Genomic DNA, 57,671 nt, shown 5'->3' with positions numbered 1-57,671 from the left:
CACGAGGTCGTCGTGGCCGAGCGCGATACCGACCTGTACCTCCAGGCGCGCCGCCGGGACCGGCTCACGCTGGCCGCCGAGATGCAGTGGCAGATGCTGCCTGGCCGCTCCTGCACCCGCCCCGAGTACGAGCTGGGCGCACAGCTGGAACCGGCGTACGCGATCTTCGGCGACAACTTCGACTGGTCCGCCTCGGCCGACCGGCTCAGCCTCTACGTCACCAACGGCATGGGCGAGGGCATCGAGGCCTCCCTGCTGACGAACCTGGCGATCAACGCCCTGCGCAACGCGCGCCGGGCCGGGCTGTCCATCGACGACCAGGCGGCCCTGGCCGACCAGGCGGTGTACGCCCACTACCGGGGCCGCTGCTACCTCTCCGTGCTCATGCTCGACTTCGACCTGGCCACCGGGCGGGCCCGGGCGGTGGACGCCGGGTCACCGCAGATGCTGCGGCTGCGCCGGGGCGCGGTGGAGCGGGTGCCCTTCGACGCGCAGCTGCCGCTCGGCATGTTCGAGGAGACCGACTACGTGATCCAGGAGTTCCTGGTCGAGCCGGGCGACCGGCTGGTCTTCGTCAGCGACGGGGTCTACGACGTCGCCTCCCCCGGCGGGGAGGCCTACGGGGACGCCGCCCTGGCCCGGGCGATCCAGTCGACCCGGCTGCTGCCGGCCGCCGAGGTGCCCCGGGCGATCCTGCGCGAACTGACAGGGCACCGCGGCGGATCCACCCCGGACGACGACGCGCTCGTGGTGTGTCTGGACTGGCGTGGCCGGTAAGGGGCCGGGGAAGACGCAGGCGGGGGGCGCCGGTGGGCAGTTGTTTGGTGGTGCCGAACGCCGGCACTAATGTTTGTCATACGGCAAGTAACGGCTGAGGCGCCGTCGCGCGACCTCGGTCCGGCCCGTGCAAGGGAGCGATGCATATGTCGGTGTCGGAAGAGAACGCGGAACAAGAGCCGGCCTCTCACCGGGTGAGCGCCTTTCTGGAACGGCGCCGGGAGCAGATCGCCCAGCGCTGGGCGGACGCGGCGCTGTTCCGCACCGTCTTCACCGTCTCACGCGACGAGGCCGTGGAGGCGGGCAGGGCCGTGACAGCGGCGCTGGCGGCCGTGGCGGCTTCGGGGCGGCTGGACGACATCCGGGCGTCCGGATTCGAGTCCGTGCGCGACCAGTTGGGGCGCATGGCGGCCTCCCGCGCGCGGACGGGCACCGACCCGGACGGAGTCGCCAGCGAAGTGGCCGCGCTGCGCGAGCCGGTGACCGAGCTGCTGCGCGCCGAGTTCCCGGAGCCTTACGCCCCCGAGGCCCAGGAGGCCGTAGTGGCGCTGACGGTGCTGATGGGCACGCTGCGCCTGGTCGTGATGGAGACGACGGTCAGCGCGGGCGAGGAGCTGATCGCCCGGCAGCGCGAGCAGCTGCACGAGGTGGCCACCCCGGTGATCAAGCTGTGGGAGAGCACCGTCGCCGTGCCGCTGATCGGCACGCTGGACAGCGCGCGCAGCCAGGTGGTCATGGAGAGCCTGCTGGACGCGATCGTCGCCGAGCGCGCCCGGTACGCCATCCTCGACATCACCGGCGTGCCGACGGTCGACTCGCTGGTCGCCCAGCACCTGATGAAGACCGTGGCGGCGGCGCGGCTGATGGGCGCCGAGTGCATCGTCTCCGGCATCCGGCCCGCGATCGCGCAGACCATCGTCCACCTGGGCATCGACCTCGGCACGGTGCTCACCCGCTCCAGCCTGGAGGACGCGCTCGCCTACGCGCTCAGCCAGCAGGGGGTCGAGATCGCACCGCTGAGGGCGGCGGCCGGCGCGGCGGCGGACGCGGGCACGCGGTGACCGGTCTCGCGGGACACGGGCCCGCGGTCGGACACGGCTTCACCGTGCCGGTCCTCCAACTGGGCGACGTCCTGCTGGTGACCCTCCAGGGGGAGCTGCACGACGGGATGGCCGAACAGCTCCAGCAGGACATCACGGCCCGGATCTCGCACACCAGGGTGAGCGGCGTCGTGATCGACATCTCCGGCGTGGAGATCGTCGACTCGTTCCTGGGCCGGGTCCTCGCCGAGATCGCCGCCGGAGCCAAGCTGCTGGCGGCCCGTACGGTACTGGCCGGGATGCGCCCGGCCGTGGCGATCACGCTGGTCGAGCTGGGGCTCACCCTGCCCGGCCTGCGGACGGCCCTGGACGTCGAACGTGCCATGGAGCAGCTCGGCGTGACCACGCGCCGGGGCGAGGGGAGTCCATGATGCAGACTTCCCGCCATGCCGGCCCGGCCAGCCTGCCCATCGGCTCGGACGCCGATCTGGCGTGGGTGCGCCAGCAGGTCCGGCAGGCAGCCGCCGAACTCGGCTTCGGGCTGGTGCAGCAGACCAAGCTCGTGACCGCGGCGAGCGAGCTGGCCCGCAATACCCTCGTGCACGGCGGGGGCGGCCATGTGCAGATCACCCCGCTGGACGCCGGGCAGTCGCGCGGGCTGCGGCTGGCCTTCGTCGACACCGGGCCCGGCATCCGGGACCTGGACCAGGCGCTGACCGACGGCTACACCAGCGGCGGCGGGCTCGGTCTCGGTCTGAGCGGGGCCAAGCGGCTGGTGCAGGAGTTCGAGGTGGACAGCCGGCCCGGTGAGGGGACGACCGTCACCGTCACCGCCTGGGCCACCGTCGTACCGCCCTCCCGGACGGTGCCGTGATGAGCAGGGTCTGGGACGTGCCGGTGGACGACTCGACCCGGGTGCGGGACGTACGGGTGGCGACCGAGGAGGCCAGCGCCTGCGCCGGTCTGCCGCCCGGCCGCACGGCGACCGCCGCGCTCGTGGCGACGGAGCTGGCGACCAACCTGCTGCGGCACGCGGACGGCGGGCGGGTGCTGATCAACATCGTCGAGCGTGCGTATGACGACGGCCGCCGGGCGGCCGTGCAGCTCGTCTCGCTCGACCACGGCCCCGGCATCCCGGACGTCGCCGCGGCGATGCGCGACGGCTACACCACGACCGTCGCCGCCTCGCTCGGCGCCGGACTCGGCACGTGCCGGCGCATAGCGAACGACTTCGATCTGCACAGCGCGCCGGGCCGGGGCACCGTCGTGATGGCCCGGATCGGCCACGAGCCCGCCGTCCGCAACCAGGGGCCGCCCCCGCCGGGCCCGCGCGCCGGGGGTGTCAACGTCCCCCTCGGCCGGGCCGAGCAGTCCGGGGACGCCTGGGGCCGGGTGCGCGGCGGGGACCGGCTGACCCTGCTGCTCGCCGACGGGCTCGGGCACGGGGCGAAGGCGGCCGAGGCCTCCACGGCAGCGGTGCAGGAGCTGCGGGGCCTGGCCGAGCTGCCGCCCGCCGAGATCCTGCGGAGTCTGGGCCGGGCCCTGCGCCCCACCCGGGGCGCGGCCGTGGCAGTGGCCCAACTCGATCTGCGGGAGGCGCAGTTGAGCTTCGCCGGGATCGGCAACATCGGTGCCCGGCTGCGGACCGACGGCGCGTGGAAGCCGCTGCTGTCCCACCCGGGCATCGTGGGCGCGCAGGCGCCGGCGTCCATACCCGTGCAGCGGGTGCCCTGGCATGGGGACAGCCTGCTGGTCCTCCACAGCGACGGCCTGCCGAGCCGCTGGACGCCGCCCGACGACGGCGTACTGCACGGCTGCGACCCGGCGGTGGCGGCCGCGGTGGTGCTCCGCGACGCGGGGAGCGCGGCCCGGCCGACGCGGGACGACACGTGTGTGGCGGTGCTGACCGCCGGTGGTGTGAGCCGCCACGGCTCGGGAGCCTGAGGGCCCCTGCGCGTGGGGTGCGTGCCCTGCCTGCTCCGCTCGGGTCGGCACCTCACCCGGGTCGGGGCCCGTTCGGTCGCTCAGGGGTTCTCAGGCGTGTCGGCGTCCGGCGGCAGCGTGTTCCGGGCCGTCAGGAAGCCCCGCAACCCCCTGCTCAGCGCCGCCCGTTCGGCCGGCTGCATGGCCGCCAGCGCTGCCGTCAGGGCCTGGGCGCGGCGGTCGGCGACGTCGCGCAGGACGTGCCGGCCGTGTGGCGTGAGCCACAGTTGCACCTCGCGGCGGGTGTCGGGGTGCGGGGCGCGTTCCAGCAGGCCGGCCGCCGCGAGGCGGTCGCAGAGGCGGCTGGCCGTGGGGAGGCCGATGTCCAGTCCGTCCGCCAGGGCCGTCACGTTCAGACCCGGCGCCGCCTGCACGGTGCGCAGCGCCCGCAACTGGTGCAGGGACAGGCGCAGGGACGCCTCCTGGGCGGCGGCCGACCAGAGCGCCGTGAGACTCTCCACGGCATCGGTGATCTGCGATGCGACGGCCTCCGGGCCATCGCCCGGTCTCCTCGCCCGGTGGTCGCCGGGGCCGCCGAGATCGGTCACGAAACGGTCACTTCCATAAAGCTCCGGGTACTGATGAGGTCGCCCTCTTTCAAAGGCTGTACCCGAGGAACCGAGGGGCAAGCAGCCCGGTTCAGTGCCCGGCCGGACCGGAGGCGGCTCAGCCGGCGCTGAGTTCCGTCAGCGCGGCGAGCGGCAGCGTGTGCTGGGTCTGGAGGACCTTGGCGCGCAGGTAGCGGACGTTGTGTGCGGTGGTGAAGACGCCCGTCGGGATCCGGTCGCGGACGTCGACACCCAGGGACCGCAACTGACCCGCCTTGTCGGGGTTGTTGGAGAGCAGGTCCAGTTCGCCGATGCCCAGGGCCCGGAGCATCTGGGCCGCGGCCGTGTAGTCGCGGGCGTCCTCCGGCAGCCCCAGCGCCGCGTTCGCCTCGTACGTGTCGAGCCCCTCGTCCTGGAGGGCGTACGCGTCCAGCTTGTTGTAGAGGCCGATCCCGCGGCCCTCCTGGCGGAGGTACAGCAGCACGCCGCCGCGCTCGGCGATGGCCTCGACCGCCTCGCGCAGCTGGGGGCCGCAGTCGCAGCGGGCGGAGCCGAACACGTCCCCGGTCAGGCACTCGGAGTGCAGCCGCACCAGCGGGACCGGGCCGGGCTCGCCGAGGACCACGGCCACGTGCTCCCGGCCGTCGGCCAGCCCGTGGAAGGTGACGAGCTCGGCGTCGGCCTCGTAGCCGTCGTGGAAGCGCAACGGGACCCGGACGCGGGAGCGCGGGGTGGCGATGACGGCGGGGGTGTCGGGCATGCGGGGCCTCCGGGTTCCGTTTCCTGTTCGGCTGCACAGCCGTACTGCTTCAGATTTGAAGCAGATCCACGTCCGGAACCCTACTCGTGCTTTAAATTTGAAGCAATCAGAATTCGGCCCGCTGTGACGCGCGTCACGAACAGGACGGTGAAGACCTCCGCCGCCACGGCACCTCGTCCGCAGCCGACCGCGAACCGTCCTCCTGGAGCCCCTGCGCGATCGCCGCGGAGATCGCCTCCAGCTGTCCCACCTGCTCCTCGCTGAGCCGGTCGAACAGGAAGCTCCGCACGGTGTCGACATGCCCGGGCGCCGCCCGTTCCAGCACGGCGAACCCCTCGTCCGTCAGCGCGGCGATGCTGCCCCGCTTGTCGTACCGGCAGGCCTCGCGCCGCAGCAGGCCGTCCTTCTCCAGCCGCGTCACCGCGTACGTCAGCCTGCTGCGCGTGATCTTCAGCCGCTCGGCGAGATCGGTCATGCGCAGCCGCCGCTCCGGGGACTCCGACAGGACGGACAGGATGGAGTAGTACAGGTGCGGCATGCCGGCGTCCTGCTGGAGCTGCCGGTCGATCGCGTCCTCCAGGAGCAGCGAGGCGGCGACGTACGCGCGCCAGGCACGTTGCTCCTCGGGGGTGAGCCAGCGAGTCGTCATGCCACCAGTGTAGGTTTGTTTCAAACTTGAACCAAGCCCGCCTTGGTGATCCTGTCCAGTCCCGCCGTCCCGACCAGCCGCGGAGCGTCGATGCCTCACCCGTACGTCCTGCTGTCCGCCGCCGTCTCCCTCGACGGCTACCTGGACGACACCGGACCCGACCGCCTGCTCCTGTCGAGCCCGGCCGACTTCGACCGGGTCGACGAGGTCCGGGCCGGCGTCGACGCCATCCTGATCGGCGCCGGCACCATCCGCGCCGACAACCCGCGGCTCCTGGTGAACTCGGAAGAACGCCGGGCCGCCCGCCGGGCCGCCGGGAAACCGGAGTACCCCCTGAAGGTCACCGTCAGCGGCTCCGGCGACCTCGACCCGGACGCCCGCTTCTGGCACACCGGCGGCGAGAAACTCCTCTACACCACCGACCGGGGCGCCGAACGCGCATGCTCCCTGGGCCTCGCCACCGACGTCGTCCCGCTCGGCGCCGACCTCGACTGGCGGCGGCTGCTCACGCACCTGCACGACGTCCGGGGCGTACGGCGACTCATGGTCGAGGGCGGCGGCCTGATCCACACCCAGCTCCTCACCCAGGGCCTCGCCGACGAACTCCAGCTGGTCCTCGCCCCGCTCTTCGTGGGTGACCCCGGGGCGCCCCGTCTCTTCGGCCCCGGCGGCTACCAGGGCGGCCGGCTCCGGCTGCTGGAGACGCGGCGGATCGAGGACGTGGTCCTGATGCGCTACGAGCCGACCGCGCCGGGTGCCGGCGGGCTCCCCGCCGCCGCCGACCACCACTGGCTCGCCCTCGCCTGCGAACTGGCCGAGCGCTGCCCGCCGTCGGACACGGCGTTCAGCGTGGGCGCGGTCGTGGTCGCCGCCGACGGCACGGAACTGGCCCGCGGCCACTCCCGAGAGGCCGGTGACCCGGTCGTGCACGCCGAGGAGGCGGCCCTCGCCAAGATCGACCCGGCCGACCCGCGCCTGCCCGGCGCGACCGTGTACAGCAGCCTGGAGCCGTGCGCCCGCCGCGCCTCACGCCCCGCCCCCTGCGCCCGGCTGATCCTCGACGCGGGGGTACGGCGGGTCGTCACGGCCTGGCGTGAGCCGGACACCTTCGTGACGGACGCCGACGGCAGCGGCCTCCTCGCGGCCCAGGGGGTGGAGGTCGTGGTTCTCCCGGAACACGAGGGGCGGGCCAAGGCCCCGAACCGCCACCTGCCGGGCTGAGCACGGGTTGATCCGTGGGTGTGCACGAGTGGTCCCGCGGATGGCGTACACTGGAGTCACAACGACGCGGGGTGGAGCAGCTCGGTAGCTCGCTGGGCTCATAACCCAGAGGTCGCAGGTTCAAATCCTGTCCCCGCTACTGAAGGCCGAGGGCCGGAATCCAAAAGGATTCCGGCCCTCGGCCTATTTCCCCGTAGTCATAACGCTCGGTGAGTGAACCACCCCGTTCCGCACGGTAACTGACGCATCGTCAAAACTCATCGGTCACTTGCGAAGCGGTCAACTCGCCCGATTTACTCCGGTCATGGCAGGTAAGTCCGCGCGAAAAAGGTTAATGATCAAGCGGAATCGCTGGAATACCCCTCGCGCCTCCATTAACGTTCGATAACGCAGCGCGGTCGTCCCAGCCGTCACAGAAGGCGGCTCCGTGCGCACGCGCCGAATCCCGAAAGGGAACCGGGGAACCACCACTTGGGGTGAATCGGGCGGATACCACCGTGGAAGCACGGCCGGTATACGCGCGTAGGAGACCTTCCTGCTCCGAACCCGTCAGCTAACCCGGTAGGCGAGAAGGAAGGAAAGGAGTACGCCCACGTGGCGTCCAACCGGCCTGCCCCCGAGGCCCCGTTCGCGCCGAAGCGCGACACCGACACCTTCGGCTACGGCGGTCAGCGCACCGACGAGGGCCCGTTCCAGGAGTGGAACCCCACCGAGGAGTCCATCCGTCCCGTCCGTGGCCGGCATCGCGTCACCAAGCAGCGCGGCGGAGGCCTCGCCCGCAGCTCCACCGTCCTGGGCGTCGGTGTCATAGCCGCCGTGGGTGCCGGCGGCATGGCCAGCGCCCAGACCGGCAAGCCCCCGGTGTCCATCTCCGTCCCGGACCTGCCCTCGGTGGGTTCCCTGATCTCGGACGACGACACCCCCGAAGGCTCCGCCACCCCGCTCAGCAGCCTCGGCACCGCCGCGGCAGCCACCGAGCAGGGCAAGAGCACCTCCGGCGCCGGTGCCGGCGAGGCACTGCGCGCCCGGATCATGGCCCAGGTCGAGCACCAGCAGGACCAGATCGAGACCAAGGCCGCCGAGGACGCCGCGGCCGCCGCCGAGAAGGCGGCCAAGGACGCGGTCGCCAAGGCGGAGAAGGAAGCCAAGGCCAAGGCCGCCGCAGCCAAGGAGAAGGCGGAGGAGGAGGCCAGGAAGAAGGCCGAGGCCGAGCGTCTCGCCGCCCTGGCCAAGCAGTTCACGCTGCCGACCTCCTCGTACACCATCACCTCCAGCTTCGGCCAGGCCGGCGCCTACTGGTCCTCCGGCTACCACACGGGCCTGGACTTCGCCGCCCCCACGGGCACGCCGATCAAGGCCGTCCACAGCGGCACCATCACCGAGGCCGGCTGGAACGGCTCGTACGGCTACAAGACCGTCCTCACCCTCGATGACGGCACCGAGATCTGGTACGCGCACCAGTCCTCCATCGGCGTCAGCGTCGGCCAGAAGGTCAGCACGGGCGAGGTCATCGGCCGTGTGGGCGCCACCGGCAACGTCACCGGGGCCCACCTTCACCTGGAGGTCCACTCCGGCGGCTCCGCGAGCGGCATCGACCCGATGGCGTGGCTGCGGGGCAAGGGACTGAACCCGTAAGCCCTACCCACCCGTTGAAGCACCGGCGGCCCTGACGACGACCCCCCGACGTCAGGGCCGCCGGTCTTCCGGTGTGGTTTACGGGACCTTTGCGTCCGTTGTGGAATGAGGCCTTCCTGTACGGGCGTTACGCAAGGCATGACTTCTCTTCGCAAGCTGGGCTCATCCGACCTCGACGTCTTCCCCCTCGCCCTCGGCGGCAACGTCTTCGGCTGGACCGCCGACGAGGACCAGTCGTTCGCCGTCCTCGACGCCTACACCGCCGTCGGCGGCAACTTCGTCGACACCGCCGACTCCTACTCGGCCTGGGTCGAGGGCAACCGGGGCGGTGAGTCCGAGACCGTGCTCGGCAAGTGGCTGAAGTCCCGCGGCAACCGGGCGGACGTCGTCGTCGCCACGAAGGTCAGCCAGCACCCCGAGTTCCGCGGCCTGTCCGCCGCCACCATCAAGGCCGCCGCCGACGCCTCCCTGCGGCGCCTCGGCACCGACTACATCGACCTGTACTACACGCACTTCGACCAGCCCGACGTGCCCGTCGAGGAGATCATCGGCGCGCTCGACACCCTCGTGAAGGCCGGGAAGGTGCGGCACATCGCCGCCTCCAACATCTCCGCCGAGCGGCTGCGGGCGTCCCTGGAGTTCTCCGACCGCGAGGGGCTCGCCCGGTACGTGGCCCTCCAGCCCCACTACAACCTGGTCTCCCGCGGCACCTACGAGGGCGAGCTCCAGGATCTCGCCGAGCGGACCGGCCTGTCCGCCGTGCCGTACTTCGCGCTCGCGTCCGGCTTCCTCACGGGCAAGTACCGGCCCGGCGCGACGGTCGAGAGCGCGCGAGCGGGGAGTGCGGCCAAGCACCTGGAGACCGAGCGGGGGCAGCGGGTGCTCGCCGCCCTCGACGAGATCGCCGCGGCGCACGACGTGCCCGTCGCCACGGTGGCTCTGGCCTGGCTCGCCGCCCAGCCGACCGTGGCGGCGCCGATCGCCTCCGCGCGGACGGTGGAGCAGCTGCTCGCGCTGACCGGCGTCGGCGAGCTGACGCTCTCGGAGACCGAGATCGGGCGTCTCACCCAGGCCTCGGCGTGACCCCGCCTGACCCGGCCTGATGCAGACGAGAGGTCCTAGGAGCGGTACGGGTTGTACGCGGGGTACGGGGTCGGCTGCGGGCCGTACCCGTACACCCCGTACACCGGCCAGGGCGGGGCCGTCACCGGCACCGGAGGAGCGGTGATCCGCGCCGCGTGGTCCAGCGCGGGGCGGGCCACCTCCCGGCGCCGCCACAGTTCGCCGAGCAGTTCCCCCTCCCGTACGGCGAAGTCGGGCCCGGAACGGCCCTGCCGGGCCCGGTGCCGCAGGAACGCCAGGGACGTCGCGTACGCCTCGTACCGCGCCACCTCCCGCGCCGCGGCCCTGCCCACGTGACGGCGGGCGTACTGGCGGGCGATCCGCCGGGCCCGCATCGAGCCCAGCGCGTACGGCTCGGCCGGGGTCAGCCAGCCGGCCACGGCGTAGGCGGGCAGCTCCGCCCGTACGGTCCTCAGCTCCCGCTGCCGGGTCCAGATCACCAGCCACGTCAGCAGCCCGAAGATGGGCACCATGAACGCCGCGTACACGGCGAAGAACCCGTACTCGCCGAAGGCCGAGGAGCCGTTCCACATCGCGTGCATGCCCATCGCGAGCAGCAGCCCGCCGAGCGGGAAGACGACGCGGCGCAGGGGCCGGCGGTCCGCCGAGAGCGCGGCGATGCCGAAGCCGATGCCGGACAGGACCGTGAACAGCGGGTGCGCGAACGGCGACATGACGATGCGCACGAAGAAGGTCGCCGCCGTGACGGAGGCGATGCCGGTGCCGCCGGTGAGCTGGTCGGTGCCGAAGGCCGTGCCCAGGTAGAGGATGTTCTCCGTGAAGGCGAAGCCGGTCGCCGTCACACCGGCTATCACGACCCCGTCGACGATGCCGGTGAAGTCCCGGCGCCGGAACAGGAAGACCAGGAGGACGGCCGCCGCCTTGGCCGACTCCTCGACCACCGGGGCTATCACCGTCGCGCCGAGGGTGTCCGCGCTGGACGGGTCCGCCGTCGCCGTCGCTATCCATCTCGTCGCGAAGCTGTTGGCGACGATCGCTATCAGTGCCGCCGCGCAGGCGCCCCAGGCGAAGCAGAACAGCAGGTTCCGCCAGGGGCCGGGCTCCACCCGGTCCAGCCAGCGGAACGCGGCTATCAGCAGGGGCACCGGCAGGACGGCGAGCCCCAGCCCGACCAGGAAGCCCTCCGTGCCGGTCTCCTCGCGGACCAGGGCGAGGATGACCAGGCCGGATATCGCGAGGAGCGTGCTCAGCGCGCCGTAGCGGACCCAGGCGCGCTGCCACCAGTGGGCGTGCCGCAGGGAGCCGGCCGTGCCCGGGCCGGCGAGGGGTGCGCCGTCGGCGGGACCGCTGGGGTACGCGGGACCGCTGGCATACGACGGATGTGGGGGGCTGGTGGCCACGGCATTGACCCTAACGACGGATGGGCGCTGTCCGCAGGCGGAAGAGGTGCCAGGGGTGGTCAGGCGCCGGCGGGGGGCTGGTCCACGTGCTGTACGCGACGGAAGAGGAGGTCGTTCACGACATGTCCCTTGTCCAGTCCCTGGCCCTCGAAACGGGTCAGCGGACGGAAGTCGGGACGCGGCGCGAAACCGCCGTCCGCCTGTGTGTTCTCGAAGTCGGGGTGTGCCGTGAGGACATCGAGCATCTGCTCGGCGTACGGCTCCCAGTCGGTGGCGCAGTGGACCAGCGCGCCCGGCCCGAGTCGGGTGGCGGCCAGGGTGAGGAAATCGGGCTGGATGATCCTGCGCTTGTGGTGCCGCTTCTTCGGCCAGGGGTCGGGGAAGTAGACGCGCAGACCGCTGAGGGAGTCCGGGGCGAGCATTTCGCGCAGGAGGATGATCGCGTCGCCGTTGCCGACCCGGATGTTGGACAGGCCGTTGCGGTCGGCGAGGCTGAGCAGATTGCCCTGGCCGGGGGTGTGGACGTCGACGGCGAGGATGTTCGTGGCGGGGTCGGCGGCGGCCATCTGGGCGGTGGCCTCGCCCATGCCGAAGCCGATCTCCAGGACGACGGGGTTGTCGTTGCCGAACAGCTCGGGCAGGTCGAGGGTGCGGCTGCCGTCGATGTCGAGGCCCCACTTGGGCCACAGCCGCTGCAGGGCGTCCGCCTGACCTGCGGTGACCCGGCTGCGCCGCGGCTGGAAACTCCGGATCCGCCGCTCGAAGTGCGACCCGGCGGGGTCGGCCTTGGGCCCGTCGGGAAAGCGCGGCTCTCCCTTGGCCCGGGTGCCCCGGACGGAGACACCGGGGGTGTGCGGGTGCGGGGTTTCGGGGGTGTTCGCGGAGTCAGACACAGTGCTCTGATTTTACGGCGGTGGTGCTTGGTGTTGTCGGCGGGTGCGGGCGCGCTCTGCCCTGGCTGCGGGCATGCGTGCCGCTAAGGGCGACGGGGGTCCCCCCCCTGCGCGAGCGAAGCCGAGAGCTCGGGGGAGGGTGGGCGCAGCGGCACCCCGCTCCGCCCGGTTGCGGGCCCACCCGCGCCTCAGCGGCATCGCCGAGCACCCGCGAACCTCACAGCGCGCTCAACGCCCTCCGTGCCACCTCTCGGCCGATCGGCAAGGACGCCGTAGCCGCAGGAGACGGTGCGTTGAGGACATGGACGGTTCTGGCGCCCTCGCGGATCAGGAAGTCGTCGACCAGGGTTCCGTCCCGCAGGACCGCCTGCGCGCGCACCCCCGCGGCCGTCGGTACGAGGTCGGGCTCGGACACCCCGGGCAGCAGCCTCCCCACCGCCTCCGTGAAGGCCCGCTTGGACAGGGAGCGCCGCAGCTCGCCCGCCCCGTACCGCCAGTGCCGGCGGGCTATCCGCCAGGAGCCGGGCCAAGCCAGGGTCGAGCCCAGCTCACGCGGGCGGACCGTGCCCCACCCGTAGCCCTCGCGGGCCAGCGCCGGCACCGCGTTGGGCCCGACATGGACGCCCCCGTCGATACCCCGCGTGAGATGCACCCCGAGGAACGGGAACGCCGGGTCGGGCACCGGGTAGACCAGGCCGCGCACCAGCTCCGGCCGGGCCAGTTCGTAGTACTCGCCCCGGAACGGCACGATCCGCATGTCCGGGTCGTCCCCGGTGAGCCGGGCGATCTCGTCGCACTGCAGACCGGCGCAGTTCACGAGGACCCGCCCGCGTACGACGTCCCCCGCGGCCGTGAGCACGGCGACTCCTCGCTCCGGGCGGCGGTCGACGCGCACGACCCGGGTGCCGTAGCGGATCTCCGCGCCCGAGCCGTGGGCCAGCTGGCGGGCGACCGCGACGAAGTCGCAGATGCCGGTCGTGCCGACGTGTATCGCGGCGAGGCCCCGCACCTCCGGCTCGTACTCCGCGATCTGGGACGCGCCCAGCTCCCGCACCGGGATCCCGTTCTCCCGGCCGCGCTGTACGAGGGCGTGCAGGCGGGGCAGCTCCGCGCGGTCGGTGGCGACGATCAGCTTGCCGGTGACCGCGTGCGGGATGCCGTACTCGGCGCAGAACTTGACCATCTCCGCCGCGCCCCGCACCGCGTAGCGCGCCTTGAGGGAGCCGGGGCGGTAGTAGATGCCACTGTGGATGACGCCGCTGTTGCGGCCGGTCTGGTGGCGGGCCGGGCCCGGTTCCTTCTCCAGGACGGTGACACGTGTGCCCGGTGCGGCTCGTGTGATCGCGTACGCCGTCGACAGGCCGACGATGCCGCCGCCGATCACCAGCACGTCACAGTCGTATGTGATCCGCACTCGCACCACCTCCCGCCTCGATAGTGCACTGCGCCACTGACAATGCCTTCAAACGCGGGACGGGCGGCACACCTGCTCTTTCTACGCCGGAGCCATCAGCAGCGGCCGTGCACGCTCACGGAGCTCCACCACCCGAGGCTCGTCGCCGTACGGCTCCAGCCGGTGCAGGAGGTCCTTGACGTACTCGGTGGTACGGGCCGAGGAGATCCGCCCGGCGACCTCCACCGCCCGCACCCCCTGCTCGCACGCCGCGTCCAGTTTGCCCGACTCCAGTTCGGCGACCGCCGAGACGACCAGGCGCAGGCCGTGCGAGCGGACGAACTCCTCCGTCGGCTTCGACAGGGCCTGCTCGGTGAAGCGGCGGACCTGCCGGGGTGCCTTGAGGTCGCGGTAGCACTCGGCGGCGTCGGCGGCGAAACGGTCGTAGGAGTAGAAGCCGAGCCAGCTCGGGTCGTTGTCGCCGGGGCGGGCGCGCTCCAGCCAGCTCTCGGCCGCCTTCAGGGCGCCGCCCGCCGCCGGGGCGTCGTTCGCGCGGGCGTGCGCGCGTGCCTCCACGAGGCGGAAGAAGCTCATGGTGCGGGCCGTGGCCAGGCCGCGGTTGCGTTCGAGGGCGGCCTGGGCGAGATCGACGCCCTCGTCACCGAAGCCGCGGTAGGTGGCCTGGAGGGACATGGTGGCCAGCACGTAGCCCCCGAGGGGGACGTCCGCCGCCGCCCGGGCCAGGCGCAGGGCCTGGATGTAGTAGCGCTGGGCCGCTTCCTGCTGACCCGTGTCGAAGGCCATCCAGCCTGCGAGCCGGGTGAGTTCGGCGGAGGCGCCGAAGAGGGCCCGGCCGACCTCGTCACTGTAGGAGCCGAGCAGCAGCGGGGCGGCCTCCACCCTTAAGCACTCGGGGACCATGGACGAACGCCAGTCGCCGCCGCCGTACTTGGAGTCCCAGCGCCGCGCGTCCTCGGCGGCCTCCCGCAGCTTCTGCACATCGCTGTGGCCGACTTTGAGCGGTGCGCCGGAGCCCTCGCCGGGGCCCACGTCACGCGCGACCGAACTGTCGGCCGGGGTTATCAGCCATCGTGAGGCGGGCGTTGCGTATGCGCTCACCGCGAACGATCCGGCCAGCGACTGCCAGATGCCGCCGGAACCGGCGCGGCGGCCGGCGAGGTCGAGGCGGTACAGATCGGTCGCGGACCTCACCGCCTGACCGACGTCGCGCGGGAAGGCGAGACCGACTTCGGGTGCGGGGTCCGCGTCCGCCAGGCCGATCTCGTGGAGCGGCACCGGGCGGCCGAGTTTCTGGCCGATGGCGGCGGCGATGAGGTGCGGAGCCGCACCTTGCGGCACCATGCCCTTCGACACCCAGCGTGCCACCGACGTCTTGTCATAGCGAAGTGTCAGTCCTCGCTGGGCGCCAAGGTCGTTGACGCGTCGCGCGAGGCCTGCGTTGGAGATTCCCGCGAGGGCGAGAACGGCGCCGAGTTTTTCGTTCGGCCCGCGTTGCTCCCTGGACATGCGCCACCCCTCGACACAGACGGCTGCCGCGCTGGCATAACCATGCGGCATTCGTAAACCCAGCGTAGTTCGCCGCATCCCAAGCGTTAAGGGGCATTGTTCCGGTTGGCGGGATTGTGGTCCGTACTGAAGTGCGGTTCAGATACGGGCTGTTGCGACGTGCTCCCACTGTGTGGCCGTGCGCCTGTCCGTGCGCTCTTCTCCGGCCATCGCGGGAGCGGTTCCATGGTCATTGCGTGGGTCGGCCCGCTGTACTGGATCCAGTGGGCTGGGGGACACCGCCGCCTTCATCCCCGCGGGCGGCGGAACGGTCCGGGAGGCGTGCTCCGTCTCCCGGACTGCGCGACCGGGTGGCAGGGCGCGGAGCCTGTACGGAGCGTGTTCGAGGCTGCCAGCGCGATATCGATTTGGCTGAAAAGCGACCCCTTCGGCCGTGGGGTATCAAGCCTCCTACCATGGCAGTTGAGGGCGCGCCGGGCGTGATTGGGGCGCGTTCCGGGGGCGCATTCGCGTCGCAGTCGTACCAGGGACATGTCGCCGGTACGACTTGATTCTTGGCCGCCCCTTCGTTTTTCGCGGTCCTGGCCGCCGTCGTATCCGACTGCCGTTCGTATCCGACTCGTCACGAACGTGCGGGTGTTCGGGGTCCCGGAATGGTGCGGGCGGCTCCGCCGGGGCGCATTCGGCGGAGCGCAAGCGGCGTCGGCACCCTCTGGAACGCTTCCTTCATGGCAGCATGGTGAACCGGTTCGTACGGTGCACTGGTTGTCCACAGCCTGTGGAGGCGGCGATGCGGTGGTTGGTGGGGTGGAGCAGCACCGCCGCGGGAGCCGTCGCTGCCGGTTCGGCGGGGGCGACCGGCAGCGACGGTGAGACGCTGCACCCGGTGGGGTCCCAACTCCTGTGGGGAGACCCCGATCCGCTGTGGGCGGTCGGCGACTGGCGCCCCGACGAGGTGCGGGTCGTGAAGGCCGACGACCGGACCAGGATCGCCGTCCTCGGCATCTGCGGCGCCACCGACGAGCAGCTGCGCGTCGCGCTGTTCGCCGCGCGCGGCGGGGCACTTCGGCATCTGACCGCCTGGCCGGGCAGCTACACCGCGATCGTGCAGGTCGGCAGGCGGATCACCGTCTGCGGCGATCTCGCGGGCGCGCGGCCGGTGTTCCACACGCCCTGGGCCGGCGGCACGGCGTACGCGACCGCCGCGCTGCCGCTGGCCGACCTCATCGAGGCCAACCTGGACTTCGGGCACCTCGCCGCGCTGCTGGCCGCCCCGGACGTGCCCGCCGCGCTGCACGACTCCACGCCGTACGACGGCGTGAAACGCATTCCGCCCGGGCATGCCCTCATCCTGCGCGCCGGGGCGCGCGAGATCGCCGGGTACGAGCCGGTCGCCTCGCTGGCCGTGGCGGCGCCTCCGGCCGATCCCGACAGCGCGGTCGACGCGGTGCGCGACGCGCTCGTGGAGGCCGTACGGACGCGTCTGTCCGCGCCGCGGCACGTCCCCGGGGCGGACATAGACCCGGGTCCGGTGCCCGGCATGGGTCCCGCCGAGCGGCGGGCAGCGCGCGGGATGCCGGTGCCGGGGATCGGCGCGGACCTGTCCGGCGGGCCGGCCTCCGGGGCCCTGGCACTGCTGGCCGCGGGCCTGCCCGGGATGCCGGGCACGGTGCTGGGGCACGGCACGGGCGCGGGCGAGCGGCTGCTCGCCGTCACGTTCAACGACCTCGCCGTCGCCGGGCGGGAGGCCGAGCTGGAGCGGGCGGGCGCGCTGGCGGCGAACCCGCGGCTGCACCACGTCGTCGTGGCGGGCGGCGAGGAGACCCTTCCGTACGCCGACCTGGACGGGCCGCTGACCGACGAACCCGGGCCGTGCCTGGTGTCCGCGGCGCGGCACCGGGCCCGGCTGGCGGCGGGCAGCGCGGACCACTTCACGGGCTACGGCGCGCGCCAGGTCCTGGACGCCCACCCCGCGCGCCTCGCCGACCTGCTGATGGACCGCCGACGGCGTCATCTCGTACGGCCGGTCGCCGCCCTGACCAAGGCCGACGGGTCGGTACTGGTGCCCGCGCGCGTGTACGCGGCGGCGCGGCGGTTGTCCCGGACGCCGTACCGGTCGGGGGTCGAGTCCCTCGCCGAGCGTCTGCTCGACCCCCGCTCCGACGACGGCCTCGACGCGCCCGGCGGCGCGCTGGATGCCTCGCTCGCCGCGCTGAGCTGGGGCAGACCCGGGCCGGCGGCGCGCTGGCTGACCGGTGAGGCGCTCGCTGAAGTATCGGTTCGCCTTCAGGCGTCGACGCACCGGTCGGAGCTGGTGGGGCCGGGGCAGCGGCCGGGTGACTTCCGCGCGCGTGCGGCGCTGGCGCGTCATGCGGCGGACCTGCGGGTGCTGGAGCAGGCCGCGGAGGTGCGCTTCCAGCGGCTGCACGCGCCGTTCCTCGACAACCAGGTGGTCCGCGCGGCCCGGGCGCTGCCCGAGGCGCTGCGGGTGCGGCCGGGTGCGCGGGCGGCGATCCTGCGGACGGTGCTGGAAGGAGCCGGGGTCCGGGAGCTGCCGACCGGCTGGGGTGCCCCGACCCAGGCGACGGAGGCGGCCGCGGAGCGTACGGGGCTGCGGGTGGCGGCGGACTCCCTGGTCGCCCTGTTCGACACCCCGCTGCTGGCGGAGGCGGGCCTGGTCGAGGCCCGTGTGGTGCGCAAGGCGCTGCGCGGCGCGGCGGCGGGCGAGCCGCTGCCCCTGGACGGCCTCGCGGACCTGGTCGCCCTGGAGCTGTGGCTGCGCCGCCTGCTGTCCCGCCGCGGCACGTGCTGGACGGGGACACCGGCGAGGCAGCGGGCGGTACCGGCGGGGATCGCGCCGCAGCGAGGAGCGTTGGGGGCGGGGGCCGGCGGGGGGCGGCGGGTGTAGCGCCTGCGCGCCCCTGCCCGCCTGCCCGCTTCGCCTTCCGCCGGGTTGGGGTCGGGGCCGCGCCGGGTGGGTCCGTCCTCGGAACGGCGCGATCGGGTCGGACGCCGACCGGCTCCCCGTTGACGCGCCGACCGCTGCGGGCGGACACCCCCCCCGACACGTCCCCTTGCACCGTCCGGCGGCCGTCGCCGCGGGCATGCGTGCCGCCCTGACTGCGGGCATGCGTGCCGCCAGGGGCGATGAGGGTCCCCCCTGCCCGAGCGAAGCCGAGAGCTTGGGGGAGGGTGGGCGCAGCGGCACCCCGCGCTGCCGGGTTGCGAAACGCCCCGCCGCAGCGAAAACGCCGAGCCCCCCCCAGCGCCCCCCGAGCAACGCCCCGCCCCGAAAACCCCCGCCCCTCACCCTCACCCCCGGCGACAATGACCCCGTGCGGTACAGAATCCTGGGCGTCACCACGGCAGAGGACGAGCACGGAACAGTCGTACCCCTCGGCGGCCCCCGGCTCCGCGCACTGCTCACCGCCCTCGCCCTGCGCCCCTCCCGCGTCACCACCCCCCAGACCCTGATCGACGAGGTCTGGGCGCAGGACCCGCCCCAGGACGCCCCCGCCGCGCTCCAGGCCCTCGTCGGCCGGCTCCGCAGAGCCCTCGGCAAGGACGCCGTCACCTCCGGGACCGGTGGCTACCGGCTCGCGGCCGGCGAGGACGACATCGACCTCCACGTCTTCGAACGGCTCGTCCAGCAGGGCACCGACGCCCTCGCCGGCCACGACCCCGCCCTCGCGGAACAGCACCTCGACGCCGCCCTCGCCCTCTGGTACGGCCCCGCCCTCGCCGACCTCCCCGACCGCTCCGCCGCCACCCGTCCGGAGGCGAGGCGGCTGGAGGCGATCCGGGCCAGGGCAGAGGCCCGGATAGGGCTCGGCCGCGGGCGGGACGTCGTACCGGAACTGCGCGAACTGACCGCCGTACACCCGTACGACGAGCCGCTGCACGCCCTCCTCATCCGCGCCCTGCGCGACACGGGCCGGGACGCCGACGCCCTCGCCGCGTACGAAACCGCCCGCCGCGCCCTGGCCGAAGGCCTCGGCACCGACCCCGGGCCCCGACTGCGCGCCCTCCACGCCGAGATGCTCGACTCCACGAGGACGGCAGAACGCGAGCCGTCGCCCGCTCCGCCGGCGCGCGAACGCCTGCGACCCGGGACCATCCGCCCGCGGCTGACCTCTTTCGTCGGCCGGGAACCCGAGATCGACGCCATCCGTTCCGAGGTGCACAGGGCCCGACTCGTCACCCTCACCGGACCGGGCGGCTCTGGCAAGACCCGTCTCGCCGAGGAAGCCGCCGCCGGGCTCCCGCAGGCACGGCTGGCCGAGCTCGCCCCGCTCGACCGGCCGGAGGCGGTGCCGGGAGCGGTGGTCAGTGCGCTCGGTCTGCGCGAGACGGTGCTGATGACCAGCGAGCTCACGGCCGTGCAGGACGACCCCGTCGCCCTGCTCGTCGAGTTCTGCGCGCCGCGCAGCCTCCTTCTGATCCTTGACAACTGCGAGCACGTCATCGGCGCCGCCGCCCACCTCGCCGAGACCCTGCTGACCCGCTGCCCGGGGCTCACGATCCTGGCCACCAGCCGTGAACCCCTGGGCGTGCCGGGCGAGTCGGTGCGCCCGGTCGAGCCCCTGCGGCCGGATCACGCCCGCCGACTGTTCGCGGAGCGCGCCTCCGCCGTCCGTCCCGACGCGGACGCCGTGCTCCGCGACGAGCAGGCGGTGGCGGAGATCTGCCGGCGGCTGGACGGGCTGCCGCTCGCCATCGAACTGGCGGCGGCCCGGCTCCGGATGCTCACTCCCCGGCAGATCGCCGACCGCCTGGACGACCGCTTCCGCCTCCTCACCTCCGGGAGTCGTACGGTCCTGCCCCGCCAGCAGACCCTGCGTGCCGTCGTCGACTGGTCGTGGGACCTGCTCGACGACGCCGAGCGGACGATGCTGCGCGAGGTGTCCGTGTTCGCGGGCGGCTGGGACCTCGCGGCGGCCGAGGCGGTGTGCTCCGGGCCCGCCGCCGAACTGACCGGGGCGCTCGTCGACAAGTCCCTCGTCGTGGCGGCCGCCGGCGCGGACGGCGGCTCCTGCGGCATGCGCTACCGGATGCTGGAGACCATCCACGAGTACGCCGTCGAGCGCGCCGCCGACGCCCCGCGGGTGCGTGCCACCGCCGAGCTGCGGCACCGCGCGTGGGCGCGTGCGCTCGCCGAGCGGGCCGAACCGCTGCTGCGCTCCGCCGGTCAACTGCCATGGATCTCCCGCCTGGAGGCCGAGCTCGACAACATCCGCGCGGCCCTCGACCGGGCCCTCGCCGCCGGGGAGGAGGCCGAGGCCGCCGCCCTCGCCCTGGCCATGGGCTGGTTCTGGTGGCTGCGCAACTACCGCCACGAGGGCATGGAGTGGCTCGATCGGACCCTGCGGCTGGGCGTGGCCCTGGATGTCGGGGGCGGTGTGGCGTCCGGCGGGGAGCCGGAGCCGCCCGGGCACATCGACCACTTCCTCGCCGCGCCTGACGGGGAGGCGGGGCATCCGCTGCACGCCCTGCGGATGGACGTGCGTCTGCTGCATCTGTTCTTCATGACCGAAGTCGCGCCCATGGAGCCGTTCGTCGCCGAGCGGCTGCCGTACATGGAGCGGGTGTGGGCCCACTACGGCGGAGGCGGCCCGCACGCGGCCCGTATCCCGGGGCTCGTCTGCCCGATCCTCTCCTCCTTCCTGGGCGACCAGAGCGAGGTGCGGACCGTGCTGGACGCCGCCGTGGTCAACTGCCGTGCGTACGGCGGCGACTGGGAAGTCTCCGTCGCGCTGATGTTCCGTGCGCACACGGTCGTCGACGGACCCGGCGGCCTGGAAGGCGTCGACGACGACCTGGCGGAGCTGCGGGTCCTCAGCCGCCGCGCGGGTGACCGCTGGCTGCGCGCCCAGGTGTGCAGCGCGGCGGGTGAGGCCGACATGGCGCGCAGCCGCTTCGAGGATGCCAAGGGTGAGTACGAGGAGGCGCTGCGGCTCGCCTACGAGGTGGGCGCCTACGCCGAGTCGCCGTTCCTCATCGCCCGGCTCGCCGAGATCGCCTACCGCCGAGGAGACCGGGCGGCCGCGCTGACGTTGCTGGACGAGGCCACGGCCGCCGCCGAACGGTACGGCGTGCGGGACTCCAAGGCGTACATCCTGCTGATGCGCACCCAGATGGCGTTCGAGGAGGGGCACACCGACCGGGCGCGCGCGTGGTGCGAGGAGGCCCGGGCGAACACCGGCACCGGCACTCCGCCGCCCCAGTTCATGGTGATGCTGCTCCTGCTCGACGCCGCGATCACGGCTCGGGAGTCCGGTCCGCGGTCCGCTCTGCCCATGGCGACCGGAGCCCTGCGCCAGGCTGTGGCCAAGCGGTGCTCGGACGTGGTCCGGGCCACGGTGGTGGACGGCGCGGCGGGGCTGCTGGCCGACCTCGGCGACTTCCCGCGAGCGGCCCGGCTGCTCGGCACCGCCGACCACTGGCGGTCCGGCCGCCCGCGCTCCCTGCCCGAGCGCGCCCCGGTGGAGCGGGCCGAGGCCGCCGTCCGCGCCGCCCTGGGGAGGGTCCGGTGCGAGGCGGAGCGCGCTCGGGGCGCGGCGCTCACCGCGGACGACGTCCTGCGCGAGCTGGACGAGGCGCGCAGCGCATACGTGTGAGCCGCCCTACCCGCGCGGTCGGCCGCAGGTGAACCTGGACTCCGCCCAGTCCACCGGCATCAGGTTGTCCAGGGCGCTGCGCGGTTCCACCACCAGCCGGACCGTGCTGCGGCCGGCGAGGTTCACATGGACGGGCACGGCCGGGTCACCGCCCTCGACCAGCGACGACCGCCACAGCCGGACCCCGTCGGCGTAGACGGAGAAGTACACCTTGCCGAGCCGCAGCGTCATGTCGTCCACCCCCACGAGCGCGTCGTACGACGAACAGGAGCGGTTGAGGTCGATGGTGACGGACGAACGGCCGTGCACGGTGACGCCGTGCGCGTACCGCTGGGCCCCGACCGAGAGGCCGGACCGCTTCCAGACCCAGCTGCTGGAACCGATCCGCATCTCGGGTTTCGTGCCGTCGCCGTCGATGTCGTACGACAGCTCGCTCCACTGGTAGACGGCCGGGGCGGGCGCAGGCGGTGGGGGAGTGGGTGTCGGTGTGGGAGCCGGTGGCGGTGTCGGCCTCGGGGACTCGGGCGGTGAAGCGGGTGCCCGGGTCGGCGTGGGGACCGGGTCCGGGTCCGGGTCCGGTTCTGGACTCGGGCTGGTCCTGGAACTCGGTGCCGGCGCTGGTGTGTGGGCGCGCGCGGGCATGATCCCCGGCGGTCGGGGCCCCGGCCCGGGCCGTGAGGAGGACGGCGAGGGCGTGGGCTCGCCCGGGCGCACCACCGACGACGGCGGAGGAGGGGATGAGGGGATGCCCTTGGCCTCCGCCTTCGGCTTCTCGTTGCCGGCCAGTGCCATCACCACCGCCGCCACCGCACCCACGGCGACCACGCCGGCCGCGATACCGGCCTTCACCGGCGCGCCGACCCCCTCGGAGGCCGCCGCACCCCCCCCGCCGGCCGAACCGCCGCCCCCCGCTGTCGCCCCGCCGGCCGAACCGCCGCCCCCCGCGGACGCCCCGCCGGCCGAGCCACCCGTCGCCGCGGCCGCTCCCGCCGCACCGGCTGCTCCCGCGCCCCCGGCGATGAGCCCGGCCGCCTTCGCGTACCCGGCGGTCCCGAACCAGCCGATGACCGCGACCGGCACGACGGCCGGGATGCCGCCGGCCACTTCCTCGATCTGCAGGGCCGCCCGTCGGCATTTCGCGCACTCGTCCAGGTGCTTGCGCAGCCCCCGCTCGGCCCGGGTGCGCAGCCGCCCGCGAGCGTAGGTGCCGAACTGGTCGGCATAGCGCGCGCACTCCTCGTCGCCGGTGAGCGTGGCGCTGACGTGGGCCTGGAGGTAGGCCTGTCTGAGGCCCTCGCGGGCCCGGCTGGCGAGCACGCGGGTGCCGTTGGCGTCCAGCCCGAACAGCGTGGCGACCTCGCTGGGCGACTCGTCCTCGATCTCGGTGTGCCACAGCACGGCCTGCCAGCGCTCCGGCAGCGACCGGAAGGCCCGCATGGCCATGGACTGTTCGGCGTGGTGCATCGCCCGTACGTCCGCGCCCAGTTCGAGCGTGTCGTCGTCGGACACGTCGGGCCCGCGTGCGGACTGGGCGGCGAACACCGCGAAGTCGTCGACGAGCTGCTCGCGCCGCGCCGACCTCGTCCAGGAGGCGGCCACGCGCCGGACGGAGGTGAGCAGGTAGGCGCGCACGGCGTGCGTCGGGCCCGCGCCGCCGCGTACCGCCTGGAGCATGCGGGCGAAGACCTCGGCGGTCAGGTCGTCCGCGGTGTGGGCGTCACGGCAGCAGGTGCGGGCGTACCGGCGCACGGCTTGCGCATGGCGCCGGTACAGCTCCTCGTACGCCGTGTCGTCGCCCGAGCGCATCCGGTCGATGAGGTCGGCGTCGGACAGCGGCAGTTCGCGCGGTGGCGGCAGGACGCCGTCCTCGCGCCGGTCGCGCTGGGCCGGGACCGAGCCGTCCACGGGGTGCCCGCCGGGCGGCACGCTCGCGCGTCCGCCCTGGCTCGGCACCTGCGGCGGGACCTCGTCGCCGGCCGAGGCGTCGCCGCTCCCACTGCCGCTCGACTCGTCCCGACCGTCAACACTCATCGCGGAAAGCCCCCGCCAGCCGCCCAACCCGTCCAGACCACCGGGTCAGCGTGCCATGTTGGCATTTGGTCAGACCGCCGGAGTTCGGACCATCACTCATCCGTGGGGACTTACCGCACGGCAGTGCTGGCCGTCACTCATTCAGGGAAGGCTTCCCTCTTGCCTCAGGGCCCGCCCCTCATGGCCCTGAGGGGCGGCTCACGCCGGCCGCGAGCGCAGCCCCTCCAGCAGGATGTCCAGCAGCCGGGCCGACGCGGCCGCCTGCTGTGCGGCGTCCGGCAGTGAGGGCGCGGCCGTGGCGATCACCAGCAGTACGTCCGACACCGACACGTCCGCCCGCAGCTCACCGGCCGCACGCGCCCGGTCCACGAGCTGGCCCACGACCTCCAGCAGCGCCGATGTCCCGGCGTCGTCCTCGCTCGCGACCGCCGGTACCGCGGCGACCGCGACCGGCTGGTCCGGCACCAGCCGCAGCTCCGTCCCGCCCGGCTGGGTCCGCTGCTGCGGCACGCGCGGGCCTCCGGCGCCGTCCTCGACCGAGACCCGCAGCACCTGCGGCGGCAGCAGCCGCCCGGCGCCGGAGGCCACCGACGTCCGCAGGAAGCGCGACAGCGCCGACCACGGCTCGTCCTCCTGCCCGAGCGCCGCACGCGCCTGGTCGGTCAGCCGGGAGGTCTCCTCCTCGGCTATCCGCCGCACCAGGACGTCCTTGCTCGGGAACCGCCGGTACACCGTGCCCACACCGACCCGCGCGCGCCGCGCCACGTCCTCCATCGGCGCGCCGTACCCCAGCTCGCCGAAGACCTCGCGCGCCGCCCGCAGCACGTGCTCCAGATTGCGCTGTGCATCCACGCGCAGCGGCGTCGTCCGCGATACGTCGCGTCCGTTGCCCGCCGCGCTCATCGTCATGCCACCCGCCGCGACCGCGGACGCCGGCGACCAATGAGAGTCCTGAACATGCATAAAAATTCCCCCGGTAATGACGTCTCCCCCCGGAGACACTCCCCGCCATGCGATGCCGGGGTCAGGGAACGGCTCGGGTCCGCGGGCCCGCCCGTCGCGGACCCGGTGAGCACATCCCCCTACACCCCGTCGACACACGAACATAGTTGAGAGGGAGTCAATTCAGAAGGGGCACGTTCCGCACGGAGCGCCCACCGATCGGAGTACGGGTCGTATACGTCCTGAATGTGCCCCCGCGCGCCCCTCGCACCACCCCTCCTGACCTGCGCATATGCGCGGCAGGTCCGGATTCCGGCCAACTCCGCGCGCTCTCCCGCTCCGGTCACACAATTCGTCGAGGCTGTGGACAAACTCAAGCGTCGGGTGCGTCATGGGATGGTGAAGGAACGTGCGCGCATTCTCGTTGTCGGTGGTGGCTACGTCGGGATGTACACGGCCCTGCGCCTGCAGCGCAGACTGAAACGGGAACTGGACCGGGGCGAGGTGGAGATCACGGTCGTCACCCCCGACCCGTACATGACCTATCAGCCGTTCCTCCCCGAGGCCGCGGCGGGCGCCATCTCCCCCCGCCACGTCGTCGTGCCGCTGCGCCGCGTCCTCGACCGGTGCCGGGTCCTGATCGGCGAGGCCACCGCCGTCGACCACGCCAAACGCACCGCCACCATCACCACCCTCGCCACCGACGAGGAGGGCACGGGCGGACAGCGGCTGCCCTACGACGAACTCGTCCTCGCCCCGGGCTCCGTCTCGCGCACCCTGCCGATCCCCGGCCTCGCGGACCACGGCATCGGCTTCAAGACCGTCGAGGAGGCCATCGGCCTGCGCAACCACGTCATCGAGCAGATGGACATCGCCTCCTCCACCCGCGATCCCGCGATCCGCGACGCCGCCCTCACCTTCGTCTTCGTCGGCGGCGGCTTCGCGGGCGTGGAGGCACTCGGCGAACTGGAGGACATGGCCCGCTACGCCGCGCGCTACTACCACAACGTCCAGCCCGACGACATGAAGTGGATCCTCGTCGAGGCCTCGGACCGCATCCTGCCCGAGGTCGGCGAGGAGATGGGCCGCTACACCGTCACCGAACTGCGCCGCCGCAACATCGACGTCCGCCTGCAGACCCGGCTGGAGTCCTGCGCCGACCGGGTCGCCGTCCTCAGCGACGGCGCCCGCTTCCCCACCCGTACGGTCGTCTGGACGGCCGGCGTGAAACCCCACCCGGTGCTCGCCGCCACCGACCTGCCGCGCAACGGCCGCGGACGCCTCACCTGCACGCCGGAACTGTCGGTCGAGGGCACCACGCACGCGTGGGCCGCGGGAGACGCCGCCGCCGTTCCCGACGTCACGGCCGGAGAACCGGGCCGCGCGTGCGCCCCCAACGCCCAGCACGCCGTCCGCCAGGCAAAGGTCCTCGCCGACAACATCGTGCACTCTCTGCGCGGCGAACCCCTGGAGACCTACGAACACGCCTACGCCGGTTCGGTCGCCTCCCTGGGCCTGCACAAGGGAGTCGCCCACGTCTACGGACGCAGACTCAAGGGCTACCCCGCCTGGTTCATGCACCGCGCCTACCACCTCAGCCGCGTGCCCACCTTCAACCGCAAGGCGCGCGTGCTCGCCGAATGGGCCCTGGCCGGCCTGTTCAAACGGGAGATCGTCTCCCTGGGTTCACTCGAACACCCCCGGGCGGAGTTCGAACTAGCGGCCGGTGGAAAGCCTTCTCAGGACCCCCCGCACAACCCGAAGGGGTCGTCCTGACCGGACCCAGGAACTCCACCGGCCGGCCCGGCGTCTGACGGATGTCGGTCCGGTCCGCGCACTGCCAGACTGGTCCACCACCGCGGGCGTGCCACCCCACGTCCCGGTGCGGGCCCTCCGGGGCCCCGGCCGGTTCCGGTGCCGGCCGCCGACCACTACACGAGGCAAGGATTCGTGAACTTCACGCGCTGGAGCGCCCGGCTCCCCGGAACGCAGCGCCGCGCCGCAGCGCGGACCGAGCAGACGGCCTCCCCGGACCGGCGGGGGGAAGGCTCCGTACCCGCCGCCCGTGCCGAACAACTGACCGACGAGTCGCCGTCCGTACCCGCCGTCGACGAACTGCGGGTGCGTGAGGTCCTCGACCGCGTCCCGTCCCTCGTCGCCCTGGTCCACGGCCCCGACCACCGCATCGCCTACGTCAACGACGCCTACACGACCGCCTTCGGCGTACGCCCCCTGGGCGAACGCGCCCGCGAGGCCCTCCCCGAGCTGGACGGCCTCGGCCTGTTCCCCCTCCTGGACCAGGTCCAGCGCAGCGGCAAACCGCGCACGGTCAAGTCCCGCAAGGCCCCCGACGGCCGCTCTTACACGTTCACCTGCACCCCGGTCGCCCAGGGCGACGGCGAGGGCGGCAGCGAGGGCCGCGGCGTCCTCGTCTTCGCCACCGACGTCACCGACCACGCCGAAGCCGCCGAACGCCTGCGTGCCAGCGAACGCCGCCAGCGCGAAACGGCGGTCACCCTCCAGCGCTCCCTGCTCCCCCAGGAGCTCGAACAGCCGGACGACCTGCGCATCGCCGCCACCTACCACCCCGGCGGCACCGAAGCCGCGGTCGGCGGCGACTGGTACGACGTCATCACCCTGGGCGGCGGCCGCACGGCCCTGGTCATCGGCGACGTCATGGGCCGGGGCGTCCGCGCCGCGGCGGTCATGGGCCAGCTCCGCACGGCGGTCCGCGCCTACGCCCGCCTCGACCTTCCCCCGCACGAAATCCTCCAGCTCCTGGACGGCCTGGCGGCCGAGATCGACGCCAACCAGATCGCCACCTGCGCGTACGCCATCCACGACCCGAACGAGGGCAAGCTGATCTACTCCTCGGCGGGCCACCTCCCGATCCTCGTCCGCGACGAGAACGGCACGGTCCTGCGCGCCGAAGAACCCACCGGCCCCCCGCTCGGCACCGGCGGCTGGATGCACACCTCCGGCTCGATCCCACTGGCCCCCGGCTCCACGGCGGTCCTCTACACGGACGGCCTGGTCGAGCGCCGCGACGCGGACCTGGACGAGGGCATCGCCGCCCTGGAACGCGCCCTGGCCGGCGCCACCGGCACCCCCCAGGTCGTCTGCGACCGCCTGGTCCGCTCCGCGGGAGTGACCCCCGACCACGACGACGACGTGGCCGTCCTGGTCCTCCAGCACCCCGCGCGCAGCGGCCCGGACAGCGAGCTCTTCCGCAACGCCGCCCTGGAACTCCTGGGCGGCGTGGAAGCGGCCCCCCGCGCGCGTGCCTTCGCTTCCGGCGTCCTGACCAGCTGGCGCTTCCCTGCCGACCTGCACGACCTGGGCGTCCTGGCCACCAGCGAACTGGTCGCCAACTCCCTCCAGCACGGCAGCCCGCCGATGCGCCTGCGCCTGCGCCGTACGGACAGACGCCTGATCATCGAGGTCACCGACGGCGACGACCACCTCCCCAGACGCCGCCGTGCGGAACCGGGCGACGAATCGGGCCGGGGCATCGCCATCGTCGCCACGATCGCGTCGAACTGGGGTTGCCGCCGCACACCGGGCGGCGGCAAGGCGGTCTGGTGCGAGTTCGCGCTACCGCGCACCCAGACGACGTAACGAGCAGAGGATCAGACGTCCGCGGAAACGGGCGCCCCACCCCGCGCCACGACCCGGCTCTTCCCGAGCCACGGCTGATCCTGCACATCGGTCAGCTGCCGCCCCAACCGCACGGCAAGGACGGTGATCCCCAGGGAGAACACCAGGAACGCCACGATGTACGGCGCGTGCAGCGAGGCCCCCAGCGGCCCGCCCACCGCCGGCCCGACGGCCAGCGCAAGCTGCTTGACCAGGGCGAACGCGGAGTTGTACTGCCCGGCCATCCCCTCCGGCGCGAGATCCGCCACCAGCGGGGCCACGGTCGGCGACAGCATCGCCTCACCCAGCCCGAACAGCGCGTACGTCGAGACGAACGCGGCCGTCGCCATCTCCTGGCTCCCGTGCCCGAGCCCCGCGTATCCGGCGACGGCCCACGCCACGGCCCAGATCAGCCCGACGGCGGCGATCACCCGCGACCGCCGGCGCCGTTCCACGAAACGCAGCACGGCGAACTGCGCGATGACGATCACCAGAGTGTTGGCGGCCAGCGCGGTCCCCAGCGCGGACGTCGAGATCCCGGCGGCCTCGACCCCGTACGCACTCAGCCCCGACTCGAACTGCCCGTAGCAGGCGAAGAACAGCACGAAGCCCAGCACGCACAGCTGCACCATGGCCCGGTTGCCCAGCAGCTGTTTCCAGCTGCCTCCGCCCAATGCCTTGGGAGCGTCCTCGATCCGCGGCGCGCGCGGCATCCGCACGGTCACCATCACCACGACGAGCAGCAGGAACATCGCCGCCTCGATCGCGAAGAGCACAGTGAAGGAGGCGGCGCTGGTGGTGTCGACCAGATGCCCGCCGATGAGACCACCGACGCCGAGCCCGAGGTTCTGCAGGAAGAACTGCATGGCGAAGGCACGCGACCGCGTGTCTGCCGACGAGCAGTCCACGATCATCGTCGCGAGCGCCGGCTGCATCACTGCCTGCCCCGCTCCCAGCAGGGAGGCCGACACCAGCACGGCCGCCGCGCTGCTCGCGATCCCCAGACTGAGCGCACCCAGAGCGGCGGTGAGCAGGGCGGCGAGCAACACCGGCAGCGGCCCCCGCCGGACGATGGCCCGCCCGGCGAACGGCAGCACCACCAGCGCGGCCACGGCGAAGACGGCGAGTACGAGACCCGCCGTCATGGCCCCCAGACCTCGCACCTGCGCCACATAGACGTACAGGTACGGGACCGTGAAGCCGAGCCCGAACGCGCTGAGTGCGTTACCCACGTGAATCCGGCGCATCGCTGCGCCCATCGCCCTGGTCACGTTCACCTCTCTCACAAGTTAGGAGTGAAGACTTCGAAGCTAAAGTTCGAAGCTAAAGAGTACATACCCAAGGACTTCAAGGCAAAGAGGGACCGTGCGATACTGCGCCCATGGGCGACACCGCCGGCCCCAGCGAGCCGACCCTCGAAGAGCAGATCGCCGCGTACCAGCGCGAGTTCCAGGACCTCGACCCTCAGGTCGAGCAGATCGTCTCGGCCCTCTCCCGCCTGAACCGCCGCATGAACGTCGCCTACGGCCGCCAGACCTCGGCCCTCGGTATCAGCAACGCGGAGTGGGAGGTCCTCAAGGCCCTCGTCCTCTCCGGAGCTCCCTACCGCCTGGGCCCCAGCGACCTCGCCAAGCGCCTCGGCCTCACCCCGGCCGCGATGACCCACCGAATCGACCGCATGGTCGCCGAATCTCTGGTGACCCGTGAGCGAGACGAGTCCAACCGCGTACGAGTCATCGTGGAGCTGACATCCGAGGGGCGAGAGAAATGGCTGGAGGCGATGCGCCTGGCGTCGGTCTTCGAGGAGGACCTGCTCCAGGACCTGTCCCCCGACGAGCGCACGGCGCTGGGCGAAGTGCTCACGCGCCTGCTGCGCCGGGTCGAGCACGCGCAGCCGGATGCCGGCGGGCGTCTCACCGACCTGGACTGACGCCCGGGCCGAAAAGATCTTGACAGGGCCGCTTGACAGCCACATGCCGGATCCGTAGAGTTCTTCGGGTTGCCGCAGAGCCGTAACGGTTCTTCGACAGCACTTCCGCCGCAGCAGCGGCACCCAAACCACCAGCTCGACATCCCACGGGGTTGTTTTCGGCGTGCCCGAATTCAATTCGAATTGGGACTCGATGATCTGATCGACTCCGAACGGCTTCGATTTGGGAATCACCGAGAGGGCGCGCTAAGGTTAGGGACGTCGGAACGGCCCAACAGCCGCAAAGACAACCCCCGCTGACCGGGGATCAGGCCCGAAAGGATCTGATAGAGTCGGAACCGCCGGAAAGGGAAACGCGGAAGCGGGAACCTGGAAAGCACCGAGGAAATCGGATCGGAAAGATCTGATAGAGTCGGAAACGCAAGACCGAAGGGAAGCGCCCGGAGGAAAGCCCGAGAGGGTGAGTACAAAGGAAGCGACCGTTCCTTGAGAACTCAACAGCGTGCCAAAAGTCAACGCCAGATATGTTGATACCCCGTCTCCGGCCATAACGGCTGGGGCGAGGTTCCTTTGAAGAAAACACAGCGAGGACGCTGTGAACGGTCGGGCCTATTCCGCCTGACTGTTCCGCTCTCGTGGTGTTCATCCCGATTACGGGAAAACATTCACGGAGAGTTTGATCCTGGCTCAGGACGAACGCTGGCGGCGTGCTTAACACATGCAAGTCGAACGATGAACCACTTCGGTGGGGATTAGTGGCGAACGGGTGAGTAACACGTGGGCAATCTGCCCTTCACTCTGGGACAAGCCCTGGAAACGGGGTCTAATACCGGATAACACTTCCATCCTCCTGGGTGGAGGTTAAAAGCTCCGGCGGTGAAGGATGAGCCCGCGGCCTATCAGCTTGTTGGTGAGGTAATGGCTCACCAAGGCGACGACGGGTAGCCGGCCTGAGAGGGCGACCGGCCACACTGGGACTGAGACACGGCCCAGACTCCTACGGGAGGCAGCAGTGGGGAATATTGCACAATGGGCGAAAGCCTGATGCAGCGACGCCGCGTGAGGGATGACGGCCTTCGGGTTGTAAACCTCTTTCAGCAGGGAAGAAGCGAAAGTGACGGTACCTGCAGAAGAAGCGCCGGCTAACTACGTGCCAGCAGCCGCGGTAATACGTAGGGCGCGAGCGTTGTCCGGAATTATTGGGCGTAAAGAGCTCGTAGGCGGCTTGTCACGTCGGGTGTGAAAGCCCGGGGCTTAACCCCGGGTCTGCATTCGATACGGGCTAGCTAGAGTGTGGTAGGGGAGATCGGAATTCCTGGTGTAGCGGTGAAATGCGCAGATATCAGGAGGAACACCGGTGGCGAAGGCGGATCTCTGGGCCATTACTGACGCTGAGGAGCGAAAGCGTGGGGAGCGAACAGGATTAGATACCCTGGTAGTCCACGCCGTAAACGGTGGGAACTAGGTGTTGGCGACATTCCACGTCGTCGGTGCCGCAGCTAACGCATTAAGTTCCCCGCCTGGGGAGTACGGCCGCAAGGCTAAAACTCAAAGGAATTGACGGGGGCCCGCACAAGCAGCGGAGCATGTGGCTTAATTCGACGCAACGCGAAGAACCTTACCAAGGCTTGACATACACCGGAAAGCATTAGAGATAGTGCCCCCCTTGTGGTCGGTGTACAGGTGGTGCATGGCTGTCGTCAGCTCGTGTCGTGAGATGTTGGGTTAAGTCCCGCAACGAGCGCAACCCTTGTTCTGTGTTGCCAGCATGCCCTTCGGGGTGATGGGGACTCACAGGAGACCGCCGGGGTCAACTCGGAGGAAGGTGGGGACGACGTCAAGTCATCATGCCCCTTATGTCTTGGGCTGCACACGTGCTACAATGGCCGGTACAATGAGCTGCGATACCGCGAGGTGGAGCGAATCTCAAAAAGCCGGTCTCAGTTCGGATTGGGGTCTGCAACTCGACCCCATGAAGTCGGAGTTGCTAGTAATCGCAGATCAGCATTGCTGCGGTGAATACGTTCCCGGGCCTTGTACACACCGCCCGTCACGTCACGAAAGTCGGTAACACCCGAAGCCGGTGGCCCAACCCCTTGTGGGAGGGAGCTGTCGAAGGTGGGACTGGCGATTGGGACGAAGTCGTAACAAGGTAGCCGTACCGGAAGGTGCGGCTGGATCACCTCCTTTCTAAGGAGCACTTCTTACCGATCCCTTCGGGGTGAGGTCAGAGGCCAGTACATCGGCGAATGTCTGATGCTGGTTGCTCATGGGTGGAACGTTGACTATTCGGTCAGGACCTCGGGTCGGAGGCTGCTAGTACTGCTCGCAAGAGCGTGGAACGCACGATCTCCGGACGGGACTTGGCCGGGCACGCTGTTGGGTGTCTGAGGGAATGAACTTCCTCAGTCGCCGGCCCCAGTGAACTCGCCTGTGAGGGCGGGGTGATGGGTGGCTGGTCGTTGTTTGAGAACTGCACAGTGGACGCGAGCATCTGTGGCCAAGTTTTTAAGGGCGCACGGTGGATGCCTTGGCACCAGGAACCGATGAAGGACGTGGGAGGCCACGATAGTCCCCGGGGAGCCGTCAACCAGGCTTTGATCCGGGGGTTTCCGAATGGGGAAACCCGGCAGTCGTCATGGGCTGTCACCCGCTGCTGAACACATAGGCAGTGTGGAGGGAACGCGGGGAAGTGAAACATCTCAGTACCCGCAGGAAGAGAAAACAACCGTGATTCCGGGAGTAGTGGCGAGCGAAACCGGATGAGGCTAAACCGTATACGTGTGAGACCCGGCAGGGGTTGCGTATGCGGGGTTGTGGGATCTCTCTTCTGTTGTCTGCCGGCAACAGGACGAGTCAGAAACCGTTGATGTAGGCGAAGGACATGCGAAAGGTCCGGCGTAGAGGGTAAGACCCCCGTAGTCGAAACATCAGCGGCTCGTTTGAGAGACACCCAAGTAGCACGGGGCCCGAGAAATCCCGTGTGAATCTGGCGGGACCACCCGCTAAGCCTAAATATTCCCTGGTGACCGATAGCGGATAGTACCGTGAGGGAATGGTGAAAAGTACCGCGGGAGCGGAGTGAAATAGTACCTGAAACCGTGTGCCTACAAGCCGTGGGAGCGTCGGATGGAAGCTTGCTTCCATCTCGTGACTGCGTGCCTTTTGAAGAATGAGCCTGCGAGTTTGCGGTGTGTTGCGAGGTTAACCCGTGTGGGGAAGCCGTAGCGAAAGCGAGTCCGAATAGGGCGTTTCAGTAGCACGCTCAAGACCCGAAGCGGAGTGATCTAGCCATGGGCAGGTTGAAGCGGAGGTAAGACTTCGTGGAGGACCGAACCCACCAGGGTTGAAAACCTGGGGGATGACCTGTGGTTAGGGGTGAAAGGCCAATCAAACTCCGTGATAGCTGGTTCTCCCCGAAATGCATTTAGGTGCAGCGTCGTGTGTTTCTTGCCGGAGGTAGAGCACTGGATAGGCGATGGGCCCTACCGGGTTACTGACCTTAGCCAAACTCCGAATGCCGGTAAGTGAGAGCGCGGCAGTGAGACTGTGGGGGATAAGCTCCATGGTCGAGAGGGAAACAGCCCAGAGCATCGACTAAGGCCCCTAAGCGTACGCTAAGTGGGAAAGGATGTGGAGTCGCAGAGACAACCAGGAGGTTGGCTTAGAAGCAGCCACCCTTGAAAGAGTGCGTAATAGCTCACTGGTCTAGTGATTCCGCGCCGACAATGTAGCGGGGCTCAAGCGTACCGCCGAAGTCGTGTCATTCACACAATAGGGCCAACGCCTGTGTGGATGGGTAGGGGAGCGTCGTGTGCCGGGTGAAGCAGCACCGGAAGGTAGTTGTGGACGGTTCACGAGTGAGAATGCAGGCATGAGTAGCGATACACACGTGAGAAACGTGTGCGCCGATTGACTAAGGGTTCCTGGGTCAAGCTGATCTGCCCAGGGTAAGTCGGGACCTAAGGCGAGGCCGACAGGCGTAGTCGATGGATAACCGGTTGATATTCCGGTACCCGCTGTGAAGCGTCAAACATCGAGCATCGTGATGCTAAGGCCGTGAAGCCGCCCTGGAGCCTTCGGGCAAAGGGGAGTGGTGGAGCCGCTGAACCAAGCGGTTAGTAGGTGAGTGATGGGGTGACGCAGGAAGGTAGTCCATCCCGGGCGGTGGTTGTCCCGGGGTAAGGGTGTAGGCCGTGATCCAGGTAAATCCGGATCACATGAGGCTGAGACCTGATGCCGAGCCGATTGTGGTGAAGTGGATGATCCTATGCTGTCGAGAAAAGCCTCTAGCGAGTTTCATGGCGGCCCGTACCCTAAACCGACTCAGGTGGTCAGGTAGAGAATACCGAGGCGTTCGGGTGAACTATGGTTAAGGAACTCGGCAAAATGCCCCCGTAACTTCGGGAGAAGGGGGGCCACGTCTGGTGATCCGTTTTACACGGTGAGCTGGGGGTGGCCGCAGAGACCAGCGAGAAGCGACTGTTTACTAAAAACACAGGTCCGTGCGAAGCCGTAAGGCGATGTATACGGACTGACGCCTGCCCGGTGCTGGAACGTTAAGGGGACCGGTTAGCTCAGATTCGTCTGGGCGAAGCTGAGAACTTAAGCGCCAGTAAACGGCGGTGGTAACTATAACCATCCTAAGGTAGCGAAATTCCTTGTCGGGTAAGTTCCGACCTGCACGAATGGCGTAACGACTTCTCGACTGTCTCAACCATAGGCCCGGTGAAATTGCACTACGAGTAAAGATGCTCGTTTCGCGCAGCAGGACGGAAAGACCCCGGGACCTTTACTACAGTTTGATATTGGTGTTCGGTTCGGCTTGTGTAGGATAGCTGGGAGACTGTGAACTCTGGACGCCAGTTCAGGGGGAGTCGTCGTTGAAATACCAGTCTGGTCGTGCTGGATGTCTAACCTGGGTCCGTGATCCGGATCAGGGACAGTGTCTGATGGGTAGTTTAACTGGGGCGGTTGCCTCCTAAAGAGTAACGGAGGCGCCCAAAGGTTCCCTCAGCCTGGTTGGCAATCAGGTGTTGAGTGTAAGTGCACAAGGGAGCTTGACTGTGAGACCGACGGGTCGAGCAGGGACGAAAGTCGGGACTAGTGATCCGGCGGTGGCTTGTGGAAGCGCCGTCGCTCAACGGATAAAAGGTACCCCGGGGATAACAGGCTGATCTTCCCCAAGAGTCCATATCGACGGGATGGTTTGGCACCTCGATGTCGGCTCGTCGCATCCTGGGGCTGGAGTCGGTCCCAAGGGTTGGGCTGTTCGCCCATTAAAGCGGTACGCGAGCTGGGTTTAGAACGTCGTGAGACAGTTCGGTCCCTATCCGCTGTGCGCGTAGGAATATTGAGAAGGGCTGTCCCTAGTACGAGAGGACCGGGACGGACGAACCTCTGGTGTGCCAGTTGTCCTGCCAAGGGCATGGCTGGTTGGCTACGTTCGGGAGGGATAACCGCTGAAAGCATCTAAGCGGGAAGCCTGCTTCGAGATGAGTATTCCCACCTCCTTGAGAGGGTAAGGCTCCCAGTAGACGACTGGGTTGATAGGCCGGATATGGAAGCACGGTAACGTGTGGAGTTGACCGGTACTAATAGGCCGAGGGCTTGTCCTCAGTTGCTCGCGTCCACTGTGTTGGTTCTGAAACCACGAACAGCCCCATGCCATGGTCACGGTATGGTGTGGCATGGTTCGACAGTTTCATAGTGTTTCGGTGGTTATAGCGTAGGGGAAACGCCCGGTTACATTCCGAACCCGGAAGCTAAGCCTTACAGCGCCGATGGTACTGCAGGGGGGACCCTGTGGGAGAGTAGGACGCCGCCGAACAATTCTTTGGGAAACCCCCGCATCTTCGGATGCGGGGGTTTTCTGCGTTTCAGGACGACTGGACCAGCTTGGTGTCGTACGCCAGGATGACCGCCTGAATGCGGTCGCGGGATCCGGTCTTGGCGAGAATACGGCCCACATGGGTCTTCACCGTCGACTCGGCCAGGTGGAGACGCGTGGCTATCTCCGTGTTGGTCCAGCCCTTGCCGATGACCGTGAGGATTTCGCGTTCCCGGTCCGTCAGGGAAGCGAGACGCGGATCGTCCTGGGGCAGGGCTTCCGACGAGGGACCGGCCGGCAGGTGATGGACGTAGGCGTCCAGGAGGCGGCGGGTCAGGCTGGGGGCGACCACCGCGTCTCCCGTGGCCACCGCGCGGATGCCGGCGAGGAGTTCCTCGGGCTGGGCGTCCTTGACGAGGAAGCCGGAGGCGCCTGCGCGGAGTCCGGCGTAGGCGTACTCGTCCAGGTCGAAGGTGGTGACGATCAGGATGCGGGTGCGGTCGCCGGCGGCGGTGATGCGGCGGGTCGCCTCGATCCCGTCGAGGCCGGGCATGCGGATGTCCATGAGGACGACGTCGGGATGGAGCTCGGCCGCCAGGCGGACCGCCTCGCTGCCGTTCGCCGCCTCGCCCACGACCGTCATGTCGTCCTGGCTCTCCAGCAGCATGCGGGAGCCGAAGCGCTGAAGGGGCTGGTCGTCGGCGATGAGGACCGTGGTCACTGCGGGGACTCCTCCGGAAGAGACAGGCGGACACGCCAGCCCCGCTCCGGGTGGGGGCGGGGGCCGGCCTCAAGTGTGCCGCCGTACAGGGCCGTTCGCTCGCGCATTCCGGGTAGACCGCGTCCGTCCCGGGAGGTCCCGGCGGTGCGGCTGCCGTTGCCGGTGTCGGTGATCGTGACGGTGACGGCGGACTTCTCCTCGTAGGAGAGCTCTATCTCCGCGGTGGCGTGGGGGCCGCCGTGTTTGAGGGTGTTGGTGAGGGCTTCCTGGATGACGCGGTAGACGGTGAGTTGGCGGCCCGGGGGGAGGGTGGGTTCGCCGTGGGTGGTGGTGCTGACGGGGAGGCCGGCGGAGCGTACGCCGTCGAGGAGCCGGTCGAGGTCGGCGAGGCCCGGCTGGGGGGCCAGGTCGGCCTGTTGCCGCTCTTCCTCGCGCAGGACGTCGAGGAGGCGGCGGAGTTCGGTGAGGGCCTGGCGGCTGGTGGTGGCGATGGCGTCGAGGGCCTGGGCCGCGCGCTCGGGGGACTTGGCGGCCGCGTACCGGCCGCCGTCGGCGAGGCCGGTGATGACGGAGAGGTTGTGGCCGATGATGTCGTGCATCTCGCGGGCGATGCGGGCGCGTTCGGCGGCGGCGGCGAGCTGGGCCTGCTGGTCGCGTTCGGTCTCCAGCCGGCGGGCGCGGTCCTCCAGGGCCTCGGTGTAGTCGCGGCGGGTGCGGACCGTGGCACCGATGAGGACGGCCACGGTGATGGACATCAGGTGTGAGCCGATCTGCTGGTCCCAGGTGCCCTCGCCGTGGCGGAGGGCCGACACGAGGACCGGGGCGATCACCAGGGCCGTCGCCCACCACAGGTTGCGCAGCGGGCGGCGCAGGGCCAGGTGGTAGACGAGGACCAGTTGGAGCAGGGCTGCCTGGAGTGCGGCGCCGGTCCAGGCGTTGACGAAGGCGAAGGGCGCCATGGCGGCCAGGACCGTACCGGGATGGGTGCGGCGCCACAGGAGCGGGGCCGACAGGCCGAGGCTCAGGGCCAGGAGGAGCCAGCCGGGGACGTCGAGGTGATGGGCGTTGTAGCGCCAGCCGCCGCCCGCGTAGTCGATCAGGGCGGCGGTGACCCAGAAGCCGGTGAAGTGGAGGTCCCACAGCAGCGGGTGGCGTCGGTCGAAGGCGCGCACCTTGTGGGTGAGGCGCTGGGCGTATTCGGTGAGGGGCTCCGGCGCCCGGTCTTCCGTCACGGGGTCCATCGTGCGGGATCCGCCGCCGGGCGTCATACGTCTTTGCGGCGCAGGACCACCGCGGCCACCGTGAGCACGGTCGCCGTCCACAGGAGCATGGCCAGCAGGGAGGCACCGGGGGAGGCGGCTCCGGGCTGGGGCTGGGCCGTGGTGAGGGCTTCCAGGGCCTTGCCGGGGAAGTGGCGGACGGCGTCGTCGACGAAGGCGTACGGGAGCATGGCCAGGACCTCCGGGAGGATCATCACGAGGCCGATGAAGGCGCCGATGGCCATGGGGACCGAGCGGAGCAGGGCGCCGATGCCGAGGGCGAGAACGGCGAGGAGGGTGAGGCCGGCCGCGTTGCCCGCGAGGGCGCGCAGGACGCCCGGGTCGCCGAGGGAGGCGGAGAGGTCGGTGCCGTTGAGGAAGGACTGGGCCAGGGGGAAGGTGAGGAGGTTCGTCGCCAGGGTGAGGGGGAGGACGACCGCGGCCAGGACGGCGGCCTTGGACCACAGGACAGGCAGGCGGCGGGGGACCGCGGTCATCGTGGCGCGGATCTGGCCGGTGGAGTACTCGCCGGCGGTGGCCAGGATGCCCAGTACGCCGAGGTTGATCGTGGCGAACTGGGTGCCGAGCAGGGCGAACATGACGGGGTCCATGCCGCCTTCGCCGGAACCGTCGTAGGCGGCGCCGAGGCCCGCGCCCATCGCTGCGGTCAGGAGGCTCGTGACGGCGAGGGTGATCCAGGTGGAGCGCAGGGTCCAGAGCTTGTGCCATTCGGAGCGCAGGACGCGGACGGGGGTCACGCGGTAGGGGAGGGTCGCCGTGGTCATGCCGCTGCTCCTTCGAGGGTCGCCGGGTACTCCAGCGCGTCGCGGGTGAGGTCCATGAAGGCCTCCTCCAGGGAGGCGGCGCCCGGGGTCAGTTCGTGGAGGGGGATGCCGTGGGCGGCTGCGGTGCGGCCGATGTGCTGGGCGTCCGTGCCGCGGATGTGGAGGGTTCCGGGGGTGTCGGTGGTGATGTCGACGCCGGGGGCGGTCAGGAGGTCTGCGAGGGCGGTGGCCTCCGGGGTGACGACCTTGGTGGTGCCCGCGCCGGAGTCGCGGACGAAGTCGGTGACCGTGGTGTCGGCGAGGAGCCGGCCGCGGCCGATGATGACGAGGTGCTCGGCGGTGAGGGCCATCTCGCTCATCAGGTGGGAGGAGACGAGGACCGTACGGCCGTCCGCGGCGAGGGACTTGAGCAGGTTGCGGATCCACAGGACGCCCTCCGGGTCGAGGCCGTTGACCGGCTCGTCGAGGATGAGCGTGGCCGGGTCGCCGAGGAGGGCGGCGGCGATGCCCAGGCGCTGCCCCATGCCGAGGGAGAAGCCCTTGACGCGGCGGTGCGCGACGTCGGTCAGGCCGGTGAGGCCGAGAACGTGCTCCACCCGGGCGCGGGGGATGCCGTGGGTGTGGGCGAGGGCGAGCAGGTGGTGGTAGGCCGTGCGGCCGGGGTGGACCGAGCGGGCTTCCAGCAGGGCGCCGACCTCGGTGAGGGGCGCGGGGTGGGCGGCGTAGGAGCGTCCGCCCACGGTGGCGTGGCCGCGGGTGGGGGTGTCGAGGCCGAGGAGCATCCGCATGGTCGTGGACTTGCCGGCGCCGTTCGGGCCGAGGAAGCCGGTGACGGTGCCGGGGTGGACGGTGAAGGACAGGTCCGTGACGACCGTCCGGTCGCCGTAGCGTTTGGTGAGTTCGTGTGCCGTCAGCATGGTTCGATGCTCGTGCGTGCTGGGGCGGCGGGCGTCGGACCGGCGGGGTAATCGGGGTGAGGGGTGTCGTACCCGGGTACTACCGTGGCGGCATGAGCTATGTGATCCGGTCCGTCCGTGCTGATGAGTGGCCTGCGGTGAAGGAGCTGCGGCTCGCGGCGCTGCGGGATCCGGTGGCGCACCTGGCCTTCCTGGAGACGTACGAGGAGGCGGCGGCCCGGCCGGAGGTGTACTGGCAGGAGCGGACCGCGAGGGCCGCCGAAGGGGCGGACAAGGCGCAGCAGATCATCGCCGAAGGGCCGGACGGGCGGTGGGTGGCGACGCTGACCGTGCTCGTGGAGGAGCCCGGGACGACGGACTGGGCCGGGTTTCCGGTGGAGCGGAAGCAGGGGCATGTGGTCGGCGTGTTCGTACGGCCCGAGGAGCGCGGGAGCGGGCTGACCGAGGTGCTGTTCGACGCGGCCCTGGAGTGGTCGTGGGGGCGGGGTCTTGAGCGGGTGCGGCTCTTCGTGCACGAGGAGAACGGGCGGGCGCAGCGGTTCTACCGGCGGGTGGGGTTCCTGCCGAGCGGGGTGACGGTGCCGCTGGGGGATGCCGGGGAGCTGGAGTTCGTGCTGGAGCGGGAGTGACGGCCTAGACGGGCAGTTCGTCGTGCGGCCAGCGGGCGCGGCCCTGTTCGCGGGACCGGAGCAGGGCCAGGGTCGGCATGCCCCGGTCCGCTCCGGTGGCCAGCAGCTCCGGAAGGTGGGGAAGCGGGGCCACGGCCGCGACGTCGTCCAGGACGAGCGTCATTGGTGGGTCGAGGCGACCGGCCGATGACCGTTCGGCCATGTGCCGGCCGCGCTCGACCACGCTGGAGACGAGGGCCGTCAGGAGGGGCATCGCGCCCGGGTTCGTCCTGGGGTCCTCGATGGATTCCCCCACCACATAAAGCGTGCCCGCTTCGTGGACGAAGGAATCCAAGGCGAGGGCATCAGTTCGGTTGGGAGTGCAGGCCTCGCGGATATTGACCGTGGAGAGGGCGGCCAGGGCGCGGGTGGTCAGCTGCTGGGCCATGTCGCGGCGTTCGGGGTGGGCCGTGAGGGCGCCTTCGAGTTCGCCCGCGGAGCCGGGGGCGGACTTGGGGTTGGTGCGCAGGATGCGTACGGCGTCCTGGATCTGGGTGCCCTGGGACCAGCGGTGGACGTGGCGGATGGTGCGGCCGTCGATCGCTGCGGCGTGCAGGTAGCTCCGCAGGAGTATCTCGGCTGTGTCGTTGAGGGCCTGGTCGAGTTTGGCGGTGGGGCGGACGGGGGCGAGGAGGGCGGTGGCTCTCGCGGTCGCCGTCGCCTTGTCCTCGCAGCCGGCTGTGGGGGACCAGTGGAGGCGGGACGGGGTGTCGCAGAGGTGGGTGGGGTCGTAGAGGTGAGTGGGGCCCAGTTTGGCTCTGGCGTCCTTGGTTTCCTGCCAGAGGGTGGGGTTCGAGGTGACGACGAGGGCGGGGCCCTCGGCGTCGCGTACGGCTTGGGTGGCGGTGCTCTGGCGGGTTTCCCTGGGGGCTACGAGGATTTTCTCCCACCCGCCCACCCGTTCCCGGCCGAACAGGACAGCCGGGGTCGCGGGCGCGGCAGCCGGGGTGGGGGCGGGGGGGGGCGTCGGGTCCACGGGGGGGGGGGGCTCGGGGGCGGGGCGGCGTGGGGTGGGCACGTCGTGCTGTGCCGACGCGGGTGCGTCGTGAGGTGCCACCGCGGGGGCCCCGTGCCGGGCCGATGGCGATGCGTCGTGCTGTCCCGGGCCGACTGACCCGTGCTGGGTCGATGGCGATGCGTCGTGCCGCCCCGGGTCCGTTGTCCTGTGCTGCGGCGACGCCGGGGCCTCGCGCGGTGTCGCGGCGCCGGTCTCGTACGCGAACCCTGCCCGCTCCTCAGCCGTCGCCCTCTCCAGCCGGCGCCTCGCGCGGACCGCCCGCCACCGGGCCAGCGTGCCCATCACGAACACCGTCAGGACGACCAGGATCATCAGCTGGCCGATGAACACGCCCCAGAACAGGCCGTAGCCGGAGAGTTCGCCGGGGGGTGTGTCGGGCCAGGCGCCGGGGATGTCGTGGGGCTGGGCGATGAGGCCGCGCATCGCCAGGGGTGTGCGGGCGAAGGTGACGCCGGACGGCCAGGAGCCGTGGGCGAACAGGGCGGCCAGCCCCGTGGCCGTCCACGCCAGCACGGTCATGCCGAGGAGGAACGCGAGTATGCCGATCAGCAGGCCGTCGGGGATGCCCCCCTGGCCGTCCCGCTGGGTGTGGCGGTCGTCCGGTCTCACGCGTTCTCTCCCCTTACGCCTACGCCACCGTCGATTCGGAGTCGCCCAGGTGGTGCTCCACGAAGGCCGCGGCCCGTTCCTCCGCCTCCAGTTCGGCGGCGTGCAGGGCGTCGTCCGCGAGTTCGGCGGAGGACTGGGTCATCGCGCGGTCGGTGAAGACCAGGCTGCGTTCGGTCTCCGTGACGAGGTGTTTGACGACCTGGACGTTGCCGTTGACGTCCCAGACGGCGATGCCGGGGGTGAGGGTCGGGATGATCTCCACCGCCCAGCGGGGCAGGCCCAGGACGCGGCCCGTCGCCCTCGCCTCGTCGGCTTTCTGGGCGTAGATCGTCCTCGTCGAGGCCATCTTGAGGATCGCCGCCGCTTCCTTGGCGGCTGCCCCGTCGACGACGTCGGACAGGTGGTGGACCACCGCCACGAACGACAGGCCCAGGCGTCGGCCGAACTTCAGCAGGCGCTGGAAGAGCTGGGCCACGAAGGGGCTGTTGATGATGTGCCAGGCCTCCTCGACGAGGAAGATGCGCTTCTTCCGGTCGGGGCGGATCCAGGTGTGCTCCAGCCACACGCCGACGATCGCCATGAGGATGGGCATGGCGATGGAGTTGCGGTCGATGTGGGACAGGTCGAAGACGATGAGCGGGGCGTCGAGGTCGATGCCGACCGTCGTCGGACCGTCGAACATGCCGCGCAGGTCACCGTCGACCAGGCGGTCCAGGACCAGGGCGACGTCGAGGCCCCAGGCCCGGACGTCGTCTATGGCGACGTTCATCGCCTCGGCCGACTCGGGCTTGGGGTGGCGCAGCTGCTCGACGATGTCGGTGAGGACCGGCTGGCGGTCGACGACGGTCTCGTTGACGTAGGCGTGGGCGACCTTGAGGGCGAAGCCGGAGCGTTCGTCCAGGCCGTGGCCCATGGCGACCTCGATGATCGTCCGGAGCAGGGCCAGCTGGCCCGTGGTGGTGATCGCGGGGTCGAGCGGGTTGAGGCGGATCCCCATGTCCAGGGCCGCCATCGGGTCCAGGCGGATGGGAGTTATGCCCAGCTCCTGCGCGATGAGGTTCCACTCGCCGACGCCGTCCTCGCCCTGGGCGTCCAGGACGACGACCTGGCGGTCGCGGAAGCGGAGCTGGCGCAGCACGTACGTCTTCTCCAGCGCCGACTTGCCGTTGCCGGACTCGCCGAGGACCAGCCAGTGGGGGGCGGGGAGCTGCTGGCCGTAGAGCTGGAAGGGGTCGTAGATGTAGCCCTTTCCGGAGTACACCTCGCGGCCGATGATGACGCCGGAGTCGCCGAGACCGGGGGCGGCGGTCGGGAGGTAGACCGCCTGGGCCTGGCCCGTGGACGTGCGCACCGGGAGCCTGGTCGTCTCGACCTTCCCGAAGAGGAAGGAGGTGAAGGCGTCGGTGAGGACGGACAGCGGGTCCCGCATCAGGTCCTACCTCCGAATGCCGGTGGCGAAGGGAAGGGTGTTCACGAAGGCGCGGTGGTGCTCGCGGTCGCACCATTCCAGCTTGAGGTACGACTTGCCCGCGGAGGCTCTTATCGTGCGCTTGTCGCGGGCGAGTGCGTCGGGGTTGCGGGAGGAGACGGTGATGTAGCCGACGAGGTTGACGCCGGCCGCGCCGCTGGCGAGGTCCTCGCCGCGCTGGTCGAGCCGGGAGTGGGCGGCGATGTCGCGCGGGTCGACCGTGCGGTTCATCTTGGCGGCGCGGGAGGCCTCGGCCTCGTCGTTGGTCTTCTCCGTCAGCATGCGCTCGATGGCGACCTCGGTGGGTTCGAGGTCCATGGTGACGGCGACCGTGCGGATCACGTCCGGGGTGTGGACGAGGAGCGGGGCGAGGAAGTTGACGCCGACGGGGGTCATCGGCCACTCCTTCACCCAGGCCGTGGCGTGGCACCAGGGAGCGCGGGTGGAGGACTCGCGGGTTTTGGCCTGGAGGTAGGTGGGCTCCATGGCGTCCAGTTCGGCCGGCCAGGCGTTGCGCTTGGTCATCGCCTGGATGTGGTCGATGGGGTGGTCCGGGTCGTACATGGAGTGGATCAGCGAGGCCAGCCGTCCCTGACCGAGCGGCTGCCGGACGCGGATGTCGGCCTCCTGGAGGCGCGAGCAGATGTCGGTGAGCTCGCGGGCCATGACGACGGCGAGGCCGGCGTCCCGGTCGACCTTGCCGCCGTGGGCGCGGGCGGCCCGGGCCATGGCGTTGGCCTCGGCGGCGAGGTCGCGCGTGTAGTGCATGCAGGCGACGAGGTAGGCGCGGTGCTGCTCGCTGCTGGTGGACACCATCGACTGGAGTTGGTCGTAGGACTCCTGGAGCCACGGCAGGGCCTTGCCGTCGCCGCGGACGGCGACGTCCTTGGCGTGGGCGTCCGGGTCGGCCGGGAGGGTGCGGGCCAGCATCTGCAGGCGGGTGACGAAGCCGTCGCCGTTGGCCACGTGCTTGAGCAGCGTGCCGAAGCGGTCGACGAGGGCTTCCTGGTCCTCGCTGTCGCGCAGGCCGACGCCGGGGCCCTCGATCTCGATGGCGGCGGTGACGGTCTTGCGGTCGGCGTGCAGGAGCACGGCGATCTCGTCGGGGCCGAAGGGGGCGGCCAGCCAGGTGATGCGGCCGATGCCCGGGGGCGGGCCGACCTCGATCTCCTTGCCGTCCAGCCGGGTGCCGGCCTCGATCGCGGTGGAACGGTAGGTGGTGCCTTGTTTGAGAGTCCGCTTGTAGCTGCGGTTGATCTCGAACCACTTGTAGAAGGTGCGGTGCTTGTAGGGCACGTACACCGCGGCCAGCGCCAGCATCGGGAACCCGGCGAGCAGCACGATGCGCAGGGACAGCACCGGGACGAGGAGCCCGCACATCATGCCGAGGAACGCGCCCACGACGATCAGGGCGATCTCGCCGGTCTCGCGGTTGCGGCCGATGATCGCGTTCGGCCGGGCGCGGCCGATCAGGTATGTCCGGCGGGGCGTGACCGGATGGGACACGTGGGACTCGGTCGTCAACGCCCTTCACCTCCCGTGCGGTTGGTACTGCTGTTGCGGGTGTTGCTGGCGTGCGGAGTGTTGACGGGGCTGCTCGAACGGGGGGCGGGTGCGGCGGAGGGGACAGATCCGCCGCCGCCGTTCGAGGTGCGCGCACTGTGCGCGGCGACTCCGCCGGAGGCGGGGTTGCTGGGGCGGGGTGCGGAGGACTGGCTGCCTCCGCCGTTGTGGTCGGCGCGGGAGCTGTGGGTCTTGATGCCCTGCGCGACGAGGGTGGCCGGGGAACTGATGACCGCGGCGGCCTTGCTCTCGGCGCCCTGCATGAGGCGGTTGTTGCGGGAGCCGGCGATCTCGTCGCCGAAGCCGGGCACGAAGCGGTAGATCATCGCGCTGGCGAAGATGGCGAGCAGGATGATGGCGAGGCCGGAGACGACGGCGGAGAAGGCGTTCGGGCCGTCGTCGGCGGAGAGTGCGCCGGCGAGGCCGAGGACGATGACGATGACCGGCTTGATGAGGATGACCGCGATCATGATGCCGGCCCAGCGGCGGACGTGTCCCCACAGGTTCTTGTCGACGAGGCCGGCGTAGACGACGGTGCCGAGGAGGGCGCCGACGTAGAGCAGGGCGGCCCGGATGACGAGCTCCAGCCAGAGGACGCCGGCGGCGAGGATGCTGACCAGGGAGACGACGATCAGCATGATCGGGCCGCCGCCGATGTCCTCGCCCTTCTTGAGGGCCTCGGAGAACGTGCCGAAGAACGCGTCGGTCTGGTCGCCGGTGGCTTTCGCGAGGACTTCGGTGATGCCGTCGGTGGCCGATACGACGGTGTAGAGGATCAGGGGGGTGAAGGCGGAGGCCAGCACCGTGAGCCACAGGAAGCCGATGGCTTCGGAGAGGGCGGTGGTCAGGGGGACGCCGCGGACGGCTCGCTTGGCGACGGCCAGGAGCCACAGCAGGAGCGTGAGGATCGTCGACGCGGCGAAGACGACGGCGTACTGCTGGAGGAACTTGGGGTTGGTGAAGTCGACGTTGGCGGTCTCCTTCACGGCCTCGCTGAGCTTGTCGACGGTCCATGAGGCGGCGTCGGCGCAGCCCTTGGCGAGGGAGGAGAGGGGGTCGAGGGTGGAGGTGGGGTCGAGCCGGGAGGTCCCGCTGCCGCTGCCGCTTCCGGTGTCGCCTTCGCAGATGTCTCTGGCCTCGCCCCTGAGCAGGTCACAGGCGTTGTTGCTGGGGGACGGGGAGGGGGGGGGGGCGGCGAAGGCGCGGGTGGCCAGCAGGACCGTGGCTGTCTGCACGGCTGCGACCGCGGCGCCGAGCTTGAGTACGTGATGCCTAACGGGCATAGGTGAACCCTCCGTACTCCTCGACAGCCTTGCTCATGTCCTCTGCGGTGGAGGCTCTTTGGTCGCGCCCGACCGGGACCGGGCCGTCCTTCTGGGTGAAGCCGGTGACCTTCCAGTCACCGTCGACCCACTTCAGCTGGTACGTCGTGGTGTACCAACTCTCGGTCACGGGGTTCTTGGAGCCCTCCCCCGACAGGCCGAAGAGGGAGGTGTACCAGAGTGCGACCGAGGCGGTGCTGTTGTTGTAGGAGGTGACCTTGGTGCCGACCGGAACGACGCGCGAGACGAAGGTCTGGCCGCTCGGTGCGGCTCCGTCCTTGGTCAGACCGATCTTCTCGAGGAAGCTCTCCCGGGAGTACACCTGGTCGAACTCCGGCAGTTGGGCGGCGGCGACGTCGGGTGCGTACACGGTGTTGACGATGGCGTGCCGCTTGTCGAGGTTGTACATGTCGGCCGACCCGAGGGCGATGCCGTAGTTGGTGGCCGCGGACTGGGCACCCTGCTCGGTGTGGGCGTAGCCCGTGGCGATGTCGCCGGTTTTGGACTTCACCGGTTGCTTTCCCGAGGGCGCCGTCGCCGACGTCCCCGGCTTGCCCGAGGAGCTGTCCGTCGACGAGGACGTGTCGCCGTCCCCGCGGTTCGCGAAGGCGATCGCTGCGATCAGGAGGACCACCACGCCGACCACCGTGACCAGGCTCCGGGAGGAGGAGCGGCGGCGGGGGTCGCCGAAGGCGTCGCCGGAGTCGGGCAGGCGGGTGCGGGTCTGGCCCGTGCCGCCGTAACCGCCGGAGGACTCGTGGTCGTCACCGAGACTCATGCCGCGTACGCCCCTTCGACGTCGTGCGGAAACACTTCGTACCGGTCGTACTTCTCATACTCCTCGTACGACGGTAGCCGTGCTGGTTCCCGCGCGGGCGCGGTGTGGTGACTCGACATCAGGGAAACGCAACCTCAGCCGGTGGGCACGACGGGCGGGTGGGATGGAGAGGGAGCCGGGCGTGCCCGGCCGGGCGGTCGGTGCCCGGGCTACACGGCCATGCCGTACACGATGGTGAACAGCGTGCCGAGTGAGCCGATGATGAAGACTCCCGTCAGACCCGCGATGATGAGGCCCTTGCCCTGCTCCGCGCTGAAGGTGTCCCGCAGGGCGGTCGCTCCGATGCGCTGCTTGGCGGCGCCCCAGATGGCGATGCCGAGGCAGAGCAGGATGGCCACCGCCATCACGACCTCGATCATCACCTTCGCCTCGTTGCCCAGGCTGCCGAAGGGGCCCCAGTCCGGAGCGATCCCGCCGATGATGGTGTTGATGTCTCCCTTGTCGGCCGCAAAGAGCATGTAAGTCACCGCCCCTGTTGGGTAGTTCCGCACCCTCTGCGGTCGTGCAGAGGTCAGGCCTCATTGTCGCCGACAATGATGCTGTCGGATGTCGACTTGGCGTCATTGATTGGCAGGTTTCGTACGAATACCTTGCCACCCTTCCGCTCCCGCCCCTAGGGGAGGTGACGGGTGGTGTGCGAAGGATCGTATGGTCACTCTGTGTATCACGGCAGGTCACGCCGGGCAATGAGGCCTGAGCGGAACCTGGTGTGCGGTTCCGTCGTTGTGCCCTCTTGCGGCCTTTCTCACCTTTGCGGGCTGTTTCTGACGGCTGATCGGGTGAGTGGTCGCGCCGGTGTTCCCGGGATGAAGGCTACCCGGCAAGGCGAAGGGGCCGCGGCTGGATTGCCGCGGCCCCTTCGCCGTCGGCCGACCCCGGGCTCCCACGGCCCTGGGTGGCGTTCCTCGGTGACGGTCTGTCACCGGCTGGGAGGCGTCAGCCGGTGAAGGCGCCGAGTCCCTCCGGGGTGCCCAGACCGGTCGGACCGTCGTAGCCCGTCCGGGCGGTGCAGAAGTAGCTGGTGGTGCAGCTGCCGTTGCTGCCGCTGGTCACGTCGTTCAGGGCGGAGGTGTTCGCGTAGGGGAACTCGGCCGGGTAGGAGCCGGTGGGCGGGGTGCCGGCGAGGGCGTAGACGCCCGCGATGATCGGGGCGGAGGCGCTGGTGCCGCCGTAGGTGACCCAGCCCAAGCCGTCGGCGCCGTAGGTGTCGTAGACGGAGACGCCGGTCGCCGGGTCGGCGACGGCCGAGACGTCGGCGATCATGCGCCGGGTGCAGCCGGTGTCGGTCTGCCAGGCGGGCTTGGTGTCGTAGGCGGAGCAACCGGAGCCGGTGCCCTCGGTGCTGCTGGTCCGCCAGACGCTCTCGGTCCAGCCGCGGGTGGCGGAGGAGGTGGTGAGGCTGGTGCCGCCGACGGCCGTCACGTACTTCGACGCCGCCGGGTACTCGGCGCCGTAGCCGGCGTCGCCCGCGCTGACGGTGATGGCGACGCCCGGGTGGTTGAAGTAGGCGGAGTCGTACGAGGCGTCGGAGGAGGACTCGCCGCCGCCGTAGCTGTTGGAGACGTACGTGGCGCCCAGGGCGACGGCCTCGTTGACGGCGGTGCCGAGGTTGGCCATGGACGCCGACTTCGCCTCGACGAGGGTGATGTGGCAGTTCGGGCAGACGGCGCTCGCCATGTCGAGGTCGAGGGAGATCTCGCCGGCCCAGCCGCTGTCGGCGGTGGGGAGGGCCGTGGTGGAACCGGTCTGGCTCACCTTCTTGAAGCAGCCGTTCGCCGTGGTGCAGGCGGGCAGGCCGTAGTGCGAGCGGTAGGCCGCGAGGTCGGACTCGGCCTTCGGGTCGTCGTAGGCGTCGACGATGGCGATGGTCCGGCCGGAGCCGTTGTTCGCGGCGGCGGAGGTCAGGCCGTAGGCGCTGCGGAGGTCGGTGGGGCCGTAGCCGGAGGGGGAGGTGGCTTCGGCGGTTCTCGTCGAGGTGCCGTGCTGCTTCTGGAAGGCGGTGACGCCCCCCGTGACGCGCAGGGCGTTGCAGGCCATCTCGCCCTGGTGGCGGGGCAGGGCGCAGGAACGGGTCCAGGTGACCTTGGAGGTGCTCGTGTCCGTGGCGGCCTGGGCGTGGGCGGCGGTGGCGAGGCCGGTGAGGAGGAGTGCGGCGGTGGCGGTGACGGCGGAGAGGGTGCGGCGCCATCTGCGGCGGGTGGAGGTGGTGTTGTGCGGTGTCGTGCGCAAGGTACAGCCTCCTGGCAGTGGTGGGCAGAGGCCTGCGGGTGGGGGAACCGCCGGTGCGTTTCCCGGCTGGGGCGGCGACCCGCGACGACGATCGCTTGTTGGGTACGTGACAACAAGACGGGTTTCGGGATTCTGACCTCCGCATTGCTGAAGGAGGCGTGGGGCTTACTGATCGCTGACGGGTCGATGGCCGGGGGATGGGAGCGGCTTGACCGAGGCGGCCACACCGAGGGTGCGGTGCCGGTGCCCACCCGCCCGGGTGGCCGACGGGGTCGGGCCGGCCTTATGCGTACGGATCGGCCGAGAACTCGGGCTGTCCGGTCGGGAAGTCACCGGGAAAGAACGGGACGCGCAGTGCACCGGTGAGCAGGTGGAGCACCGTGGCGGTCGAACTCGCCGGTGAGACGACCGCGCCGAGCTGACCGGCCTGGATGATCACCGTGGGCCAGTTCTCGGGGTCTCCCGTGGCGATCCAGGCCAGCATGTCGGCATTGTCGGTCACCCCCCATTGGACGAGCTGATCTGGAGTGCAGTGAAACTCATCGAAAACTTGACTCAGCCGGGGCAGCGCCCTGTCGCGGAAAATGGATCGCAGTCGGCGAGTGCTTTCGGTGATGTCGAGGTTGCTGTTCGGTGCGCCGTCCGCGAAGAGCCACAGGAACTCATCGAAACAGCCAACGCCGTACGTGCGCATCAACTCGCGATGGCCGGGCGGAACAACCTGGGTGGACTGCGTCGATTCCCCGCTCTCCGGGCAGGCGGGGTGGGGTGGCGGGGGGCACACCGTGGCCAGGCGACGCAAATCCCTCAAGGTATTCTCCACCGTCATCGATGTTCCTCTCTCATAGGTTGGGAAGCCTCCTGCTGAATGACCATCCGAAGTCGTCGACAGCTTCGATGAGGACGTGGCTGGGGACGTTCCCCCCGTTGGCATACTCAGGGGTGACGCTCATGGTCACGGTATTTCTCGACGATCTCACATGCTCTGCGATGATGTCTTCGGCTGTTGAAATGGGTCCGTTGTTCTGGGCGGATCCTTGCGTGACGATATTTCTCATGTCTCGCCCGTCGCCCCCGAATTGCTGGCCGATCAAATGCCCCCGAGAGTGACCGGCCGGGCCACCCAGGAAACCTGGGGGAGCGTATCGGGCGCCGCGTCCCGGCGGGCTGCCGATGAGATTGTTCGCAGCATCGTCAAGCGTTTGAGGTGTCACTACAGCGTAGGCGGGACCGCGTTGACCATTGGGGGCGATCTCGCTGTAGTAGGGGCTCAGTCCGAGGAGGTCGACCCCGGTGTGGGGGTTGGGCACATAAGTGACTGGGTTGGGTGCTGGAGCGAGCCCGAGAGGGTCAGGGGTGAGATATCGAGCCGTTTCGGGATCGTAGTGACGGAAGTAGTTGTAGTGCAGGCCGGTCTCGGGGTCGAAGTACTGACCGGGAAAGCGCAGCGGCGTGTAAGCGGTGGCATCGGAGTTCCACGCTGTGACACCCCAGAGCGTTGCACGTGTGTGCCAGGCGACGTTTCCGGCCTCGTCGACCAGCTCTGTAGGCGTGCCGACGAGGTCCGTGACGATGGAGAAGAACCGGCTGTCGATTTCCTCCTGGGATGCGTCGGCCAGGACCAGGCGCTCTGTCTGTGCGACGGGATGGAGACCGTCGTGGTCCCATGTCGTGCAAACCGGGTGTGGGAGGGACGGTCCTGTCGTGGTCTGTTCGCGCAGGATGACGCCGTCCCAGGTGAACTCGGTCTGCTCCACCACAGCTTGGCCGTCGGCGGACAAGCGCCGCTTGGCGATGCGTCGTCCGAGCGGATCGTAGAGGTAGCGCCAGCAGGTCCCGTCCGGTGTCCTGACGGACGTGAGCCGGTTCTCCGCGTCCCAGGTGTACCGCCAGGACTCCGGCTTGCGGGACAGATGCTTCTTCTGCCGCATGACGACTCGTCCCAAGGCGTCGTACTCGTATCGAGTGTCACCGGCGCGGGTGACCTTGGTTCCGGTGTATGCACGTGGACCGGTTGCCGGCCCGCCGGGATGCCCGGTGGGCCAGGACGCGGACGTCAGGTTGCCCGCCTCGTCGTAGGCGTAGCGTTCGGACCAGTCCGAGGCACGGACCGCCGTGACGCGATGCGCCGCGTCCAACTCGAACCGGCGGCTTCCGGAATGGGAGTCCTCGATACCGACGAGGTTGCCGTCCTCGGCGTATGCATAGGCGCGGGCGATCGGTTTGCCGTCGTCGTGGGACAGCTCCTGTGCGGTGAGCCGACCGAGGCCGTCGTACACCTGCGAGAGAACTGACCGTTCGCCGATGCACCGGCTGGTTTCCAGGCCCGACCAGTCATGCCGAAAACGCAGCACGCGGCCCGACGCCTGGAGCTCTGAGCGGTTTCCCGTCTCGTCGTAAGTCCAGCGGCTGGAGGCCCCGGACGGCGTCATGCGCTGGGTGACCCGTCCTAGCTGGTCGTATGCATACGTGAGGCGTTTGCCGTTCACCGTCTCACACGTGACGCGTCCGCTGGAGTCACGGAGCAGGGTGAGCTCTGCGTCGGGGCCCGTCGCTGTCACCAACTGCCGGTTCCGGTCGTAGGTGAACCGCGTGATGTGTTCATCGCTGGTCTTCGCGACGAGGTCGCCGATGACGTCATACGTGTAGTGGACGGTATGACCGAGCACGTCGGTGCGTGAGGTGAGGCGTCCGGCGCCGTCATACGCGTACCGGAGCGTGCGACCGTCGAAGTCGGTCTCAGCGAGGAGGCGCCCGGCCGCGTCGTGCTCATAGGTCCAGGTGAGCCCTTGAGGATTGACGACCTCGGCGAGACGCAGGTTGTGATCGTGAATGAACTCGTAGCGCACTCCATCGGGGCCGGTACGCGCCGAGGGAAGGTCGAAGTGGGTGTACTCGAACCGCGTTGTCGCACCGGCAGGAGTGGTGTGACTGACGCAGTTGCCCTCGCCGTCGTACAACCACCTTTCGACGGCGCCGTCGGAGGTCGTCCTGCTGGTCAGGAGGCCCTCGACGGTCCAGGTAAGGCGAGTGATCCCGCCCAGCGGATCGACATACTCGGTGATCCTGCCGAAAGCGTCGCGTACCCATGTGGTGGTGTTCCCGAGGGGGTCGGTCATGGCAACGGGGAGACCGGCCGCGTCACACCGCACGGCCCTGGCATTGCCCAGGGCATCGACGACCCTCGTGACGCGTCCCGCCTCGTCGTAGGTGAATCGCGTGGTCGCGCCGGCCGGATCCGTCATGTCCGTACAGTTGCCGCGTTCGTCGTGGCTGCGGCGCCAGCCGAGGCCGTCGGGTCGGCCGATGACCGTGAGCTGCCCGTGGACGCCGTACTCGAAGCGGAAGGCCGCTCCGTCCGGCCGGGTCACTTCGGTGGGCCGGCCGAGCTCATCGCGGATGAGTGCCGTGGTGTGACCGAGCTGATCTGTCCGGGACACCACGTGATGATCGTCGTCGAAGGTCGTCCGTACCGCGCCCCCCAGCGGGTCGATCTCGGCGACGACCTGGCTGTTGTCGTTGACGACGAATGTGGTCGTGGCGCCTTCGACACTGGTGAGCGTGGTGATGCGGCAGTCCGGCCAGGCGGGGTCGGTGCCGTCGTAGTCGAGGACGACGGTGATGTGGCCCGCCTCGCCGCCCTCGGCGACGCACCGGTCGCGGCTGTCGTAACGATAGGTGTAGCTGCGGTCGTTCGTATCCGTCCAGGACGTGACGCGCAGTCGCTCGTCGTAGGTGAACCGCAAAGGCTGCCCGGAGGAGTTGACGGTCTCTGTGAGGTTGCCGTCGGTGTAGCCATAGCGCTTGAGGACGACGTCGGGACCGTCCGCAACTGCGTCGGCGAGGTAGAGGGCGGTGACGCGGCCTTCGTCGGTGGTGAGTTTGAGGTGGTAGCCGCCGGAGTGGCGAATGGAGACCGGGGCACCCAGCTCGTCGTATTCGAAAGTGATCGCGTGCTGATTGCGGTCGGTGATACCGGCGAGGAGGGCGATGCCGTCCGTGGTGGGGCGGCTGAAGTGACGTGTCCGGCCGGTGATCGGGTCATCGATCCGAAAGCCACCGTCTTGCAGGCAGGCCAGTGGCCAGTGTGGTCCGGCGTCGGGCAGTACCGGCGTCTGCTGGTCGGACGGGAGTGGATAGGAGAGGAGCAGACCGTCCTCGGTGACGAAGACGAGGCGATCTTCGTCAACCTCCAGCCGCTGGTCGATCGTCGAGGCCCAGGTAGGCCCGAACCACCAGCCACAGCGGTAATCGGAGGCCGTGCGGCGGGTGAAGGACAGGGGGAGGTTCCCGGGGAGTTCCACATCGAGCTGGGGCAGATACATGGCGCCGGTGGCCATGTCGACGGGGTCGCTGCCCGTGGACCGGACGACGTTCTTGACACGGTTGTAGGCGCCCTTGGCCCCGTCCGCGATCATGCCCGTGGCGCTCTTGCCCAGACCTCGCAGGCTCAGGGCCGCGCCCTTGAGCCCCATCGCGCCCAGACCCTTCATGCCCTTGGCGAGGCCGCCGAGGGTGGTCAGGCCTTTCATGCCGGGTATGCAGTCCAGTGCCGCGAACCCTACGTCCCATAGAGACGCCTGGCCTTTGGAGTATTTGTAGAGCGTGTCGGCGAGCACGACCGCGGCGGCGATCAGCACGATCGCGCCCAGGATCGGACCGCCGATGATCATCGCGACGATACCGACGACCGCCACGACGACCTTGCAGACCGCGACGATGGTGTCCCAGTTGTCGGTGAACCAGTCGCCGACCTCTTCCCACCACGACCGGTTCTGGATCCCGGCATCGGAAGCCTCGTCGATCTTCGACTTCGCCTCCCGCGCCGCCTCGTCACGCATCGAGCGGGCGTCCGCGGCCATCTTCTTCGCGGCGGCGAGGGCGTCCTGCGCGTCGGAGACGTCCGACTGGGCCTTGGACTGGGCCGACTTGGCGTGCTGGACGTCCCGGGTCGCAGCCCGCACCTTGGCCTCATCGGGCTTGTCGGCGCCTTTGCTGCCGGTCGGGTCGTCCTTGTACTTGTCCGCCTCCTTGCCGGCCCGTGTCACCCACGAGTCCGCTGAGGTGAGACGGGACTGGGCGGAGGAGAGGCTGTCGCGGGCCTCCCGGCCCTTGCGCAGGGCCTTGTCCGCCAGGGACTGCGGCACGCTCCAGCTTCGGCCAGAAGTCGGCCAGCGCGTCGCCGCACATCTCATAGGACTTCTTCAGCTTCTTGAGGTTCTTCGGCACATCCGCGAAGTCCTCCTTGAAGACGTCGGCGGACTTGCCCGCCCACTCCAGGAGCGTGCCCTCGCCCGCCATGCCCTTGACCAGACGCAGCGCGTCGGAGACGTCGTCGGCGAAGTCGTGCAGATGCTTCGCGAGTGTGCGCACCCGCTGCGGATCACCAGGCGTCGGGTCTTTGTCCAGGTCCAGGACATGCCAGTCCGTCGGTCGATGACCCACCATGCTGCAACCCCCGTCACACGCGCACCCATGTCAACAACCGACCGTATGCGCTGGTGAACTTCTGAAGTGTGGCACTTTCGGGAAAATCTGATCTACCTGGTGTGCCCGCATCCCTGCGGGCTCGTCGTCGGGGCGTGTCTGACGTTCCTCTCACCTTCGTCCGGCACAGTCGCCCCGGTGAAGCGCGTCCTGGCCGTCGTCGTGATGCTCCTCGCCCTCCTCGCCGTGTCCGTCGCTACCGCCGACGACGGGGGCGGGCCCCTCGGGGTCACCGTCACCGCGCGCGACGCCCGGGTCGGGGTGCTCGTGCCCGCCGCGGGGGGACGGCACTTCTGTACGGCGTCCGTGGTGGACGCCCCGCACCGGAATCTGATCGTCACCGCGGCGCACTGCCTGGGCGGCGCCGGAGGGCTGGTCTTCGTGCCGGGCTACCGGGACGGACGTGCGCCCTACGGGGAGTGGAAGGTGCGGCGGCGGTTCCTGGCCCGCGGGTGGGCCGAGGAGCGGGACGAGGACAGTGACGTGGGATTCGCCGCGGTCGCGCCCCGGGGCGGGGAGGAGGTCCAGGACGCCGTCGGCGGGAACCGGTTCGTCACCGGCACGGCGACCGGCGCCACCGCGGTAACCGTCACCGGGTATCCCAACGCGCGGGAGACGGCCGTCAGCTGCACCGCCGAGCCGCACGCGTTCGGCCGCACCCAGCAGCGCATCGCGTGCCCCGGGTTCAGCGGCGGCACCAGCGGCAGCCCTTGGGTGAACGGGGACGGGCAGGTCGTCGGCGTCCTCGGCGGGCACGACCAGGGCGGGACGGCCCCGGGCGTCTCCTACAGCGTGGTGCCCGGCGCGGAGGCGCAGCGGCTGTACGAGCAGGCGGCGGGGGATTCGTGACGGGCCGTAAACCCGTGCGCCGGGCCGGATCCGCCGTGCTCTCGCCGTGCCGCCCGTGCTGTGGCCCGTTCCTCCGTCCGCCCCGACTCTCCTCCCCGTGATCATTCCCGGGCGTGCCGGCCGCCTCTACACTGACCAACGGACTCCTGGGCGGTGAGGGGCGGTTGACGGTGCGTAAGGCATGGATCGTGGCGAGTGTCGCCATCAGCTCCGCCCTGGCCTTCGTGATGCTGCTCGTGGTCGGGGTCTACCTCGTCGCAGGGAACCTGGTCAACGGCGTGAGTGGCGGAGCGAAATCCCTGGCCAAGGGGTCGGTGCCGGCCGCGTACGCGGCCCTGGTGCAGAAGTGGGGCAACCTCTGCCCCGCCATCAGCCCGGCCCTGCTCGCCGCGCAGCTCTACCAGGAGAGCGGCTTCAACCCCAGGGCCCAGAGCCACGCCGCCGCGCAGGGCATAGCGCAGTTCATCCCCGGCACGTGGGCCAGCCACGGCATCGACGGCGACGGCGACGGCGACCGTGACGTGTGGGACCCGAAGGACGCGATCCCCTCCGCCGCCTCCTACGACTGCGAACTCGCGTCGTACGTGAAGAAGGTTGGCGGGAATCCGACCGAAAACATGCTGGCCGCCTACAACGCGGGGGCGTACGCGGTGATCAAGTACGGGGGCGTGCCGCCGTACAGCGAGACCCGGAACTACGTGAAGCGGATCACGGCGCTCTCGGAGAGCTTCGCGGCGCCGGTCGGGCGGGTCGACCCCTCCGAGCAGGCCGCCGGCGCGATCGAGTACGCGCAGAAGAAGCTCGGCACGCTCTACCTCTGGGGCGGCACCGGTACCGCTGAGCAGGGCGGACGTTTCGACTGCTCGGGACTGACCCAGGCCGCCTATGCGAGCGTGGGCATCAAGCTGCCGCGCGTCGCCAACGACCAGTACAACGCCGGTCCGCATCCCTCGCGGGACGAACTGCTCCCCGGCGACCTCGTGTTCTTCTCGGACGACCTCACCAATTCCCGTGCCATCCGGCATGTCGGCATTTATGTCGGAGGTGGGTACATGATCGACGCGCCCCGGACCGGTGCCGTCATCCGGTTCGACCCGATCGACACCCCCGACTACTTCGGGGCCACCCGCGTCACCGAAGATGGCGCGAAAGCACTGCCCACGACGGTGTGAACCGTGCGTGAACCCACCCCCTGAGCTGCGAAGACGTATCTCTCTTCGATAACGTCTGCGTGATCATTCGGTGGAGTGTGGAACGTATCAACGGGGACCATGCGTTCCTGGTGACGTAGCCGAGCAGACGTTCATTCGGCACGCGTCACGCACGCGTGCGGCGGAAGCGGATCTACAACCACGGGGGTGGCAGGAGCGGCGCACGCACAGGTGCGCCGGGAGAGACGACGAAGGGGCCGCAGCGCCATGGCTGGACTCGCCGATTCCGGGTCGAACCCCGACGTCGACCTGCTGTACGACATCAATGGCCTGGCCAAGGATGCGCCGGCCTGGTTCGACCGCGTCATGGAGTACGTCGGTGAGTACGGGCTGCTGCTCGCCATCGTCCTGCTCGTGGTGTGGTGCTGGTGGACCGTGCGGCGGCGGGGCGACGAGGACGCGGCCTCCACCGTGGCGGCACTGGTCTGGGCGCCGCTGGCCGCAGGGGTCGCCGTGCTGGTGAACGTGCCCATACGGGGGTTCGTGGAACGGCCCCGGCCGTTCCTGGACCACCAGGGGCTCGACGTGCTCGTCCAGGGCAAGACCGACTACTCGTTCGTCAGCGACCACGCGACGATCGTCATGGCACTGGCGGTCGGCCTGTTCGTCGCCAACCGGAAGTTCGGGCTCATCGGGCTCGTGCTGGCGTTGTTCGGCGGGTTCATCCGCGTCTACATGGGCGTGCACTATCCGACGGACGTCGTGGGCGGGTTCGCGCTGGGGACGGCCGTGGCGCTGCTGCTGTCGCCGCTCGCCATGGCCCTGCTGACGCCTGTGATGAAGGCCGTCGAGCGCTCGCCCCGGGTGGGGTGGCTGGTGCGCAGCAGAGGGC

Annotated in this window: 41 protein-coding genes, 1 tRNA gene, 3 rRNA genes and 1 riboswitch (2 of these 46 running past the window's edge); of the genes, 21 read left to right on the top strand and 24 right to left on the bottom strand. The window is 70.2% G+C overall.

The window, feature by feature from the left end:
* From A4E84_RS19020 to A4E84_RS19000, 5 genes are all read left to right on the top strand, one after another.
* On the top strand, positions 1–777 hold the 3' portion of the coding sequence (locus A4E84_RS19020; RefSeq protein WP_237304955.1) for a PP2C family protein-serine/threonine phosphatase. It extends 396 nt beyond the left edge of the window; the window shows 777 of its 1,173 coding nt (coding positions 397–1,173); its start codon lies off the left edge, out of view; its stop codon occupies positions 775–777.
* A gap of 146 nt (positions 778–923) precedes the next feature.
* The gene (locus A4E84_RS19015) at positions 924–1,838 is read left to right on the top strand and encodes an STAS domain-containing protein (RefSeq protein ID WP_062927739.1); all 915 of its coding nucleotides are present in this window, start codon (positions 924–926) and stop codon (positions 1,836–1,838) included.
* Entirely contained in the window at positions 1,835–2,248 is a 414-nt protein-coding gene (locus A4E84_RS19010; RefSeq protein ID WP_062927738.1) for an STAS domain-containing protein, read from the top strand. Before A4E84_RS19015 ends, A4E84_RS19010 begins: the two co-directional genes overlap by 4 nt.
* The gene (locus A4E84_RS19005; protein ID WP_062927737.1) at positions 2,248–2,691 is read left to right on the top strand and encodes an anti-sigma regulatory factor; all 444 of its coding nucleotides are present in this window, start codon (positions 2,248–2,250) and stop codon (positions 2,689–2,691) included. The genes A4E84_RS19010 and A4E84_RS19005 overlap by 1 nt, the downstream gene beginning before the upstream one ends.
* On the top strand, positions 2,691–3,761 hold the full coding sequence (locus tag A4E84_RS19000; protein WP_062927736.1) for an ATP-binding SpoIIE family protein phosphatase: 1,071 nt from the start codon (positions 2,691–2,693) through the stop codon (positions 3,759–3,761). Before A4E84_RS19005 ends, A4E84_RS19000 begins: the two co-directional genes overlap by 1 nt.
* Positions 3,762–3,841: 80 nt before the next feature.
* On the opposite strand, the gene A4E84_RS18995 is transcribed toward A4E84_RS19000, so the two are convergent.
* The 3 genes from A4E84_RS18995 to A4E84_RS18985 all read right to left on the bottom strand — a co-directional run bounded on the left by A4E84_RS18995 (position 3,842) and on the right by A4E84_RS18985 (position 5,757).
* On the bottom strand, positions 3,842–4,348 hold the full coding sequence (locus A4E84_RS18995) for a MarR family winged helix-turn-helix transcriptional regulator (RefSeq protein WP_062927735.1): 507 nt from the start codon (positions 4,346–4,348) through the stop codon (positions 3,842–3,844).
* 118 nt (positions 4,349–4,466) lie between these two features.
* Positions 4,467–5,108, bottom strand: a complete 642-nt coding sequence (locus A4E84_RS18990) for a GTP cyclohydrolase II (RefSeq protein ID WP_062927734.1) — start codon at positions 5,106–5,108, stop codon at positions 4,467–4,469.
* Positions 5,109–5,241: 133 nt separating this feature from the next.
* A complete protein-coding gene (locus A4E84_RS18985; protein WP_062927733.1) occupies positions 5,242–5,757 on the bottom strand; it encodes a MarR family winged helix-turn-helix transcriptional regulator in 516 nt (171 codons plus the stop codon).
* Positions 5,758–5,847: 90 nt separating this feature from the next.
* Between A4E84_RS18985 and A4E84_RS18980 the strand changes: the two genes are divergently transcribed.
* The 4 genes from A4E84_RS18980 (at position 5,848) to A4E84_RS18965 (ending at position 9,696) form a co-directional block, all read left to right on the top strand.
* Positions 5,848–6,978: a dihydrofolate reductase family protein gene (locus A4E84_RS18980; RefSeq protein WP_062927732.1), complete on the top strand. Its 1,131-nt coding sequence runs from the start codon at positions 5,848–5,850 to the stop codon at positions 6,976–6,978.
* Between the two features lie 65 nt (positions 6,979–7,043).
* Positions 7,044–7,117 (top strand) — tRNA-Met (locus A4E84_RS18975).
* A 287-nt stretch (positions 7,118–7,404) separates the two neighbouring features.
* A riboswitch (cyclic di-AMP (ydaO/yuaA leader) is annotated at positions 7,405–7,561 on the top strand.
* A gap of 11 nt (positions 7,562–7,572) precedes the next feature.
* A complete protein-coding gene (locus A4E84_RS18970; RefSeq protein ID WP_062927731.1) occupies positions 7,573–8,613 on the top strand; it encodes a M23 family metallopeptidase in 1,041 nt (346 codons plus the stop codon).
* Positions 8,614–8,751: 138 nt separating this feature from the next.
* Entirely contained in the window at positions 8,752–9,696 is a 945-nt protein-coding gene (locus A4E84_RS18965) for an aldo/keto reductase (protein WP_062927730.1), read from the top strand.
* A 35-nt stretch (positions 9,697–9,731) separates the two neighbouring features.
* On the opposite strand, the gene A4E84_RS18960 is transcribed toward A4E84_RS18965, so the two are convergent.
* The 4 genes from A4E84_RS18960 to A4E84_RS18945 all read right to left on the bottom strand — a co-directional run bounded on the left by A4E84_RS18960 (position 9,732) and on the right by A4E84_RS18945 (position 14,909).
* Positions 9,732–11,096 (bottom strand): PrsW family intramembrane metalloprotease, encoded by a 1,365-nt coding sequence (locus A4E84_RS18960; protein ID WP_062927729.1) that lies wholly within the window; start codon positions 11,094–11,096, stop codon positions 9,732–9,734.
* A 59-nt stretch (positions 11,097–11,155) separates the two neighbouring features.
* Positions 11,156–11,989, bottom strand: a complete 834-nt coding sequence (trmB, locus tag A4E84_RS18955; protein ID WP_062927728.1) for a tRNA (guanosine(46)-N7)-methyltransferase TrmB — start codon at positions 11,987–11,989, stop codon at positions 11,156–11,158.
* Between the two features lie 217 nt (positions 11,990–12,206).
* Positions 12,207–13,409 carry an L-2-hydroxyglutarate oxidase gene (lhgO, locus tag A4E84_RS18950; RefSeq protein WP_418082206.1) on the bottom strand — a complete coding sequence of 401 codons (1,203 nt, stop codon included), beginning with the start codon at positions 13,407–13,409 and terminating at the stop codon, positions 12,207–12,209.
* 75 nt (positions 13,410–13,484) lie between these two features.
* Complete coding sequence (locus tag A4E84_RS18945; RefSeq protein ID WP_062927726.1) at positions 13,485–14,909, bottom strand: hypothetical protein; 1,425 nt, start codon at positions 14,907–14,909, stop codon at positions 13,485–13,487.
* Positions 14,910–15,699: 790 nt separating this feature from the next.
* Between A4E84_RS18945 and A4E84_RS18940 the strand changes: the two genes are divergently transcribed.
* Positions 15,700–17,817 (top strand): asparagine synthase-related protein, encoded by a 2,118-nt coding sequence (locus A4E84_RS18940; RefSeq protein ID WP_062927725.1) that lies wholly within the window; start codon positions 15,700–15,702, stop codon positions 17,815–17,817.
* 427 nt (positions 17,818–18,244) lie between these two features.
* Positions 18,245–21,526, top strand: coding sequence for an AfsR/SARP family transcriptional regulator (locus A4E84_RS18935; RefSeq protein ID WP_062927724.1), 3,282 nt, complete (start codon positions 18,245–18,247; stop codon positions 21,524–21,526).
* Between the two features lie 6 nt (positions 21,527–21,532).
* On the opposite strand, the gene A4E84_RS18930 is transcribed toward A4E84_RS18935, so the two are convergent.
* Together A4E84_RS18930 and A4E84_RS18925 are read right to left on the bottom strand one after the other, a co-directional pair.
* The gene (locus A4E84_RS18930) at positions 21,533–23,557 is read right to left on the bottom strand and encodes a sigma-70 family RNA polymerase sigma factor (protein WP_062927723.1); all 2,025 of its coding nucleotides are present in this window, start codon (positions 23,555–23,557) and stop codon (positions 21,533–21,535) included.
* Between the two features lie 198 nt (positions 23,558–23,755).
* Positions 23,756–24,520 (bottom strand): TetR/AcrR family transcriptional regulator, encoded by a 765-nt coding sequence (locus A4E84_RS18925; RefSeq protein WP_062927722.1) that lies wholly within the window; start codon positions 24,518–24,520, stop codon positions 23,756–23,758.
* 375 nt (positions 24,521–24,895) lie between these two features.
* On the opposite strand from A4E84_RS18925, the gene A4E84_RS18920 reads away from it, so the two are divergent.
* Entirely contained in the window at positions 24,896–26,275 is a 1,380-nt protein-coding gene (locus tag A4E84_RS18920; RefSeq protein ID WP_062927721.1) for an NAD(P)/FAD-dependent oxidoreductase, read from the top strand.
* A 174-nt stretch (positions 26,276–26,449) separates the two neighbouring features.
* Positions 26,450–28,117 (top strand): ATP-binding SpoIIE family protein phosphatase, encoded by a 1,668-nt coding sequence (locus A4E84_RS18915; protein ID WP_062927720.1) that lies wholly within the window; start codon positions 26,450–26,452, stop codon positions 28,115–28,117.
* 11 nt (positions 28,118–28,128) lie between these two features.
* On the opposite strand, the gene A4E84_RS18910 is transcribed toward A4E84_RS18915, so the two are convergent.
* Positions 28,129–29,394, bottom strand: coding sequence for an MFS transporter (locus tag A4E84_RS18910; protein ID WP_062927719.1), 1,266 nt, complete (start codon positions 29,392–29,394; stop codon positions 28,129–28,131).
* 122 nt (positions 29,395–29,516) lie between these two features.
* Here A4E84_RS18910 and A4E84_RS45335 point away from each other — a divergent pair, with 122 nt between their 5' ends.
* The 4 genes from A4E84_RS45335 (at position 29,517) to rrf (ending at position 35,895) form a co-directional block, all read left to right on the top strand.
* On the top strand, positions 29,517–30,065 hold the full coding sequence (locus A4E84_RS45335) for a MarR family winged helix-turn-helix transcriptional regulator (protein WP_033314308.1): 549 nt from the start codon (positions 29,517–29,519) through the stop codon (positions 30,063–30,065).
* A 664-nt stretch (positions 30,066–30,729) separates the two neighbouring features.
* Positions 30,730–32,255: ribosomal RNA gene (locus A4E84_RS18895) — 16S ribosomal RNA — on the top strand.
* A 308-nt stretch (positions 32,256–32,563) separates the two neighbouring features.
* A 23S ribosomal RNA gene (locus A4E84_RS18890) occupies positions 32,564–35,683 on the top strand.
* A gap of 95 nt (positions 35,684–35,778) precedes the next feature.
* Positions 35,779–35,895: ribosomal RNA gene (gene rrf / locus A4E84_RS18885) — 5S ribosomal RNA — on the top strand.
* Together the 16S, 23S and 5S rRNA genes form the textbook arrangement of a ribosomal RNA operon.
* A gap of 49 nt (positions 35,896–35,944) precedes the next feature.
* Here rrf and A4E84_RS18880 read toward each other — a convergent pair.
* From A4E84_RS18880 to A4E84_RS18865, 4 genes are read right to left on the bottom strand one after another with little or no spacing between them, the layout of a single operon-like run.
* Positions 35,945–36,616, bottom strand: coding sequence for a response regulator (locus A4E84_RS18880; RefSeq protein WP_062927718.1), 672 nt, complete (start codon positions 36,614–36,616; stop codon positions 35,945–35,947).
* On the bottom strand, positions 36,613–37,857 hold the full coding sequence (locus tag A4E84_RS18875; protein WP_079129379.1) for a sensor histidine kinase: 1,245 nt from the start codon (positions 37,855–37,857) through the stop codon (positions 36,613–36,615). Before A4E84_RS18875 ends, A4E84_RS18880 begins: the two co-directional genes overlap by 4 nt.
* A 23-nt stretch (positions 37,858–37,880) precedes the next feature.
* Positions 37,881–38,660, bottom strand: a complete 780-nt coding sequence (locus A4E84_RS18870; protein ID WP_062927716.1) for an ABC-2 transporter permease — start codon at positions 38,658–38,660, stop codon at positions 37,881–37,883.
* On the bottom strand, positions 38,657–39,577 hold the full coding sequence (locus A4E84_RS18865; RefSeq protein ID WP_062927715.1) for an ATP-binding cassette domain-containing protein: 921 nt from the start codon (positions 39,575–39,577) through the stop codon (positions 38,657–38,659). The genes A4E84_RS18870 and A4E84_RS18865 overlap by 4 nt, the downstream gene beginning before the upstream one ends.
* Positions 39,578–39,669: 92 nt before the next feature.
* Here A4E84_RS18865 and A4E84_RS18860 point away from each other — a divergent pair, with 92 nt between their 5' ends.
* The gene (locus A4E84_RS18860; protein ID WP_062927714.1) at positions 39,670–40,206 is read left to right on the top strand and encodes a GNAT family N-acetyltransferase; all 537 of its coding nucleotides are present in this window, start codon (positions 39,670–39,672) and stop codon (positions 40,204–40,206) included.
* Between the two features lie 4 nt (positions 40,207–40,210).
* Here the strand turns inward: A4E84_RS18860 and A4E84_RS18855 are convergent, their stop codons facing one another.
* The 10 genes from A4E84_RS18855 to A4E84_RS44585 all read right to left on the bottom strand — a co-directional run bounded on the left by A4E84_RS18855 (position 40,211) and on the right by A4E84_RS44585 (position 54,740).
* Positions 40,211–41,872, bottom strand: coding sequence for a type IV secretory system conjugative DNA transfer family protein (locus A4E84_RS18855; protein WP_062927713.1), 1,662 nt, complete (start codon positions 41,870–41,872; stop codon positions 40,211–40,213).
* A gap of 19 nt (positions 41,873–41,891) precedes the next feature.
* The gene (locus tag A4E84_RS18850) at positions 41,892–43,301 is read right to left on the bottom strand and encodes an ATP-binding protein (protein ID WP_062927712.1); all 1,410 of its coding nucleotides are present in this window, start codon (positions 43,299–43,301) and stop codon (positions 41,892–41,894) included.
* Between the two features lie 6 nt (positions 43,302–43,307).
* On the bottom strand, positions 43,308–44,864 hold the full coding sequence (locus tag A4E84_RS18845) for an SCO6880 family protein (RefSeq protein ID WP_062927711.1): 1,557 nt from the start codon (positions 44,862–44,864) through the stop codon (positions 43,308–43,310).
* On the bottom strand, positions 44,861–46,186 hold the full coding sequence (locus A4E84_RS18840; protein ID WP_062927710.1) for a hypothetical protein: 1,326 nt from the start codon (positions 46,184–46,186) through the stop codon (positions 44,861–44,863). The genes A4E84_RS18845 and A4E84_RS18840 overlap by 4 nt, the downstream gene beginning before the upstream one ends.
* On the bottom strand, positions 46,176–47,003 hold the full coding sequence (locus A4E84_RS18835) for a DUF8175 domain-containg protein (protein ID WP_062927709.1): 828 nt from the start codon (positions 47,001–47,003) through the stop codon (positions 46,176–46,178). The genes A4E84_RS18840 and A4E84_RS18835 overlap by 11 nt, the downstream gene beginning before the upstream one ends.
* A 209-nt stretch (positions 47,004–47,212) precedes the next feature.
* Entirely contained in the window at positions 47,213–47,521 is a 309-nt protein-coding gene (locus A4E84_RS18830; RefSeq protein WP_003991275.1) for a hypothetical protein, read from the bottom strand.
* 478 nt (positions 47,522–47,999) lie between these two features.
* Positions 48,000–49,292: a S53 family peptidase gene (locus A4E84_RS18825; RefSeq protein ID WP_062927708.1), complete on the bottom strand. Its 1,293-nt coding sequence runs from the start codon at positions 49,290–49,292 to the stop codon at positions 48,000–48,002.
* A gap of 283 nt (positions 49,293–49,575) precedes the next feature.
* A complete protein-coding gene (locus A4E84_RS18820) occupies positions 49,576–50,121 on the bottom strand; it encodes a hypothetical protein (protein WP_062927707.1) in 546 nt (181 codons plus the stop codon).
* A 13-nt stretch (positions 50,122–50,134) separates the two neighbouring features.
* Positions 50,135–54,154: a DUF6531 domain-containing protein gene (locus A4E84_RS18815; RefSeq protein ID WP_237304954.1), complete on the bottom strand. Its 4,020-nt coding sequence runs from the start codon at positions 54,152–54,154 to the stop codon at positions 50,135–50,137.
* A gap of 109 nt (positions 54,155–54,263) precedes the next feature.
* On the bottom strand, positions 54,264–54,740 hold the full coding sequence (locus A4E84_RS44585) for a WXG100 family type VII secretion target (RefSeq protein WP_237304953.1): 477 nt from the start codon (positions 54,738–54,740) through the stop codon (positions 54,264–54,266).
* 204 nt (positions 54,741–54,944) lie between these two features.
* Between A4E84_RS44585 and A4E84_RS18810 the strand changes: the two genes are divergently transcribed.
* The 3 genes from A4E84_RS18810 to A4E84_RS18800 form a co-directional block, all read left to right on the top strand.
* Positions 54,945–55,628 carry a trypsin-like serine peptidase gene (locus A4E84_RS18810; protein ID WP_062931514.1) on the top strand — a complete coding sequence of 228 codons (684 nt, stop codon included), beginning with the start codon at positions 54,945–54,947 and terminating at the stop codon, positions 55,626–55,628.
* Between the two features lie 227 nt (positions 55,629–55,855).
* Positions 55,856–56,800, top strand: coding sequence for a bifunctional lytic transglycosylase/C40 family peptidase (locus A4E84_RS18805; protein WP_418082261.1), 945 nt, complete (start codon positions 55,856–55,858; stop codon positions 56,798–56,800).
* A gap of 246 nt (positions 56,801–57,046) precedes the next feature.
* On the top strand, positions 57,047–57,671 hold the 5' portion of the coding sequence (locus A4E84_RS18800; protein ID WP_062927705.1) for a phosphatase PAP2 family protein. The gene runs 74 nt beyond the window's last position; 625 of the gene's 699 nt are visible here — the first part of the coding sequence; its start codon is at positions 57,047–57,049; its stop codon lies off the right edge, out of view.

Source organism: Streptomyces qaidamensis, from assembly GCF_001611795.1.
In the GTDB taxonomy this organism is placed as follows: Bacteria; Actinomycetota; Actinomycetes; order Streptomycetales; family Streptomycetaceae; genus Streptomyces; species Streptomyces qaidamensis.
This window is presented reverse-complemented; position numbering and strand designations above follow the sequence as displayed.

Bases quoted from the DNA above. Each gene is read 5' to 3' on its own strand.
- A4E84_RS18820 (WP_062927707.1), bottom strand. From the start codon at position 50,121: ATGACGGTGGAGAATACCTTGAGGGATTTGCGTCGCCTGGCCACGGTG.
- A4E84_RS18870 (WP_062927716.1), bottom strand. From the start codon at position 38,660: ATGACCACGGCGACCCTCCCCTACCGCGTGACCCCCGTCCGCGTCCTG.
- A4E84_RS18990 (WP_062927734.1), bottom strand. From the start codon at position 5,108: ATGCCCGACACCCCCGCCGTCATCGCCACCCCGCGCTCCCGCGTCCGG.
- A4E84_RS19005 (WP_062927737.1), top strand. From the start codon at position 2,248: ATGCAGACTTCCCGCCATGCCGGCCCGGCCAGCCTGCCCATCGGCTCG.
- A4E84_RS18875 (WP_079129379.1), bottom strand. From the start codon at position 37,857: ATGGACCCCGTGACGGAAGACCGGGCGCCGGAGCCCCTCACCGAATAC.
- A4E84_RS18925 (WP_062927722.1), bottom strand. From the start codon at position 24,520: ATGCATGTTCAGGACTCTCATTGGTCGCCGGCGTCCGCGGTCGCGGCG.
- A4E84_RS18980 (WP_062927732.1), top strand. From the start codon at position 5,848: ATGCCTCACCCGTACGTCCTGCTGTCCGCCGCCGTCTCCCTCGACGGC.
- A4E84_RS18865 (WP_062927715.1), bottom strand. From the start codon at position 39,577: ATGCTGACGGCACACGAACTCACCAAACGCTACGGCGACCGGACGGTC.
- A4E84_RS18965 (WP_062927730.1), top strand. From the start codon at position 8,752: ATGACTTCTCTTCGCAAGCTGGGCTCATCCGACCTCGACGTCTTCCCC.
- A4E84_RS18910 (WP_062927719.1), bottom strand. From the start codon at position 29,394: ATGGGCGCAGCGATGCGCCGGATTCACGTGGGTAACGCACTCAGCGCG.
- A4E84_RS18850 (WP_062927712.1), bottom strand. From the start codon at position 43,301: ATGCGGGACCCGCTGTCCGTCCTCACCGACGCCTTCACCTCCTTCCTC.
- A4E84_RS18945 (WP_062927726.1), bottom strand. From the start codon at position 14,909: ATGTCCAGGGAGCAACGCGGGCCGAACGAAAAACTCGGCGCCGTTCTC.
- A4E84_RS18930 (WP_062927723.1), bottom strand. From the start codon at position 23,557: ATGAGTGTTGACGGTCGGGACGAGTCGAGCGGCAGTGGGAGCGGCGAC.
- A4E84_RS19015 (WP_062927739.1), top strand. From the start codon at position 924: ATGTCGGTGTCGGAAGAGAACGCGGAACAAGAGCCGGCCTCTCACCGG.
- A4E84_RS18835 (WP_062927709.1), bottom strand. From the start codon at position 47,003: ATGAGTCTCGGTGACGACCACGAGTCCTCCGGCGGTTACGGCGGCACG.
- A4E84_RS18940 (WP_062927725.1), top strand. From the start codon at position 15,700: ATGCGGTGGTTGGTGGGGTGGAGCAGCACCGCCGCGGGAGCCGTCGCT.
- A4E84_RS19000 (WP_062927736.1), top strand. From the start codon at position 2,691: ATGAGCAGGGTCTGGGACGTGCCGGTGGACGACTCGACCCGGGTGCGG.
- A4E84_RS18810 (WP_062931514.1), top strand. From the start codon at position 54,945: ATGCTCCTCGCCCTCCTCGCCGTGTCCGTCGCTACCGCCGACGACGGG.
- A4E84_RS45335 (WP_033314308.1), top strand. From the start codon at position 29,517: ATGGGCGACACCGCCGGCCCCAGCGAGCCGACCCTCGAAGAGCAGATC.
- A4E84_RS18805 (WP_418082261.1), top strand. From the start codon at position 55,856: ATGCTGCTCGTGGTCGGGGTCTACCTCGTCGCAGGGAACCTGGTCAAC.
- A4E84_RS18840 (WP_062927710.1), bottom strand. From the start codon at position 46,186: ATGCCCGTTAGGCATCACGTACTCAAGCTCGGCGCCGCGGTCGCAGCC.
- A4E84_RS18815 (WP_237304954.1), bottom strand. From the start codon at position 54,154: ATGGCCGCGGACGCCCGCTCGATGCGTGACGAGGCGGCGCGGGAGGCG.
- A4E84_RS18920 (WP_062927721.1), top strand. From the start codon at position 24,896: ATGGTGAAGGAACGTGCGCGCATTCTCGTTGTCGGTGGTGGCTACGTC.
- A4E84_RS44585 (WP_237304953.1), bottom strand. From the start codon at position 54,740: ATGGTGGGTCATCGACCGACGGACTGGCATGTCCTGGACCTGGACAAA.
- A4E84_RS18830 (WP_003991275.1), bottom strand. From the start codon at position 47,521: ATGCTCTTTGCGGCCGACAAGGGAGACATCAACACCATCATCGGCGGG.
- A4E84_RS18985 (WP_062927733.1), bottom strand. From the start codon at position 5,757: ATGACGACTCGCTGGCTCACCCCCGAGGAGCAACGTGCCTGGCGCGCG.
- A4E84_RS18860 (WP_062927714.1), top strand. From the start codon at position 39,670: ATGAGCTATGTGATCCGGTCCGTCCGTGCTGATGAGTGGCCTGCGGTG.